38 protein-coding genes, 1 tRNA gene, 1 other RNA gene and 1 pseudogene (1 of these 41 only partly in view) are annotated in these 40,731 nt (G+C 37.8%); 26 read left to right on the top strand and 15 right to left on the bottom strand.

Going from position 1 to position 40,731, the window contains the following annotated elements; translation table 11 throughout:
• The coding region (locus MWJ95_RS17655) for a hypothetical protein (protein WP_249106857.1) at positions 1-220 on the top strand (220 nt) is incomplete at its 5' end.
• Positions 221-436: 216 nt separating this feature from the next.
• Here the strand turns inward: MWJ95_RS17655 and clpP are convergent.
• Positions 437-1,027, bottom strand: a complete 591-nt coding sequence (gene clpP / locus MWJ95_RS17650; protein ID WP_249074956.1) for an ATP-dependent Clp endopeptidase proteolytic subunit ClpP — start codon at positions 1,025-1,027, stop codon at positions 437-439.
• Between the two features lie 487 nt (positions 1,028-1,514).
• Here clpP and MWJ95_RS17645 point away from each other — a divergent pair.
• Positions 1,515-1,589 (top strand) — tRNA-Arg (locus tag MWJ95_RS17645).
• 344 nt (positions 1,590-1,933) lie between these two features.
• On the opposite strand, the gene MWJ95_RS17640 is transcribed toward MWJ95_RS17645, so the two are convergent.
• The gene (locus tag MWJ95_RS17640; protein ID WP_249074957.1) at positions 1,934-2,548 is read right to left on the bottom strand and encodes a spore coat protein; all 615 of its coding nucleotides are present in this window, start codon (positions 2,546-2,548) and stop codon (positions 1,934-1,936) included.
• A gap of 160 nt (positions 2,549-2,708) precedes the next feature.
• Here MWJ95_RS17640 and MWJ95_RS17635 point away from each other — a divergent pair, with 160 nt between their 5' ends.
• From MWJ95_RS17635 to MWJ95_RS17625, 3 genes are all read left to right on the top strand, one after another.
• Positions 2,709-3,290, top strand: coding sequence for a LemA family protein (locus MWJ95_RS17635; RefSeq protein WP_249074958.1), 582 nt, complete (start codon positions 2,709-2,711; stop codon positions 3,288-3,290).
• A complete protein-coding gene (locus tag MWJ95_RS17630) occupies positions 3,290-4,063 on the top strand; it encodes a TPM domain-containing protein (protein WP_249106856.1) in 774 nt (257 codons plus the stop codon). Before MWJ95_RS17635 ends, MWJ95_RS17630 begins: the two co-directional genes overlap by 1 nt.
• A 198-nt stretch (positions 4,064-4,261) precedes the next feature.
• On the top strand, positions 4,262-6,538 hold the full coding sequence (locus MWJ95_RS17625) for a S9 family peptidase (RefSeq protein WP_249106855.1): 2,277 nt from the start codon (positions 4,262-4,264) through the stop codon (positions 6,536-6,538).
• Between the two features lie 82 nt (positions 6,539-6,620).
• Here the strand turns inward: MWJ95_RS17625 and MWJ95_RS17620 are convergent, their stop codons facing one another.
• Entirely contained in the window at positions 6,621-7,997 is a 1,377-nt protein-coding gene (locus tag MWJ95_RS17620) for an aminotransferase-like domain-containing protein (RefSeq protein ID WP_249106854.1), read from the bottom strand.
• Between the two features lie 125 nt (positions 7,998-8,122).
• Between MWJ95_RS17620 and MWJ95_RS17615 the strand changes: the two genes are divergently transcribed.
• The 3 genes from MWJ95_RS17615 to MWJ95_RS24540 all read left to right on the top strand — a co-directional run bounded on the left by MWJ95_RS17615 (position 8,123) and on the right by MWJ95_RS24540 (position 9,724).
• On the top strand, positions 8,123-9,040 hold the full coding sequence (locus MWJ95_RS17615; RefSeq protein ID WP_481817359.1) for a DMT family transporter: 918 nt from the start codon (positions 8,123-8,125) through the stop codon (positions 9,038-9,040).
• A gap of 51 nt (positions 9,041-9,091) precedes the next feature.
• On the top strand, positions 9,092-9,328 hold the full coding sequence (locus tag MWJ95_RS17610; RefSeq protein ID WP_249074963.1) for a glutaredoxin family protein: 237 nt from the start codon (positions 9,092-9,094) through the stop codon (positions 9,326-9,328).
• 273 nt (positions 9,329-9,601) lie between these two features.
• Positions 9,602-9,724, top strand: coding sequence for a hypothetical protein (locus MWJ95_RS24540; RefSeq protein WP_283164733.1), 123 nt, complete (start codon positions 9,602-9,604; stop codon positions 9,722-9,724).
• A gap of 71 nt (positions 9,725-9,795) precedes the next feature.
• On the opposite strand, the gene MWJ95_RS17605 is transcribed toward MWJ95_RS24540, so the two are convergent.
• Both MWJ95_RS17605 and MWJ95_RS17600 read right to left on the bottom strand, forming a co-directional pair.
• Positions 9,796-10,089 carry a hypothetical protein gene (locus MWJ95_RS17605; protein WP_249106852.1) on the bottom strand — a complete coding sequence of 98 codons (294 nt, stop codon included), beginning with the start codon at positions 10,087-10,089 and terminating at the stop codon, positions 9,796-9,798.
• A gap of 202 nt (positions 10,090-10,291) precedes the next feature.
• Positions 10,292-10,498 carry a transcription initiation factor TFIIIB gene (locus MWJ95_RS17600; RefSeq protein WP_249106851.1) on the bottom strand — a complete coding sequence of 69 codons (207 nt, stop codon included), beginning with the start codon at positions 10,496-10,498 and terminating at the stop codon, positions 10,292-10,294.
• A 298-nt stretch (positions 10,499-10,796) separates the two neighbouring features.
• On the opposite strand from MWJ95_RS17600, the gene MWJ95_RS17595 reads away from it, so the two are divergent.
• The 6 genes from MWJ95_RS17595 (at position 10,797) to eno (ending at position 18,192) form a co-directional block, all read left to right on the top strand.
• Positions 10,797-11,828, top strand: a complete 1,032-nt coding sequence (locus MWJ95_RS17595) for a sugar-binding transcriptional regulator (RefSeq protein ID WP_249106850.1) — start codon at positions 10,797-10,799, stop codon at positions 11,826-11,828.
• A gap of 126 nt (positions 11,829-11,954) precedes the next feature.
• Entirely contained in the window at positions 11,955-12,971 is a 1,017-nt protein-coding gene (gap, locus tag MWJ95_RS17590; protein WP_249106849.1) for a type I glyceraldehyde-3-phosphate dehydrogenase, read from the top strand.
• 407 nt (positions 12,972-13,378) lie between these two features.
• Positions 13,379-14,563 carry a phosphoglycerate kinase gene (locus MWJ95_RS17585; protein WP_249074969.1) on the top strand — a complete coding sequence of 395 codons (1,185 nt, stop codon included), beginning with the start codon at positions 13,379-13,381 and terminating at the stop codon, positions 14,561-14,563.
• A 38-nt stretch (positions 14,564-14,601) separates the two neighbouring features.
• Positions 14,602-15,363, top strand: coding sequence for a triose-phosphate isomerase (gene tpiA, locus MWJ95_RS17580; RefSeq protein ID WP_249074970.1), 762 nt, complete (start codon positions 14,602-14,604; stop codon positions 15,361-15,363).
• The gene (gpmI, locus tag MWJ95_RS17575) at positions 15,356-16,897 is read left to right on the top strand and encodes a 2,3-bisphosphoglycerate-independent phosphoglycerate mutase (protein ID WP_249074971.1); all 1,542 of its coding nucleotides are present in this window, start codon (positions 15,356-15,358) and stop codon (positions 16,895-16,897) included. Before tpiA ends, gpmI begins: the two co-directional genes overlap by 8 nt.
• Positions 16,898-16,899: 2 nt before the next feature.
• A complete protein-coding gene (gene eno / locus MWJ95_RS17570) occupies positions 16,900-18,192 on the top strand; it encodes a phosphopyruvate hydratase (protein WP_249074972.1) in 1,293 nt (430 codons plus the stop codon).
• A gap of 324 nt (positions 18,193-18,516) precedes the next feature.
• On the opposite strand, the gene MWJ95_RS17565 is transcribed toward eno, so the two are convergent.
• The 8 genes from MWJ95_RS17565 to MWJ95_RS17530 all read right to left on the bottom strand — a co-directional run bounded on the left by MWJ95_RS17565 (position 18,517) and on the right by MWJ95_RS17530 (position 27,482).
• Positions 18,517-19,131: a hypothetical protein gene (locus MWJ95_RS17565; RefSeq protein WP_249074973.1), complete on the bottom strand. Its 615-nt coding sequence runs from the start codon at positions 19,129-19,131 to the stop codon at positions 18,517-18,519.
• 320 nt (positions 19,132-19,451) lie between these two features.
• Positions 19,452-20,627 (bottom strand): D-alanyl-lipoteichoic acid biosynthesis protein DltD, encoded by a 1,176-nt coding sequence (gene dltD, locus MWJ95_RS17560; RefSeq protein ID WP_249106848.1) that lies wholly within the window; start codon positions 20,625-20,627, stop codon positions 19,452-19,454.
• On the bottom strand, positions 20,624-20,857 hold the full coding sequence (gene dltC, locus MWJ95_RS17555; protein WP_249074975.1) for a D-alanine--poly(phosphoribitol) ligase subunit 2: 234 nt from the start codon (positions 20,855-20,857) through the stop codon (positions 20,624-20,626). The genes dltD and dltC overlap by 4 nt, the downstream gene beginning before the upstream one ends.
• 62 nt (positions 20,858-20,919) lie before the next feature.
• Positions 20,920-22,083 (bottom strand): D-alanyl-lipoteichoic acid biosynthesis protein DltB, encoded by a 1,164-nt coding sequence (gene dltB / locus MWJ95_RS17550; protein ID WP_249106847.1) that lies wholly within the window; start codon positions 22,081-22,083, stop codon positions 20,920-20,922.
• A complete protein-coding gene (dltA, locus tag MWJ95_RS17545) occupies positions 22,080-23,552 on the bottom strand; it encodes a D-alanine--poly(phosphoribitol) ligase subunit DltA (protein WP_249106846.1) in 1,473 nt (490 codons plus the stop codon). The genes dltB and dltA overlap by 4 nt, the downstream gene beginning before the upstream one ends.
• An 18-nt stretch (positions 23,553-23,570) precedes the next feature.
• Positions 23,571-23,708: a teichoic acid D-Ala incorporation-associated protein DltX gene (locus MWJ95_RS17540; RefSeq protein ID WP_049669007.1), complete on the bottom strand. Its 138-nt coding sequence runs from the start codon at positions 23,706-23,708 to the stop codon at positions 23,571-23,573.
• Positions 23,709-24,380: 672 nt separating this feature from the next.
• Positions 24,381-26,021, bottom strand: coding sequence for an alkaline phosphatase (locus tag MWJ95_RS17535; RefSeq protein WP_249106845.1), 1,641 nt, complete (start codon positions 26,019-26,021; stop codon positions 24,381-24,383).
• A gap of 216 nt (positions 26,022-26,237) precedes the next feature.
• Positions 26,238-27,482 carry a transglutaminase domain-containing protein gene (locus MWJ95_RS17530; RefSeq protein WP_249106844.1) on the bottom strand — a complete coding sequence of 415 codons (1,245 nt, stop codon included), beginning with the start codon at positions 27,480-27,482 and terminating at the stop codon, positions 26,238-26,240.
• Between the two features lie 248 nt (positions 27,483-27,730).
• Between MWJ95_RS17530 and secG the strand changes: the two genes are divergently transcribed.
• From secG to ssrA, 5 genes are all read left to right on the top strand, one after another.
• Complete coding sequence (secG, locus tag MWJ95_RS17525; protein ID WP_249074980.1) at positions 27,731-27,958, top strand: preprotein translocase subunit SecG; 228 nt, start codon at positions 27,731-27,733, stop codon at positions 27,956-27,958.
• 1,095 nt (positions 27,959-29,053) lie between these two features.
• The gene (locus MWJ95_RS17520) at positions 29,054-29,800 is read left to right on the top strand and encodes an alpha/beta hydrolase (RefSeq protein ID WP_249106843.1); all 747 of its coding nucleotides are present in this window, start codon (positions 29,054-29,056) and stop codon (positions 29,798-29,800) included.
• Between the two features lie 37 nt (positions 29,801-29,837).
• Positions 29,838-32,324, top strand: coding sequence for a ribonuclease R (gene rnr, locus MWJ95_RS17515; protein ID WP_249106842.1), 2,487 nt, complete (start codon positions 29,838-29,840; stop codon positions 32,322-32,324).
• A gap of 104 nt (positions 32,325-32,428) precedes the next feature.
• Positions 32,429-32,893 carry an SsrA-binding protein SmpB gene (smpB, locus tag MWJ95_RS17510; RefSeq protein WP_249074983.1) on the top strand — a complete coding sequence of 155 codons (465 nt, stop codon included), beginning with the start codon at positions 32,429-32,431 and terminating at the stop codon, positions 32,891-32,893.
• 570 nt (positions 32,894-33,463) lie between these two features.
• Positions 33,464-33,819: a transfer-messenger RNA gene (ssrA, locus tag MWJ95_RS17505) on the top strand.
• A 132-nt stretch (positions 33,820-33,951) separates the two neighbouring features.
• Here the strand turns inward: ssrA and MWJ95_RS17500 are convergent.
• Positions 33,952-35,088: a site-specific integrase gene (locus MWJ95_RS17500; protein ID WP_249106841.1), complete on the bottom strand. Its 1,137-nt coding sequence runs from the start codon at positions 35,086-35,088 to the stop codon at positions 33,952-33,954.
• A 244-nt stretch (positions 35,089-35,332) separates the two neighbouring features.
• Between MWJ95_RS17500 and MWJ95_RS17495 the strand changes: the two genes are divergently transcribed.
• The gene (locus tag MWJ95_RS17495; RefSeq protein WP_249106840.1) at positions 35,333-35,695 is read left to right on the top strand and encodes a cyclic-phosphate processing receiver domain-containing protein; all 363 of its coding nucleotides are present in this window, start codon (positions 35,333-35,335) and stop codon (positions 35,693-35,695) included.
• Positions 35,696-35,816: 121 nt separating this feature from the next.
• Here MWJ95_RS17495 and MWJ95_RS17490 read toward each other — a convergent pair whose 3' ends face one another.
• Positions 35,817-36,257: an ASCH domain-containing protein gene (locus MWJ95_RS17490; protein WP_249106839.1), complete on the bottom strand. Its 441-nt coding sequence runs from the start codon at positions 36,255-36,257 to the stop codon at positions 35,817-35,819.
• Positions 36,258-36,784: 527 nt separating this feature from the next.
• Between MWJ95_RS17490 and MWJ95_RS24535 the strand changes: the two genes are divergently transcribed.
• The 6 genes and pseudogenes from MWJ95_RS24535 to MWJ95_RS17470 form a co-directional block, all read left to right on the top strand.
• The gene (locus tag MWJ95_RS24535; RefSeq protein WP_283175773.1) at positions 36,785-36,907 is read left to right on the top strand and encodes a hypothetical protein; all 123 of its coding nucleotides are present in this window, start codon (positions 36,785-36,787) and stop codon (positions 36,905-36,907) included.
• Between the two features lie 543 nt (positions 36,908-37,450).
• Positions 37,451-37,792 (top strand): hypothetical protein, encoded by a 342-nt coding sequence (locus MWJ95_RS17485; RefSeq protein ID WP_249106838.1) that lies wholly within the window; start codon positions 37,451-37,453, stop codon positions 37,790-37,792.
• Between the two features lie 273 nt (positions 37,793-38,065).
• Positions 38,066-38,290: a hypothetical protein gene (locus tag MWJ95_RS17480; protein WP_036221088.1), complete on the top strand. Its 225-nt coding sequence runs from the start codon at positions 38,066-38,068 to the stop codon at positions 38,288-38,290.
• 791 nt (positions 38,291-39,081) lie between these two features.
• Positions 39,082-39,393 (top strand): annotated as a pseudogene (locus tag MWJ95_RS17475) (recombinase family protein); the annotation flags it as partial.
• Positions 39,367-39,597, top strand: coding sequence for a helix-turn-helix domain-containing protein (locus MWJ95_RS24645; protein ID WP_481817360.1), 231 nt, complete (start codon positions 39,367-39,369; stop codon positions 39,595-39,597). The pseudogene MWJ95_RS17475 and the gene MWJ95_RS24645, both read left to right, overlap by 27 nt.
• A gap of 398 nt (positions 39,598-39,995) precedes the next feature.
• On the top strand, positions 39,996-40,731 hold the beginning of the coding sequence (locus MWJ95_RS17470) for a P-loop NTPase fold protein (protein WP_249106837.1). 1,538 nt of this gene lie beyond the right edge of the window; the window shows 736 of its 2,274 coding nt (coding positions 1-736); it begins with the start codon at positions 39,996-39,998; the stop codon falls past the right edge of the window.

Below are 40,731 nucleotides of genomic sequence, written 5' to 3'. Positions count from 1 at the left end.
TCAGATGTGTATAAGAGACAGGTCGTGGATAGAAGGCCAAAGTCGTGGACAAAAGCCAAAGTCGTGGATAGAAGAGCTAAAGTCGTGGATAGAAAAGCCAGAGTGGTGGATAAAAGCCAAAGTCGTGGATAGCAAAGCCAGAATCGTGGATAGAAGAGCCAAAGCGACGGAAGAAAGAGGCAGAACGACGGAAAGAAAAGCTGGAACGACGGAAAGATAAGACCGCGACGGAAAGAAGAGCCGAAGCGACGGAAAGAGAAGCCAGAACGACGGAAAAAAGAGCCGGAACGACGGAAAGATAAGGCCGCGACGGAAGGAAGAGCCGAAGCGACGGAAAGAGAAGCCAGAACGACGAAAAGAAGAGTCAAAGCGACGGAACATCAAGGCGAACATAAAAAGACATCCCAGAATTAAATCTGGGATGCCTTTGATAGTTTTATTTGCGGTCGTTGCGATCCATAATTTGGTCGATTAGGCCATATTCTTTTGCGCGCTCAGCAGTCATGAAGTTATCGCGGTCTGTATCTCTTGCAATGACTTCAAGTGGTTGACCAGTGCGTTCTGATAAAATACCGTTTAATTTTTCACGTAAGAATAAAATACGTTTAGCAGCGATTTCGATTTCAGTTGCCTGACCTTGTGCACCGCCAAGAGGTTGATGGATCATTACTTCAGCATTCGGTAGTGCGAAACGTTTACCAGGTTCACCAGCTGCAAGTAAGAAAGCCCCCATAGATGCTGCCATACCGATACAAATTGTTTGCACCTGTGGCTTGATCAGTTGCATTGTGTCGTAAATTGCCATACCGGCAGTGATTGATCCACCTGGTGAGTTAATGTAAAGAAAGATATCTTTATCTGGATCTTCTGCTTGTAGGAATAGAAGTTGCGCAACGATTGAGTTAGCAACGTTGTCGTCAATTGCACTTCCTAATAGGATAATACGGTCTTTTAGTAGTCGTGAATAGATGTCATATGCACGTTCACCACGACTTGTTTGTTCAATAACTGTAGGAATTAAATTCATGTTAAATCCTCCTTATAAAACTAAATTCGAATACTATTGCTGAAAACTTCCTTTGTATTTCAGCTGTATCCTTATCATACACATTATAGTCAGGGAAGGTCAAATATTAACCCTGTTAAAGTGAAATAAATTAAATCAATTTCACCTGGCGTAATTGTTGTTGGCGCTTCGCTTTCACGCAGAAACCATTTGGAGCAGATACAACAAACAGTGTGTCCGTATTTGAACTGGGCCAACACAATTAAATGCGTGACATTCGCCGGGAGAGTATCTTTATTTAGCAGGTATTTTGACACGTACTGAGTGAAAATAAAAAAAGTTAAAAGGTTTTGCATTCTATAGTTGAATTATATGCCATACGTTTGTATAATTGATAAGGTCATAAGTTAAAGTACAGTACACTATTTTGCAGGTATGCTTCAAATGAGGGTTATCTACATCATGCTTTTCGTAAAGCCTAGGGTGAGTACTTTTTTTTTGTTTAATTGCCCTCGTGGTGTAATGGATAACACGTAAGATTCCGGTTCTTGCACTGGGGGTTCGATTCCCTCCGAGGGCGCCATTTTACTGATTTATTATTTACTTTTATAACTCAATTCTCCTAATAAGTAGTTTAGCAGCCTGCTTAGTGGAGAAGTGAGAAGGGAAAATAATGGAATCTTGTCTAGTAGGCATTATTCCCGTATTTGTTCCTTTCAAACCTTCAAAAAAGCAACAACTCCAAATTATTTTTTAGTGAACATACCGAACGTGAAGACTAGTTATACTAGTCGGAAAAAAGAATCCTATCTGAGGGGATTCTTTTTTTTGTTTGTTTACTAAATATGTAGCGGCTTGCCGCCCTGTAGTTAAAATAAGAGCAGTCCCATATGTGATGACGATCACACAGGGACTGCTCTTGTTTTATTAATGAAGGGGATTTGTTGTAGTGCCGTATGCATTAAGCATAGTGTGCATATCCTGTTGAGAAAACTGAGGTACTTGATAGTAGCCATGCATATTTTGGTAAATAGATAATTCGTATGCCATTTCAATGCAGTTGGGAATACTATCTGCAACAACACGTCGAACGACAGGGTTGGTAGTTTCTGTTGCAGCAGCAGTCATACATTTCGCTGCCCCTTTTTGAGCACCTAATAGGAAGCCAGAAATTGCTTCGTCGTTAAGCTCATTTGCATTTTGCATTGGCTTTTTAGGCTGACCAGGATTCATTCCATATTTGAAATCATTCCCTGTCTCCATTTGATAGCGACCTGTAGGAACAGATGGATCATGTCCTGTGTTGAATGATTCCACAATAGTGTTATACATACCTAAAGTGAAATTATATTGGCTATCCAAAATGCTTAGTAACTCAGGATCCTTAACATGTGGACGTAAAAAAATGGATTGATTCATACCAGCAATGATTTCGCCGATTACTTCATGCATGTCCATGAGCTCATGTCCACCATGATTTAGGCTTTGTTGTTGGTTGAATGATGTTTGGTTTGATGATTCATTTTGAAACGATTGTGTCAAAAAAAGCGCCTCCTAAATATCATAGTTTGTTTTACAGTATTAAGTATGGCTACTTAGATAAATTTCATACGGTATTAATGCATTTGCATATATGTAGTATAGAGATGTTTTTTTCCTACACATTAGTAGTAAGAAAAAAGAAAGCGAAGGAGGTTTAGAATTGAAAAAAATTTTTGGACCTATAGGAATGATCGTTATTATTTTAGTTGTATTAGCCTTACTATTTATTCCAAAATACAATAGCCTTGTGACTGCTGAGGAAAGTGTTGATTCGAAATGGGCTCAGGTTGAAAATCAGCTACAGCGACGCTATGATTTGATTCCGAACTTAGTAGAATCTGTAAAAGGATATGCTAACCATGAGAAAGATGTGATCGCTAGCATTACAGAAGCACGTGCACAAATGGGAAGTGCACATAGTCCAAAGGAACAGGCTGTTGCCAATGATGCATTGAACGGTGCACTTAGTCGATTGCTAGTAGTCGTAGAAAACTATCCAAATTTAAAGGCAGATGCAAATTTCCGTCAATTAATGGATGAATTAGCTGGGACAGAAAATCGCTTAGCGGTTGCTCGAGAAGACTACAACAATGAAGTGCAGGCTTTTAATAAAACGGTCAAACGTTTCCCGGGTAATTTAATTGCAGGGATGTTTGGTTTTGAACAGAAAGAATACTTTAAAGCAGCTGCGGGTACTGAAAAGGCACCTTCTATAGATTTTAGTAGTTCAGGTAAACAATAATGAAAAGCTTTTTTATTCAGCTCATGATTGTGAGTATCATGTTTATTTTATCGATAAGAATGGCAGAAGCCGCAATGCCGTCACCAATGCAAAATACGTATATTCATGATTTTGCTAATGTTTTATCTTCATCCATGAAGGAAGAACTCAATCATTATTCAGAGCAGCTAGATAAAGGTACAGGTGCTGAAATAATGGTCGTCACCGTAGATACTATTAACGGAGAAGAACCAAAAATGTATGCAACTAAAATGATTCGTTCTTGGGGCATTGGTGATGCCAAAAAAAATAATGGCGTGTTATTATTAGCAACGTTTGGGCAGGGAGAAGGTAATAATGATGTGGTCATTGCTGTAGGTCAAGGTCTTGAGGGTGCATTACCTGATGGTAAGTTAGGGCGCATTTTAGATGCAGCGTTTTATCCGAATGCAAGTGCCGGAGACATTGATAAGGCATTTAAAGCTACGTACACTGAAGTATTTCAAACTGTCGCCGAGGAATACAATTGGGATGGAGAAATGCCTGAGAATACAGCTGACAAAGAGGAAATGCCAACGTGGATGATTATTTTAATCGCTATTATAGTACTTATTGTTTATACATTTATTTCTAATGGTAGAGGAGGCGGGCCTCGTTCTGGAAGACGTGGTGGACGTGGCGGTTTTCCAGGTGGCTTTCCAGGTGGTTTCGGAGGTGGCAGCTCTGGTGGCAGCGGCTTTGGAGGATTCGGAGGCGGCTCATCTGCTGGTGGAGGAGCAAGTCGGAAATTTTAACTTTTTTCCGAATCCAAATGCAATTATTCTGAGGGGATAGACTATATTTAAAAAAGTGAACTCACTGCAGTTCACTTTTTATTGGTTAAAGGTAATTGCATTAATTTTTACAAATATTTGACAATTTGGGTAAAATTGCTATAATTTAAATTGTATCGACAAACGATATAACATGTACTGATATAAGGAGGGATCATTTTGAAAAAAAGGTTTTTATCAGCATCATTAGCGGTTATTTTAACGTCATCTGCTGTCATTCCTGTATCTTTGCAGGAAGTGCGCGCTGCTAATGAAACTAGCAGTCAAGTAAAAGTAAAAGAGGAACGTCTATCTGCTAAGGAGTTTCTAGATTTAACTGTAACAGCTCTAACATTCCAACATGGATCAGAGACAATGCGTCAGCAAATCATTGATCAATGGGTAAAAGGCGAAGAATTAAAAGATTTCAGTGTGAATATTAAACGTGATGAAGCGGCACGTATTTTAGTAAGAGCTTTAAATAAAGAGGAAAAAGAAGCAACACTTGCTGAGTATCAAGAAAAAGCAAATAAGATAGGTTTATTTAACGGTCTCTCGAATAGTGAAACGATTACTAAACAAGATGCTGTCAAAATTTTAAACAATGCTAAAAATGTAAAAAATAGTGTTAGCAATAATGAAGGCGTAAAAGAAATTTCGGTAGAAGATTTCATGAAAAATCCAGGAAACGCCGGCTATCATCTTTCACCAGACGGAAATTACATTACTTATAAATCTGCATGGGAAAATCGTTCAAATGTGTTCGTAAAGAAAATGAATGATGATAGTGAGCCAGTACGTGTATCTAGTTCAATGGATCGCGATATTGGGGGATCCTTCTGGAAAGATGATAATTTACTATATGTAAAGGATAAAGGTGGCGATGAAAACTTCCACATTTATTCAACAACATTTAATGGTAATGAGGAGAAGGATTTAACGCCATATCCGAATGTAACAGTTGAGTTATTAAGTGATTTACAGGGCGTTAAAGACGAAATCCTTATTACGATGAATAAAGAAGATGCAAAAGTCTTTGATGTGTACAAGCTTAATGTGAAGACTGGAGTCACTACACATGTTGCGAAAAACCCAGGTAATATTTCAAGTTGGTTAGCAGATCATGATGGAAATGTACGTATGGCAGTAACTTCAGATGGTGTAGAAGGAACTATCCTTTACCGTGATTCAGAGAAAGATGAATTCAAGCCATTTATTGAAATGAAAGCAGGAGATGAAGTAATGCCACTTGCTTTCTCTAAAGACAATAAACATATTTTCGCAACTTCTAATAAAGGAAGAGATAAAGTAGAAGTAGTTAAATATGATTTAGAAGGTAAAGAAGAAGTAATTATGTCCAACTCAGAAGTGGATGTAGCGGGTGTATTATATAGTTCTGAGAAAGATAAAGTATTGTACGGTGGATATGTAACAGATAAGATACATTATCAATTCTTTGACGAGGATTTTGAAAAACTATTCCGTAAAATTCAAAGCAAATTAGGTGTTCCTGAAAGTGATTTAGGTATTAATGATTACAACAAAGAAATGACAAAATTCATTGTTAACGTTTCTAGTGACACTGTTTACGGAAAATATTATTACTACGATTCAACAACAGACGAATTAAAAGAATTGGCAACATTAAGCCCTTGGTTAAAACAAGATGAGCTTGCAGAAATGCATCCAATTTCATATAAAAGTCGAGACGGCCTAACAATTAACGGTTATTTAACTTTACCGAAAAATAAAGAGGCTAAAAATCTGCCACTTATCGTCAATCCACACGGTGGACCATGGGCACGTGATATGTGGGGCTTTAATCCTGAGGTGCAATTACTAGCAAATCGTGGTTATGCAGTACTACAAATGAATTTCCGTTCGTCAGCTGGATATGGTAAAGAATTCCTGGAAGCTGGTAATAAGCAATGGGGTCTAAAAATTCAAGATGATATTACAGATGGTGTACAATGGGCGATCGATCAAGGTATTGCAGATCCTAAACGTATCGGAATTTATGGTGCATCTTTTGGAGGTTATGCAACATTAGCAGGTATCACTTATACACCAGATCTATATGCAGCAGCAGTTGATTATGTAGGTGTATCGAATATCTTTACACTATTAAATACAATTCCTCCATATTGGGAAACAATGCGTGAAATGCTTTATGAGCGTGTTGGGCATCCAGAAAAAGATAAGGAGCTATTAACAGCAGCTTCACCTGTCTTCCATGTGGATAAAATTAAAACACCGCTATTTGTAGCTCAAGGTGCAAATGATCCACGTGTAAATAAGGCTGAGTCCGATCAAATCGTTGAAGCATTACGTGCTAGAGGCGTTGATGTGGAATACATGCTGAAAGATAATGAAGGTCATGGTTTCCATAATGAAGAAAACCGTATCGAATTCTACACTGCAATGCTAAAATTCTTAGATAGCCATCTGAAAAAATAATATAAAGAGGACTGTGCATAATTTCTTGCACAGTCTTTTCTAGTTGAAGACTCTAAATTGTTCTTATTTGGATGGAGAACCGTTATAAGAATTGAAAAGTATTTCGAGATATATCATTTTTTTTATTGTCAATTAATGTGATACAACGGGCTAGCTTTTCTACGCCAGCATTAATTTGACGCTCATCCACTTGAGAAATACTTAATCGAATCAGATTTTCCTTTTTATATTCTGGTAGGAACATTCTAGCTGCATCATCCACAAGGACATTTTGCTCTTGTAACAAATTGACAATCTGCTTTGCAGTCACTTTTTCGGGCAGGGAGATAGTAAGATAAAATCCTGAAGAAGGTTTCGTATATTGCGTGTTATTTGGTAGCAATAACTTACAAGCTTCCTGTAGATGTTGCATTTTTCTATAATATAGCTCTTTTATTTTCTTAATATGGCTATTAAACATTCCGTTTTTTAAATAAATTTCTAATGCTCCTTGTGAAAGAACCGAACTATTAAAATCGGCAGTAAATTTATAACGTAAAAAGTTGTTACTCATAATTTTTGGAAGTACTAAAAACGCAACTCTTAAACCAGGTAGAAAAACTTTAGAAAAACTTTTAATATAAATAACTCTGCCAGAAGGATTGTACGCGAATAATGGATCAGATTTAGTATTTGGATCCAAATCACCTAAAAAGTCATCCTCAACTATATAGACATCGTATTTTTCCGCTAATTCAACAATTCTTTTTTTCTCTTTATTCGTATAGCTATGTCCAAGTGGATTATGAAACCTAGGAACAATATAGAAGAACTTGATATCGTTATTGCGAAATATATATTCTAGACGATCGAAATCAATTCCATCCATAGATAAATCAATCCCGAACGTAGTCACTTTCTGTAAATTGGCAGATTCTATAAAGCCAAAATAAGTAGGCTGTTCAATTAAAATATTGTTTTTCCCATTCGGAAATGGCATAGAAACTAATAAATTAAGAGCCTGCTGAGAGCCAGACACAATAAATAATCTTTCGGGTTCAGTGAATACCTGTAAGCTTTGCAAATACTTCACCAATTGAAGTCGTAGAGAGGATAGTCCTTGTTGATCGGTGTAAGTAAATAATTCTTCTTTATAAGTATCAATGGCCTGATTAATACAGTGCTGAAAATCAATGTAGGGCATGATGTCTTTATCAGGACCAGCAGACAAAAAGTCAATAATATCATTTTTACTGTCTGGATTTTGAAATTCATTGACAACATAATAACCGCTTTTGGGCACAGAAAAAATGAAGTGCTCTTTTTCTAGCTCCTCATACGCTTTAACAACTGTGTTTTTACTACAGGAGAATTTTTCTGAAAGTTGTCGTACTGAAGGAAGCTTACTACCTGCTATAAGTAATCCCTGTGCTAGTTGATCTTTAATTTCATCAATAACCTCATTATATTTTGTATACAATACAAAGCCTCCCTTATTCTGTACCAGGACAGATGGCGAAATATTCCGTTTATTTTTACGGTAGTTCCTCTTAATATTCATTATACCAGCACAAATGGTACAGATTTGTAAAAAAATATAAGGGGATGGTCATAGTGCAGGACAATAAGAAGGAAAAAATGGGGTTATTATTAGGCTTAGTGGGCGTTATCTGTTTCAGCTTAACATTACCTGCAACCAGTGTAGCAGTAGAATATTTTGGGACTACAATTGTTGGCTTAGGAAGAGCGGTAGTAGCATCAATTTTAGTTACTATCGTATTGATTGTGAAAAAAGAAAAACTACCCACTGCTCGTCAATTCAAGAGCTTAATTATTGTCTCTTTAGGCGCAGTTTTAGGATTCCCCTTACTTACCTCTTGGGCTATGACAAGTTTGCCAGTTTCTCATGGAGCTGTAGAATTAGCCCTTTTACCTTTAGCTACGGCGGGGTTTGCCATGATAAGGGGAGGCGAAATTCCGTCCATTAAATTTTGGATATCAAGTATAGTTGGCGCATTGGCAGTAATGGTTTACGCTACTTATCTTGGACTGGGCCAGTTACATGTTGCAGATTTAGCCTTATTGGCAGCAGTCATAATACTCGGACTTAGTTATGCTGAAGGTGGGGTACTAGCACGAGAAGTAGGAAGCTGGCAAGTAATCGCGTGGGCAATCATAGTAGCTACTCCTTTTCTTATTATTCCAGTGCTATTAAACGTATCAGCTGAAATGTTGCATGCTCCTTTAAAAGCTTGGATTAGCTTCTTGTATCTTGCTATTGTTAGTCAATTTTTAGCATATGTAGCCTGGTATGGTGGAATGGCTATGGGAGGCATTTCAAAAGTAAGTCAAATTCAATATTTACAGCCATTTTTAATGATTATTTTTGCAGCTTTATTTCTTAATGAATCCATTACATTATTTACTATTGTTGTAGCCATCGTTGTTGTCGTGTCAGTATTCATTGGCAAGAACACCACTGTTATTAAAAAAGATTCAGAATCAATGAAACAAAGGGAGTAATTACGGTATTTTGATTTTCGTTTTATAATGCTCTTATGGGAGGTGCTTTAATTGAAGGTTACATTTTTTAGTCGGGCTAATTGTGGATTGTGTGTAGAGGGATTACATACATTAAAGCTTGTACAGGAAGATATAGATTTCGATATTGAAATTATTGATATTGAAGAAGATGAAAGCATACATGAAAAGTATATGTTAATGATTCCGGTAGTAGAGAAGGATGGGCAAGTGATACAATATGGCAATTTAGATTACGCAACACTTGTGGAGCATTTGTCTAACGAATAACAAAGGAATCTGCTAAATGTACATACCAGAGGCTTTTAATGAGATGTTACTTTTACTCGAATTTTCAGCAGTAATAACCACAATTCACAAATTGTTCAATGAAAGCGTTTAGAATTTGAACAGTTTGTGAAGACCTTCACATTTGGCTTTATTTTTAAAAAAATAGGAGTAGAATAAGAATCAGTAAGAGGTTGTTATAAAACAGATGATCAAAAGTATCACATTTTTAGTGGTTGTTATATTACAAAAGCGAATTTGAAGGGAGATTTTACAATGTGGGTTATTACAGTATTTGAGAAAAAGGACGTTCGTATTTTTGAATACACAAATAAAAATGAAGCAACAAAAGCTTTATGCAGATTTAAGAAAAACGCAATTTTATCTTACACAAAATAAGCTAATAAAAAACCCGTAACCATGACATTTTGGTTACGGGTTTTTTATGCTAGATAACACACGATATTTAATTAATCAGACTCAGCACCAAAGCGAGGGGATGATTTCCGTTCCGGCTGGGCGCTTTGTAGCTGACGCCTTGCTTTCGCTACAGATAAAACATTGCCGCTGACGCTTCGCTTTCGCGCAGATAAAACATTTGTTGCTGTCGCTTCGCTTTCGCACAGATAAAACATTTGTAGCTGCCGCTTTGCTTTCGCTACAGAAAACATTTGCCGCTGCCGCTTCGCTTTCGCGCAGAGCAGAGCTTCCTGGGGGCGTTCGATGAGCCGCTTCACTCGCGTTCCTCTATTGCTGATCCCCAAGGAGTCGCCCAGCCTCCACTCCAATCATCCAATCAATTCTTTTTGCAATTGTCTTTCTGTTAAAAAGCTCATTTAACTTTAGATATCCACAATTAGGCCATTATGCTTAAAATAGAGAGTCCTTTATGTATCTACTTACAACGCTAATTCCGGGACATTTAAATAGCGAAGCTTTCCATTTAATTTAAATTACAATAGTTCCTCAAAAAAGTGTACCTTTAAATTTCTCCGGTTTTTTTACATAGCTCTCGATTATAAATCCGCATTCTGTGCAAATAATATATTCAACAGTTGAACCGATACTCATCTTATTTTCTGGGTACATAACCGCATATCCATTATGCTTACCTTTTCCTAACTCAGTCCCACCACATTTTGGACATTCTGTTGCTTTCGTAGAATTCTTCAATTAGAAACCCTCCCCTATATATGTAAGCCAATTTTTCTGATATATCCTATTATCTATTATTACGAATGAGTTGTAAAATGGTTCCATTTTATTAAACCTTTTCATAATTGTAAAATGAAGAGTTTTTTATTACTAAATGGTTATATTATTTTTTAAACGGTTTTATTGTAAATTAAACAAGTTTTTTGTCACTTTACATTATTTATAAAGAGTATTATAATGAAATCGTAAGTGGGACATATTTTTATGCAGTGGGACAAAATATAACCCACTGATATTGAAAAGGGAGTAGATTAATATGTTATCTGTACCTGAGGCACAGCAAAGGCTACTTCCAGAAATGTATCCGCTGCTACAATCGAGATATCGTATATTGCAAACAGTTCAGCTTATGCAGCCAATTGGGCGTCGAACACTTGCAGATTCACTTAAAATGACCGAGCGAGAAATTCGAAAAGAAACGGATATTTTACGTGAGCAAGGGTTATTAGATTCTCAAAAGTCGGGTATGGTATGTACAGACGATGGTGAAGTAGTTATCGAAAAGCTTCGAACAATTGTCTATGAATGGTCTGGTCTTAAACAACTGGCTAAATTATTGGAAAACCATTTCGGCTTACAGCATGTAATTGTTGTACCAGGTGATTACAATGAAGACGATACGATATTAACATTGCTTGGAAAAGAGGCAGCACAACAATTTATGTCAACAAGCTTTGATGGTCAAATAGTAGCTGTTACTGGTGGCAAGTCGGTTGCATCGCTTGCGCAATTTTTACATCCCATTGATGCACATAACATCACATTTGTTGCTGCTCGCGGAGGTATTGGACATGAAATGCAAATGCAAGCCAATACACTTGTCTCAGCATTTGCTATGCAAATGGATGCACAGTATCGCACATTGTTTTTACCGGAGCATTTAAGTGAGCAGGCCTATCGAGCAATGTTAACAGAGCCAATGGTAACCGAAATGATGAATTATTATGATCATGCAGATTGTGTGATTCATGGTATCGGCTCTGCAGAAGAAATGGCTATTCGTCGTAATTCATCACCGGAGGATTTACGAATACTCGAAGAAAAGGGTGCAGTTAGTGAAGCATTTGGCTATTATTTCAATGCAGAAGGTGAAATTGTACACCGAATTCGAACAATCGGTATTCAGTTTGAGCAAATTCAAAGAAGTAAGCAATTAATTGCAGTTGCTGCTGGTAAACAAAAAGTGAAGGCAATGCTATCGTACTTTAAGGTAGCGCCAAAGCAAACGATTTTTATAACGGATGAGGTAGCCGCGAAAGCTATCGCCGAAGGTATACCTTCGTTATAAATTACGATGTAACTCAATTTTTCAGTGAGTTCTACAACACTCTCTGAATGAGAATAAAGCCAATTGTGGATATTATAAATGTCCGAGGCAAAATTAATTATTTCAACAATATTGGAGGAATTGACAATGGCATTAAAATTAGCGATTAATGGATTTGGACGTATTGGACGATTAGTATTTCGTGAAGCGATGAAGCACGATGAATTCGAAGTGGTTGCAGTAAATGACCTAACAGATGCAGGTCAGCTTGCACACTTATTAACTTATGATTCAGTACACGGTATCTACGATGCTGATGTTTATGCAGACGGTGATTCTTTCGTAGTAAATGGAAAAAAAATTAAAGTGTATGCCGAAAAAGATCCGGCTAATTTACCTTGGGGTGAGCTAGGGGTTGATGTAGTACTTGAATGTACAGGTAGATTCCGCTCGATGGAAGAAGTAGGAAAACATATTCAAGCGGGTGCTAAAAAAGCGATTCTTTCGGCTCCTGCGAAGGGCGAAATGCCAACGTTTGTAATGGGCGTGAACCATGAGGATTACAACCCTGAAACAGATGATGTTATTTCAAACGCTTCTTGTACAACGAACTGCCTAGCACCTGTTGCTAAAATACTTGATGAAAAATTTGGTATTGAACGCGGTATGATGACAACAATTCACTCCTATACAAACGATCAACGTATCCTTGACTTCCCGCACTCTGATCCACGTCGCGCACGTGCTGGTGCAGTGTCAATGATTCCAACAACAACAGGAGCAGCAGTAGCAGTTTCAAAAGTATTGCCTCAATTAAAAGGTAAATTAGATGGCTTCTCGATGCGTGTGCCAACACCAAACGTTTCATGTGTGGACTTAGTAGTGGAGCTAAAATCAGAAGTTACAAAAGACACTATTAATGCTGCATTAAAAGAAGCTTCAGAAAACGAGCTTAAAGGTATTTTAGGATACAACGAACTACCATTAGTTTCAATTGACTACAATGGTAATCATAACTCTTCAACTGTAGATGGTCTTTCTACAATGGTATTAGAAAATAGTATGGTAAAGGTTCTAGCATGGTATGATAACGAAATTGGTTACTCTACTCGTTTAATGGACTTAGCTTTATATATCGCAGAAAAAGGATTAAACAATAAATAAGTGTCATAATTCGATAACTCAAGTAAAAAGTGTGACATAATACTGCTTTTTACGCATAAAAAGTATAGCCTTTATAATGTCTAAAAGATATAATATACAAGGGTAATGGGAGTAAGGGAAATTTACCCTTACTCCTTTTTTATACAAAAAATATAAGATGAGCGTGTGCTGAATATTCGGAATAGGCACTATCCTCTGACTGGTTATGTAATTGCAAGACATAGAACGTGACTTTTGCTACTATAAAAGCAAGTAAAAGGATACTTCACCATAGTGTGGGTTGATAAAGGCTTGTTAAACGAAATGGACCAAAGTTTTTTATCTCATACAGTTTAGTGAATGATGGGAGGAGCCAAGATGGGTGAATCCAGGAAATTCACGACTACAACTTTGAAGGGGGTTTCTTCATGTTAAATAAGAAGACGATGAAAGATATTGATGTAAAAGGTAAGCGCGTATTTGTACGTGTCGATTTTAATGTACCAATGGCAGATGGCGCGATTACTGACGAAACACGTATTCGAGCAGCAATTCCTACAATTGAATATTTAGTGGAACAAGGTGCCAAAGTAATTTTAGCCTCTCACTTAGGACGTCCAAAAGGTGAAGTAAACGAGGATATGCGCCTAACTGCAGTAGGTGTACGTTTAGCTGAATTAATGGGTAAACCTGTTACGAAATTAAATGAATCGATTGGTCAAGAGGTAGAAGAAGCGGTTGCCAACATGCAAAATGGTGACATGATTCTACTTGAAAATGTACGCTTCCACGCTGGTGAAGAGAAAAATGATCCTACTTTAGCGGCGCAATTTGCAAAATTAGCGGACGTTTATGTCAATGATGCATTCGGTGCAGCTCACCGCGCACACGCGTCAACTGAAGGAATTGCCAAGCATGTACCAGCAGTATCTGGTTTCCTTATGCAAAAGGAATTAGATGTGCTAGGTAAAGCTTTATCAAAGCCGGAGCATCCATTTACAGCTATTATCGGTGGTGCCAAAGTTAAAGATAAAATCGGTGTCATTGAAAGCTTATTAGAAAAAGTGGATCACTTAATTATCGGTGGCGGTTTATCATTTACATTCATTAAAGCGCAGGGCTATGATATCGGTAAATCTTTATTAGAGGAAGATAAAATCGATTTAGCAAAATCCTTCATTGAAAAAGCAAAGGCAAAAGGCGTGCAATTACATATGCCAATCGATGCAGTTGTCGCAAACGAATTTTCAAAGGATGCAGAAACACAAATTGTAGATGTAGACGCTATTCCAGCGGACTGGATGGGCTTAGATATTGGTCCAAAAACAGCTGCTAACTATGCAGAGGTTATTAAAGATTCTAAATTAATCATTTGGAATGGACCAATGGGTGTCTTTGAAATGGATAAATTCGCGAATGGTACAAAAACTGTAGCAGAGGCTATGGCAACTACAACTGGTTATACAGTGATCGGCGGCGGGGATTCTGCAGCAGCAGTAGAAAAATTTGAAGTTGCCGATAAAATGGACCATATTTCTACAGGTGGCGGTGCATCACTTGAATTAATGGAAGGGAAAGAGCTTCCTGGGATTGTGGCATTAAACGATAAATAAAACATTAACGTGGAATAAAAACATAGGAGGCAAGAACGATGCGTAAACCAATTATTGCAGGTAACTGGAAAATGTATAAAACATTTGAAGAGGCTATCCAGTTTGTTGATGCGGTACAGGACAAACTTCCTTCAAATGATAAAGTAGACGCTGTTGTTTGTGCACCAGCACTTTACCTACCTACGCTTGTGCAAGTTGCAAGTGAATCTGAGCTAGCAATTGGTGCACAAACGATGCATTATGAAAACGAAGGTGCATTCACTGGAGAAATTAGTCCAGCTCAACTTGCAAGTGTGGAAGTAGACTATGTTATTTTAGGGCACTCTGAACGACGTGAATATTATAACGAAACAGATGAAGCCATCAATAAAAAGGTTGCTGCAGCACTTGCGCATAATATCGTACCGATTATTTGCTGTGGCGAAACGCTTGAGGAACGCGAAGCCGGGACTACTGAGCAGAAGGTTGCTCATCAAATTACAGCAGCACTTGCTGGATTTGGAGCACAAGAAGTGGAGCATATGGTGATTGCTTATGAACCTATTTGGGCAATCGGTACAGGTAAAACTGCTACAGCAGAAGATGCTAACCAAGTATGCGGTGCAATTCGTGCAGTAGTGAAGGAATTATATAATGCTGAAACGGCCAATGCTGTACGTATTCAATACGGCGGTAGCGTAAAACCTGAGAACATTCAGGAATTATTAGCAAAAGAGCATATCGATGGTGCTTTAGTCGGTGGAGCAAGTTTACAACCAGAATCATATTTAAAATTATTGGAGGCGGCAGCAAATGCCTAAAAAGCCAGTAGCATTAATTATTCTAGATGGCTTTGCATTTCGCGACGAAACTTTCGGAAATGCAGTAGCCCAAGCAAACAAACCCAATTTCGATCGTTATTGGAATAAGTTCCCGCATTCCACTTTAACGGCAGCCGGTGAAGCGGTAGGGTTACCTGAAGGTCAAATGGGGAACTCTGAAGTTGGACACTTAAATATTGGTGCTGGACGAATTGTGTATCAAAGCTTAACACGCTTAAACAAATCTATTCGTGAAGGAGATTTCTTTACGAATAAAGCATTTTTGGATGCAATTGCACATGTTAAAGCTCATAATTCTAAGCTTCATATCATGGGTTTACTTTCAGATGGTGGCGTACATAGCCATTATGAGCATATGTTTGCGCTATTAAAGCTTGCAAAACAACAAGGCTTAGACAAAGTCTTTGTACATGGTTTTTTAGATGGTCGTGATGTTGGACCGACAACAGCTCTAGACTATATCGAAGAAACTGAAAAACAAATGAAGGACATTGGCGTAGGTCAATTCGCTTCCATCCACGGTCGTTATTATGCAATGGATCGTGATAAACGTTGGGATCGCGTAGCCCTTACTTACAATGTACTAGTAGATGGTGCTGGCCAAACAGCTGATAGTGCAGCAAGTGGTGTAGCTGAATCATATGAGCGTGATGTAACAGATGAGTTTGTGATTCCATTTAGCGTTCAAGAGCACGGAGAAGCAGTGGCAACAATTGATGATAATGACGCTGTTATTTTCTTCAACTTCCGTCCTGACCGTGCAATTCAACTATCTAAAGTGTTTACTAATAGTGAATTTGATGGTTTCGAATTATCAGCTAAGCATCCTAAGAATTTAAAATTCGTGTCATTCACTCATTACAGTGATGAAGTAAATGCTCAAGTTGCGTACGCAAATGACAACTTGAAAAATACGATTGGTGAAGTGTTAGCTTCTAATGGCAAAACACAGCTACGTATTGCAGAAACAGAAAAGTATCCGCACGTTACATTCTTTATGAGTGGTGGTCGTGAGGAGAAATTTGAAGGGGAAGAGCGTATTTTAATTGCCTCTCCAAAGGTTGCAACATACGATTTAAAACCTGAAATGAGTGCTTATGAAGTTACAGAAGCATTGCTAGCAGAGATTGCGGCCGATAAATTTGATGGCATTATTCTTAATTTCGCGAACCCTGATATGGTTGGGCATAGCGGAATGTTAGAGCCAACAATCAAGGCCATTGAAGCAGTCGATGAATGTCTTGGAAAAGTAGTAGATGCACTCCTTGCAAAAGGAGGCGCAGCTATTATTACAGCTGACCATGGTAACTCTGATGAAGTACTTACTTTAAAAGGGGATCCAATGACAGCTCATACAACAAATCCTGTTCCAGTCATTGTGACAAAACCAAATTTAATGTTAAGAAATGGTGGCATTTTAGCCGATTTGGCGCCAACCATGTTAGAATTATTAGAGGTGTCACAACCTTCTGAAATGACAGGTCAATCATTAATTGAAAAAGAGGAGAATTAATTATGCCATTTATTACACAAATCTATGCGCGCGAAGTTTTAGACTCACGTGGGAATCCAACAGTAGAAGTTGAAGTATTTACAGAATCAGGCGCTTTTGGACGTTCAATCGTACCATCAGGTGCATCTACAGGTGAATATGAGGCGGTAGAATTACGCGACGGTGACAAATCTCGTTACCTAGGCAAAGGTGTATTAAAAGCAGTTGAAAATGTAAACACAATTATTGCTCAAGAGCTAGAAGGTAACTACTCAGTTCTTGATCAAGTAGTCATCGACAAAGCTTTAATCGAGCTAGATGGCACAGAAAACAAAGGTAAACTAGGTGCTAATGCTATTTTAGGTGTATCAATGGCAGTTGCACATGCTGCGGCAGATTACTTAGATGTACCTCTTTATCAATATCTTGGTGGATTTAACTCAAAACAACTACCAGTACCAATGATGAACATCATTAATGGTGGCGCTCACGCTGACAACAACGTAGACATTCAAGAATTCATGGTAATGCCTGTAGGCGCAGAATCATTCCGTCATGCATTACGTATGGGTGCTGAAATCTTCCACAGCTTAAAAGCAGTACTGAAAGCGAAAGGCTATAATACAGCTGTAGGTGACGAAGGTGGTTTCGCACCAAATCTTGGTTCAAACGAAGAAGCCATTACTGTAATTTTAGAAGCAATCGAAAAAGCTGGCTATAAACCAGGTGAAGAAGTGAAACTTGCAATGGACGTTGCTTCATCTGAATTATTCAATAAAGAAGATGGCAAATATCACTTAGATGGTGAAGGCGTAGTCAAAACTTCTGAAGAAATGGTTGAATGGTACGAAGAGCTAACAAACAAATACCCAATCATCTCAATTGAAGATGGCTTAGACGAAAACGACTGGGCTGGACACAAATTATTAACAGATCGCATCGGCGCTCGCGTACAACTAGTAGGTGACGATCTATTCGTAACAAACACGCAAAAATTAGCTGCTGGTATTGAGCAAGGTGTTGGTAATGCAATCCTTATCAAAGTAAACCAAATCGGTACGTTAACAGAAACATTTGAAGCGATCGAAATGGCAAAACGCGCTGGTTACACAGCAGTGATCTCACACCGTTCTGGTGAATCTGAAGATGCAACAATTGCTGATATCGCAGTTGCGACAAACGCTGGACAAATTAAAACAGGCGCTCCGTCACGTACAGACCGCGTAGCGAAATACAACCAACTTCTTCGCATCGAAGATCAACTTGGTTCAACAGCTGAGTACCTTGGTTTAAAATCATTCTATAACTTAAAATAAGCTATTACTTAGTAGCTTTTCTAGTGTCGTCTCAAAGGTATTTATATACTTTTGAGGCGATTTTTTTGTTGTTTGGGCGGGCTATTGAGGAGGTGGTCTTTGGCAAAGTGATCAGGTGATTTGGAAAACTGCTCAGGTAGAAGTATAAAGTGATCGGGTCCCCGCGAGAATTGATCAGGTAGGATGCAGAGGTGCTCGGTTCCCCGCGGGAATTGATTAGGTAGAAGTAAAAAGTGATCGGGTAATCCGGGAAACCTCAGGTTGGAAAGAAAAGTGAGCAAGGCCCCGAGTGAACTGCTCAGTCGAGGCCCTAGAAATTAGTTTTTAATTAGATTCATTATGAATTTTTAATTTCAATAAATATACAAGATGGTCATCTTGTATCATTTTTTTTACTTCATTTTCGTCCTGCAAGTCGTATGTTCGTATAGAGTTTCCTTTTGATTCTCTGTATACACCTAGTAAATAAGTTTCGTTCAATTTTAATTTTACTGTTTCATCTCCAATTGCATAATCCCATACACTAATACTAGCGTCAGACGGAATTTTGTCAATTTTTATCGGGTTTGCTCTCATACTTGGTCCATAAAGAAAAGCAAACGATTCATCATCAGTATTGATTATCCCGAACCCTATATTGCCTTCCTCTACTTTGTTTGGACTTTGCCCATATGATAATGCCGTTAATGAATTAGACTCTAATTGCCCATCTTTATAACTTTCAACCCAAAGATCCACCCAACGTTTATCGGCTTGATTTAATTTGAAATGAAAATCTAATACTGTACCTAAATTTAAATCCTTGAAAGTACTCACATATTTAGAATCGGTGTTAATTGAAATAGTCGCTAATTCTGAATCTTTTTGACTAGTGCAACCAGAAAGCAATAATAAAAATAATGTTGATAGGATACTAAAAATAACATACTTATTTCTCAATAAACCAAACCTACCTTTCAATAATTTACTGACTTTACCAAAAAAGGCAACCTGCTATATAAATTATTATTCGACAAATCTTGTAAAAAGACCTTTTAATTGGATTAAAAACGGTAGAGGAGGCATCAGAATAGATAGAAAATGGACCAACTCGCATGTATGAACATGAAACGCCAACGCCCCAGTCGGAACGGAAATCACCCCTCGTTTTACAGTAGTGACATATTTTTAAACATCGCATTTGCCCTCAAAGATAATCCACAAAAAAAGAGACAGCCTTTAGTGATTAACACTTTAGACTGTCTCTATTGGAAAACGATTTATTTCTGTGCCCAGTATTTGTCTAGCTCTTGATCTAGATAAACCCAGCCCTTCCATGCGATATGAATCGTATCCATTATGAAGTAAGGATCATAGTCATGGCCTGAGAAATCAACAAATGGAACACCATTATCAGTTAAGATCTGATCCATTTTTTCGTAATATTTTTCACGACGATCTGCAGGATATTCAGTGTAGTCATACCAATGACCATTTACTGGAATCGTAACAAATAGTGGCTTTGCACCAGCATCCTTTAGAACATCAATGACTAGCTGTAAATCCTCATATTCAGGTGAAGTCGTATAGTCTTCGTTTTTTCGCATACCTTTAAACTTCTTAATATTAGCATTTACAAGTCGTTTATAAAATTTATTTTCAATCATTAAATCATTGGATACACGTTTTTCGCCATAATTCTCGGCATTTTGCAATTGTTGCTCAAATGTTTGGTCGGTAACTAGTTTGTCATTGCTTTTTAAGTTACTACCTTCTCGAGGGAAGAGCGAGTAATATAAATCTTTTTTCTCTAAAAAGGCCTTTTGGACATGGCCAGCAATCATGGCAAGTCGTCCAATGATTGGTTTTTCCTTACCGCCAGATAATTTATATTCATAAATTATTTTCAGCAGATCATCGCGATTCACCGTATCGAATTCAAGAAGGCGTTTCATGCCTCGATTTCGAAGATCCTCGTCAATGTCCTTATTGTATGCTAAATCATAAGCATGCAACATCGAATAGTTAGGAGAAAAATGTAATTCATTCATTCCCTTTTTCGTAAACCATTGCGGTGAAATGATGAAGACAATTTTCTTATCTTTTAAATTCTTTTCCTGTGCAGCAAAATTTAAAAAGTGTGTTATAGACTGCATACCACCACGCCCGACCATAAATGTCGTATAGGGAGCATTTGTAGCTCGAGTATAGTTATAAGGGTGGAAAGGATCAAAACGATTTAATTCTGAGGAGCCATATAAAGGCATCGTATTAGGCTCCTGCAACATTCGCTCCTGGAAGTACATCCCTTGGAACACTAACGGAGACATACTAGTCTTTGCCTGCTCTACATCTTCATCTGAAATCCAAGCTTTTATCCAGGAATTAGGGAAGAATAAAAGGGCAGCAAAAAGAACGAATGCAATTAGTAATGATAGAAAGCCTTTCTTTATCATTGTCTTTCAGCTAATTCCGCTGCAATACGATTTGGCGTGTTCCATTCCTCACGGTTAAAATCAGTAATTGGCACTGAGATATTAAAACGATTTTCAATTTCCACTAATAAATTAATTGTACCGAATGAATCAAGAAGCCCTTCTTCAAATAAATCGATATCTGGATTTTCTACAATGATATCGTCCTCACATAATTCTACTAGCATTTCTAAAACTTGTTGTTTATCCATATTATAAATCTCCTTTAGTGTTTAGGCTTCGTTATTCATAAAAATATGAACAGAGCCATTAATTAAAATAATGTTCCTGAAAAAATATAGAAACCAAAGCAAATGGCATTAAACGTAATAAATACGCCGATTGCATGAGTCCATTTATTTTTTGGCCAAATCTTACGCTTCTTATTCCAGCGTTCAAATTTATCGAAGCAGATTATTAACATGGCATGGTACAGACCGTAGACAACAAAGTGCAATTCTAATCCGTGCCAAATACCCATTAAAAAGAACAGTAAAAAGAAGCCAAGATAAGAAACTGTATATTTGTTTTTAATCCATTTTTTCTTCGTCATCCAAAGCACGAAGCGCATATAAACATAATCCCTGAACCAGAAGGAAAGACTCATATGCCAACGGTTCCAGAAGTCTTTAATATTGCGACTCGAGAATGGACGGTTAAAGTTAACTGGCGTTTGAATACCCATAATGCGACTGACACCAACAGCAAAAGCACTATAGCCCGCAAAATCGAAAAATAAATAAAAACTATACATATACATATACGCTATTTGCCCTTGAAAAGGTGTCAAATAATTGTACGTTTGATTTGGTAAATAAATAAGCGTGTAATTGTAGATTAAATAAGCCAAAATAAATTTATATAAAAAGCCTACAAATATACAATTGATTCCACTTAACAGTAGTTTTTGATAGTCTTGACTAGACGGCACTGTGTGCAAGTCTTTATCAAAGCGTCTCCAACGATCAATAGGTCCCGAAGATACTGTTGGGAAGAACAGTAAGAAATAAGCAAGCTCAACTGGTGAAATTTTATTTTTAATTAAGCCATCTCGTGTTTCTAAAATCATTTGTACCGCTTTAAAGGTAATGTAGGATACCCCTAAGAACCCGAATAAATTTTTAAGGCCGAGTATTGGCAGAACCTTCACAAGCACAAGTGGCAAAATAGACAATAGTACAGCAATGACAAATACAGAGGTGCTATTCTTCTGTGAGCGATATTTTTGGTAAACGATAATTAATAATAACTGAAATACTGTAAACAGTATAAGAGAAACGGAACCATTAAGGGAGTTACCAAAAATAAGAGCTAAAATGACAATCGAAATAAAGATATTATAGCCTTTAGCTGATTTCCCGCGTAGTCCTAAAATAATTGTTGGCATTAACAGAATACCAATGATGATGAAAAAAATTATATTTCCGTAAGGCGTCATACTGTTTCCATAACCGCCAATCCTTTACGATCAACTTTACCGTTTGTATTTAAAGGTAAAGTGTCAATGTATTTGAATGTTTTCGGAATCATATAAGATGGTAAATACTCCGATAACAATGCTTTAAGCTGCTTCGTCATTTTGAAAGCAGAGTCCGTCAATGGCTCTCGAAGAACAACATATGCACTTAGTGAAACAATCTCATCATCTTTTGAAACAGGTATAACTACACAGCTAGAAACAGCTGGAAGATTGCCGATTTGTTTTTCGATTTCCTCGATTTCTAAACGATAACCGTGCAGTTTCACCTGGAAATCTTTTCGTCCTGAGAAGAACAGATAGCCATCTTTTTCATAACCAACGTCCCCAGTTTTATAAATACGTTGATCTCCTATTGTAGGAAACGCTTTAAGTGTTAAATCAGGCGCACCAAGATAGCCCGCACTTACAGTTGGCCCAGAAATAATAATCTCGCCATCTTCTTGCAAGGATAGATTAGGTTCAGATAGAGGGGCGATTGGTAATTGGTCAAATTGAGCTAAAAGCTCTTTTGTTACTTCTACATAAGAGACGGCAACGGTTGTTTCTGTAGGACCGTATAAGTTGAAAATAGATGCTTGTGGGAAGCGTTGCATTAATTCTTTAGAGACGGATACTGGTAAAACTTCTCCGCAGAATAAAAACGTATTTAACGAAGGCATTAACGCCTGATTCCATTCTTTGTTCATTAAACAGATCTTCGCAAAGGAAGGTGTAGAAGTCCAAACGCGAATATCAGATGAAGCTAATGATTCAAATAACGCTTTTGGATTAGCAATTTGTTCTTGCTTAATGGCGTAAAGTGTTTGCCCACCTACAAGTGCAGGGTATAAATCCATCACAGATAAGTCAAAGGAATAAGGCGCTTGATTTAGAAATACACCAGATTCCTGTAAAGGGAAATGATCATGCATCCAAGCAACAAAATGGGCTAAATTATCGGCTGTAATTTGGACACCTTTTGGCTTACCAGTAGAACCAGATGTGTAAATAATGTAATGAATTTCTTGGTCCTTCACCCATGTTGAAGGCTCTGTCGAAATGCTAGTAGTTTGTGCTACTAGATCACTTACTTCTACTACAGGGACTGCTTGAGCCGAGCTCAATGATTCCGTTTTTAGTAGCAAACAAGCCTGAGAAGCTTCTATTATAATTTGTAGTCTTTCGGACGGTGTAGAAGAGTCAACCGGTACATAAGGATGACCTGCCTTTACAGCACCTAAGAAGGCAACGATTTGTAAAGGTGACATATGCCCGTAGACGACGATAGGTTGTTGTCTTTTTAAATCAAGAGCCATTAAATATTGTGCTACACAGTCAGACAAATGCCAAAGCTCACCATAAGTTAAGGAATCACTGTTGGTTTGATAGGCCGTTTGATTTGGCTGCTGTTGTGCCACTTTTTGAATAGCCTCTAAAATACTTAACATAGTTTATATCTCCTTTTCTTAAAATTCAGTATATATAAATGGTCCTGCATTCATATCATGGAAGCCATGGATTAGAAACAAGAGCACTAAAATGATGAAGTAAAATAACGTAAAGCCTATAAAACGTAAAACCTCATTATTTTTAATGGATTGCATATGTCCACCCCCAAAAAAGCTTATAACTTTGTAAATATACTAAATAAATTGATATTTTTTCAAGTTATTTCTAAATTATTTTTACATTAATTAAATTTTTATTACTTTTGTGACGGATTGAAGATAAAAATGTTGCACATTTTCTTGTTTATTCATAAAATCATAAGATTATTTTAAGGTAAATTTAAGGTTTAGGAATAATGACTAAAATGAAAGTAAGAAAATGATTTTTTTTAACGCTTTGGTCCACTTCAACTTGAATTTTTACTAACCCGCAACAATTTCTATTATCGCTGTTTTTCCGCTTCATTTGTACTTAAAAAATCCTTAAATTTATCTTAAGGACGTTCGTTATATTAAGCATACTAGATGGAAGTAAAATCAAAGTAAACAGTATGGAAAATAGCGGTATAAAATATGTAAGGATTAGAGGGATCACCAAAATGGAACCTGCCCAAAAAATAAACAGGTGATGAAATCGGTAATCTGAATCTACTGCAAGGCTTTCAACTTATGATAGCATCCTAATTTTTATCCCCTTATAACGGATGGTAATGTATATGTAAATGTCAGGATCAAGACTACGCAAAAGCTTTGATGAAGACTAAAAATCAGTGGTGGAGAAGAGTCCACCGCTGATTAAGTTTCACCTTACCCCGCTGTAACGGGCTCTTATTTAAGCATATTTAACACTTTTTTAGAAACGTAAAAATCAGTACCGTTGTAGACATTGATCGTATCAAACGTATGCGTTTTTACTGTCTTGTCTTGTTCGTTGATGACAATGTTCTTATTTACTGGGATTGTGACGGTTACATCATTTTTTTGTGCAATAAATTTAGGATTTTCTTTATTTGTGAGGTCAATTTTAGTGGTATACCCTTTTTCCGTAAATGCTTTTGTTGCTGGTATATATAAATCATCTGTCAGCTTCTTTAAATCGAAGCCCATAAACTTTGCCATCGCATAGGCTATGTCTGTGTTTTCTACAAGACCTGTAATTTTGGATGGTCCGAATGAGTATAAGAATACATCATCGCCGGTATGCCCACCGGTCGTAAAGCCAAGATTAGCACGGTTGGCAAGCATTTTCACCATTTCTTCTTCTGTATCTGTAGCTAATTGTAATGTTGCAAACTCGTCCGCAGACAGATTATCTAAACCATAAAGTGCGGCGACTTCAACAATATTTGACTTGTCTTCTTTTAATTGGCTCAGTGCACCTTCAATGGTCATTTTTGCTTTCTTTAGAGGATCGATATAGGCAAATACAGGTGTGCTGGGATAAGTACCTGTCGTGTTGGCATTCCCCATAGAAATACCACTATTGCCATGGTCTGTAACAACAATGACCATTGTATGACCATCTTCTTTTGCAAAATCAACAGCTTTCTTGACTGCCGCATCAAACGATAAGATATCGCTAATCATGCCAATTGGGTCATTGGCATGCGCTGCCCAGTCTACTTTACTTCCTTCTACAAATAGGAAGAAGCCGTTATCATTTTTCTTAAGGGTCTCAATAGCTTTACTTGTCATTTCAGCAAGAGTTGGCTCGGATGCTCTTGTTTGAGCACGATCTAAATCATAGGCAAGGGCACCTGGAGCAAAGCTACCCCAAATTTTTGACGCTTTACTTTGAAAGAGCTCATCACGCGTTTTAACGATATCATAGTTTTCTTTCTTCAGGACATCCACTAAATTCTCGCCATCTTTACGAGCATTTTTCGTTGTGCCTGGTGTAAGAGATTCTAAGCCGCCACCTAATACGACATCAATGTTTTGATAAACTTGCTGCTCAGCGATGTCATCATATTGGCTTCTATGTCTCACATGTGCAGAAAAACCAGCAGGTGTAGCATGCTGAATTTCCGAAGTAGCAATCAATCCAGTGGCCTTGCCTTGCTGTTTAGCCCCTTCTAAAACATTGGCTATAGGTCTATAAGCATCCTTTTTGGCAATTTGCTCGACCCCTGGTGAATTAATAACGGAAGGTAGCACACCCACAAATTTATTATTTGATTTATGACCAGTTGCTAATGCAGTAGCGGCTGGTGCTGAGTCAGTAATGGCTGAATCGGCAGAGTAGGTACGCACTGCCCCTGATAAAATTTCATCCATCGCTAAGCTTTGTCCTTTGTACCAACGGGAGAGTGTCACGGCGTTATTACTACTACCATCCATCACGAGCATAATCACATTGGTTGGCTTCTTTACTTGGGCTGCTTGTACTTGCGGCTGGGCGAAACTAATCGACGATAAAGCAATAGCACTTGCTAACAACAAGGATCTCCATTTTTTTGAGTATTTCATGATTTTCCTCCTCAGGGTCAATTCATGTAAAGAAAAGGTTGTAAGTAAGGATGGATTACAGGGGATGTTGTGAAGGATAAGTCCTATCACCCCTGAGCGAGGACTTGATGTTCTTCTTTGTGCCCGCTCCAGGTACGATGATCTCAAAGGTGAAGGGGAAAATAGAATCTGCTTACTTTCCATGGATTGATGGAAGCTTGCAGATTCTTGAATTGGCTATAAATTTTGTGAATGTGTTTTACCATCATTCGTTTCGTATAATAATGCCCCTTTATCATCAATGAACAAGTTTAGAACCTCTTCCTCTACTAACACTTCTTCTGAGCCATCGTTTATAACTATCTTTGTTAAAAAGCCTCCATTATCATAATCACTGCAATAAATCGCATCGTCAATAGCTGCCAAGTAATAGCAGGCTGTTTCAGTCACTTGTCTATTTTGTTTTGTTGCCAAGTCATAGGCATAGACCATGTTATCGGTCATGCTATTATAATAAACAACATCGCCAACAGTATCTGCATACCACATATCATGCATAAAATCGTACGCATTGCTTGTCGCAGCAAAGTAGTTTTCATTTGCCCAAATATGATCTTCACTTAGTTTCTCGTCATTCACTAAAAAATATTCGTAGGAAATAGCATAAGGCTCAATAGGATTAATATCATTCCAAGTCGTGTCAATATGATACCAATCACCATTAACATTCACTAAATTCCACGCATGAAGCTGATTATCGCTATAGCCATATACATATTTAGCATCGAGATCAGCCGCCAAAAATAAACGATAGGCTAACAGCGCATAAGCTTGACAAACACCTGTTTCTTTAGTGATTAACGCATAAACCGATTGTCCCTCTGATGCATCCTCATCCGAATAAGTGGCTAGTTGTACGACAAAATCATTAACGGCTTTCGCACGATGAAAATCATCCATATCTTTTGTAATAAACTTATTAGCAAATTCCTGAACATAAGTATCAATCTTCTTTTCTTTCTTGGCATCTGTTAAATATGTAAAATCAAAATCTACCTCGTAACCATTATCTACTTCCCAAGCTTCCCAGTTATAATTTTCGATATATCCCGCAGTATAAGGATTAACGAAACTAAGTATGTTATAAAGATCATTAAGTTGTTCTTCAAAAGTATCCCAATCTAACTTACCTCTATACATGACTGTAAAGTTCGGGTCAAATTTTGTTATCTGCTTTTCAACCTTTTTCGAAAATTGTAGTAAAGCAGGGTCTTCTTTGAAAAGAGTCGTTGAAAAAAGATCTTCCGCAGAAAACTCACCTGATTGAGCTTTACTAGTAGGCTCCTTAAGGTCTATAGAAGTTTCTTCTTCATATTCAGGTTCCTCTGGTACTAAAGCTTCGACGGCCTTGATAGCAGCTGAGCAAGCGCTAAGCATGCTTAAAATAATAAGTGAAAAAATCAGTAATATACTTTTTTTCATAATTCCTCCTATACGATTACATTTTGCATCATCTCTAAAAACGTATTCCAAGGAGTCGTCAAGATTTATTTAGTGATGATACTTTTAATAATTATAGGATAACGTGGTATTAATGTGGAACAAGCTTTTTAGAAAAACGAACCGATAGAGGGGGAAAAAGGGTATTTATGAATCTCAGTTTGTCAAGAGAACCTTTTTTTGTTATAATGTGATATGTTGTGATGTTCAAAGTTCGGGAGGTGCAGTGAATGCATACAGTATTATTAGTTTCATTAGTTATCGTATCCATAGCGTTAATCGTTGTAGTATTACTTCAATCTAGTAAAAGTGCAGGCTTGTCAGGTGCCATCTCGGGTGGAGCTGAACAACTATTTGGAAAGCAAAAAGCACGTGGTATGGATTTAATCCTTCACCGTGCAACAATTGTGTTAGCAATAGTATTCTTTATTTTAGCACTCGCTATTACAAAAATCTAATAGTTGAAGATATATCGCCTAACCTTTACTGGTTGGGCGTTTTCTTTTATGGTTACATCGTTGGTTCAGCAAAATTAATCGCGCGCGGAATAGGGAAATACCCGCGGAAGCAAGGCGAATACCCGCGGAGGCAAAGCGAATACCCGCGGAGGCAAAGCGAATACCCGCGGAGGCAAAGCGAATACCTGAGCGGAGCAAAGCGAATACCCGAGCGGAGCAAAGCGAATACCCGCGGAAGCAAAGCGAATACCCGCGGAAGCAGAGCGAATACCCGCGGAAGCAGAGCGAATACCCGCGGAAGGAAAGCGAATACCCGCGGAAGTAAGGCGAATACCCGCGGAAGCAAGGTGAATACCCGCGGAAGCAGAGCGAATACCCGCGGAAGCAAGGTGAATACCCGCGGAAGCAAGGCGAATACCCGCGGAGCAGAGCGAATACCCGAGCGGAGCAGAGCGAATACCCGAGCGGAGCAAAGCGAATACCCGCGGAAGGAAGGCGAATACCCGCGGAAGCAGAGCGAATACCCGCGGAAGTAAGGCGAATACCCGCGGAAGCAAGGCGAATACCCGCGCGGAGCAAAGCGAATACCCGAGCGGAGCAAGGTGAATACCCGCGGAAGCAAGGCGAAACATACGCGCGTGGAGCAAAGCGAATACCCGCGCGGAGCAAGGCGAATACCCGCGGAAGCAAGGCGAATACCCGCGGAAGTAAGGCGAATACCCGCGGAAGCAAGGCGAATACCCGCGAGGCAAGGTGAATACCCGCGGAAGGAAGGCGAATACCCGCGGAGGCAGAGCGAATACCCGCGGAAGCAGAGCGAATACCCGCGGAAGTAGAGAGAATACCCGCGGAAGCAAAGCGAATACCCGCGGAAGCAAAGCGAATACCCGCGAATCGTAAAATCGCGGATGGAAAAGATAAAGTTGTGGATAGAATCCTCGAAATCGTGGATAGAAGAGCAAAAATCATGGATAGGATCCTCAAAATGCAGGAAAGAGCCATTAAAACCTCATAAAACAAGCGCCAAAACTTTTGAGGAAGCTTTGGTATGGCTATAATAGTTATAGTACATATTTGGAAGAAGGAGAGCTCGCAATGAAGAAATCGTTATCACAGCCTTTTTTCTTTCAAGCAGGACCTAGAGCTGTTTTGTTATTGCATGGGTTTACGGGAAGCTCGGCGGATGTGCGAATGCTTGGGAGATTTTTAGAGAAAAAAGGGTATACTACATTAGCACCTCATTATAAAGGTCACGGTGTGGAACCGGAGGAACTTATTACAACAGGTCCTGCTGATTGGTGGCAGGATGTCGTAGCCGCGTACAAAGAGTTGCAGGATGCCGGCTATGAGGAGATTGCTGTGGCTGGCTTGTCTTTGGGTGGTGTGATGGCTTTAAATATTGCGCTGAATAACCCGGTGAAAGGTATTGTGACAATGTGTGCACCAATGACGATGCGTACAACAGATGTTATGTTTCAAGGTGTACTGAAATATGCGAGGGATTATAAAAAGTTCTTAGGTAAAGATCCGGAGCAAATCGAGGCTGAGGTTGCGGTAATTGCTGAAAAGGGCATGCCATCTCTACAAGAGTTACGAGAATTTATTGCGCGGACACGACAAGAAATTGACATGATTTATGCACCCATTTTTGTCGTACAAGCGACAAATGATGAGGTAATTGAGACAGAATCTGCCAACATTATATATAATCAAACTGAGTCACTTGAAAAACAGATCAAGTGGTATGAAAACTCAAAACATGTTATTACATTAGATCAAGAAAAAGATCAGTTACATGAAGATATTTATCGCTTTTTAGAAAGCCTAAATTGGGCACAATAAAATTATAAGTAGGATTTTCTCATGAAGGAGGGAAATTATGAAAGAACAAAATAATTCACTACAAAGTCGTTTACTCGATTTTTTCGGTGAAGAAGAATATAAACCATTAACGGTTGGCGAAATCGAGGATGTATTTGGTTTTGAGGATGCTGACGAATTTAAAGAGTTAGTGAAAACATTAGTACGTATGGAGGGCCAGGGCTTAGTTGTGCGTTCTCGCTCTAATCGCTATGGTCTACCAGAGCGCATGAATTTACTGCGAGGTAAATTTATCGGGCATGCAAAAGGCTTTGGCTTTGTGACGCCTGATATTGAGGGAATGGATGATGTTTTCATTCCACCGCATGAAATAAATGGTGCGATTAACGGCGATATCGTTTTGATCCGTGTGTTAAAGGAATCATTCGGCGATCGCCGTGAAGGAACTGTGACAAAGGTAGTAGAACGTGGACAAACGAGCTTTGTTGGGACGTTCCAAGCAAATCGAGGCTTTGGTTTTGTTGTCTTAGATGATAAAAAACTACCGATGGACATTTTCATTGCTAAGGGAGATACGTTAGGGGCAGTTGATGGACACAAGGTTGTCGTTGAGGTTGCTACTTGGCCAGAGGATTTAAAATCAGCAACGGGCTATATCACGAAAATTTTAGGGCACAAAAATGACCCAGGTGTAGACATTCTCTCTATTTTATATAAGCATGACATTCCACCTGAATTCCCGGAAGAAGTGGTTGCGGCTGCGCAACGAGTGCCAGATGAAATTACCGAGGCAGATTTAGAGGGTCGTCGTGATTTACGCCACGAAACGATTGTGACAATCGATGGAGCAGATGCGAAGGACTTGGATGATGCTGTAACCGTAACGAAAAACGTAGACGGTACTTATAAACTTGGCGTACATATTGCAGATGTTAGTTATTATGTAACACAGGGCTCTGTAATAGATGTTGAAGCTTATGATCGTGCGACAAGTGTATATTTAACAGACCGCGTTATTCCAATGATTCCACATCGATTATCGAATGGTATCTGTTCATTAAATCCACAGGTTGACCGTCTAGTACTATCCTGTGAAATGATTATTGATGCGAATGGTAATGTGGTTTCACATGAAATTTTCCAAAGTGTCATTAAAACAACTGAGCGTATGACATATAGAGATGTTTACAAAATTTTAGAGGAGCAAGACGCAGAGCTAATGGCCCGCTATGAGCCTCTAGTACCAATGTTTAAACATATGGCTGAGCTGTCTAACATTTTACGTACAAAACGTGAAATGCGTGGTGCGATTGACTTTGACTTTAAAGAATCTAAAGTGATCGTAGACGAAGATGGTTGGCCAATCGATATTGAATTACGTGAACGTACAGTCGCTGAAAAATTAATTGAAGATTTCATGCTAGCTGCCAATGAAACAGTCGCAGAGCATTTCCATTGGATGAATGTACCGTTCCTTTACCGTATTCACGAGGATCCAAAGCCAGAAAAGCTGCAACGCTTCTTTGAATTTGTCACGAACTTCGGTATTTTAATCAAAGGAACAGGAAACACAGTGCATCCGAAAGCACTACAGGATGTATTAAAGGCCATTGAAGGCATGCCAGAGGAGCCAGTTATTTCAACGATGCTTCTACGCTCAATGCAACAGGCAAAATATTATCCTGAAAGCTTAGGACACTTTGGTCTATCAACGGATTTCTATACACACTTTACATCACCGATTCGACGTTATCCGGACTTAATCGTCCATCGTTTAATTCGTACGTATTTAATTAATAAAGATACATCAAAAGAAACAATTGCACAGTGGAGTATGGCGATGGATGAAATTGCTGATCATACTTCAGAACGTGAACGCCGTGCTGTCGATGCAGAGCGCGATACAGATGCGCTGAAAAAAGCACAATATATGTCCGATAAAATTGGTGAAGAATTTGAAGGGATCGTCTCATCCATTACAAACTTCGGTATTTTCGTGGAGCTACCAAACACGATTGAAGGACTTGTCCATATTAGCAATATGACAGATGACTACTATCGTTTTGACGACCGTCAAATGATTATGATTGGTGAACGTACAAATCGTCAATTCCGTATTGGTGATGAGGTTACAGTCCGAGTAGCAAATGTTATTATTGAGGAGTCATCCGTTGACTTTGAAATCGTCGGAATGGTAACGTCTTATGGACGAACACGAAAAGCAGCACCTACAGTCATTCACGCACGTAAAAATTATAGCGACAACAAAGGTGGTCGTAATGGCCGCAGAGGTGGCCGCAATGAAGAGGAAAGAGGCGGGCGCGGTGGCCGCAACGAAGAAGAACGAGGCGGACGTGGCGGTCGAAATGGTCGCAATGAAGAAGGCCGTGGCGGACAAGGAGAGCGACGTGAAAACGACCGTGATCCACGAGGACGCCGCAAGGATGGCTCAAGCCCAGGCCCTAAAAAAGGCGTGAAGCAAAAGCAAAAGTTCTACGAGGGCATCGCTAAAAAAGGCAAAAAGAAAAAATCAAAACGTAAATAAGTAAAAGTATAGGTGAAGGCACCATTAGAAAACAGGTGCTTTCACTTTATCAATAAGAGCAGGTTGATTGACCTTGCTCTACCTTTAAGTAGAGGTGAATTTATATGGCAAAAGGTACTGGGAAAGTATTAGCACAAAACAAAAAAGCCGGGCACGACTACTTCATTGAAGACACAATCGAAGCGGGCATGGTGCTCACAGGCACAGAAATTAAATCCATCCGTGCAGGAAGGGTCCAACTAAAAGAATCCTATGTACAAATCCGCAACGGTGAAGCATGGATCAACAATATGCATGTCAGCTCATTCGAACAAGGCAACCGCTTTAACCACGATCCACTGCGCGCCCGTAAATTACTGCTTCATAAAAAGCAAATCGGCGAGCTAGTCGGTGCCGTAAAACGTGACGGCTACACAATTGTCCCGTTAAAAATGTACATTAAAGACGGCTATGCCAAACTATTAATCGGCGTCGGCAAAGGTAAAAAAGATTACGACAAACGTAACGACATGCGCAAAAAAGAAGCGAAACGCGATATGGAACGCGCCTTCAAATCTAAAAATCAATAGTACTAGATTGTTAGAAAGCTCACTATATTTAGATGGTGAGCTTTTTGCTATTTGGCAGGGCTTGGGACGGAGAAGGATAGGAAGGAAGAACCGGCGGATAGAATTTGCAAAGTGACGGAAAGTAAGGCGTAATCGACGGATTGAGTTTGCAAAGTGACGGAAAGTAAGGCGCAATCGACGGATAGAATTTGCAAAGTGACGGAAAGAAAGGCAGAACCGACGGAAAGAACGGCGGCAACGACGGAAAGAACATGCAGAGTGACGGAAAGAAAGGCGGCAACGACGGAAAGAACATGCAAAGTGATGGAAAGAAAGGCAGAATTGACGGATTGAACACTGCATCCGAGGATTTTGCGCATAAGAGATTTTAAGATAGAAGATGATGAAATAAGGAGAGCTAGCTCAATTTTTTCTACTATGCCAGGACACTTGAACTATAGCTAGATTTGTTTTATAATAAGTATTACTGAATGCCAGATTACATGGAAGCGTACTTTTAGCTCCCACCGTACTAGAAGAAATTCTAGCTCCTTTACTTGAACGAGGCGACATACTTCGATTCATATTCAAGGGGACGTTACGGATTCGACAGGGATGGTTCAAGCTTTGGTCGCGCGTCGGAGGTCTCGGCTCCGTCATCAACGGAAGTTATATAATAACTGGCAAACAACAAAACTTAGCTTTCGCAGCGTAAGCTCGTAAGCGCTCTGCCTCTCTATCGCCCATGTAGAGAACGTGGGGCCCAACTTTAGTGGGATACGGTCGATGGTGCCACCTGAGTCACCGACAAGAGATTTCCAGGTTAGCGTACAGGACGCCTGTTTGTCGGCATAATGTTACGTGAATTGTAAATAGGCAAACTACACGCGTAGAAGCTGAAGTATTGGAGTTTCTGGACGCGGGTTCGACTCCCGCCGTCTCCATAATTGAATTTTCTAGAGTTGTCTAGAGTGATCAAAACCCTTGTATATCAAGGGTTTTTTCTATTTTTGTTGTACTGAGTTTTCTAGGCTTTTCAGCGGAAACTGGCTAAAAAACTGGTCACTTTTGGGTCAAGTTTATGAGTTTAAGTACGTCACAAACTTATTAATTGTATCGTTTTTTGCACGCTTTGATAGGTGCGTATAAATGTTGAGCGTTGTTTGCACATCTGTGTGACCTAATCGTTCTTGTACTTCTTTGACACTTGCACCTGCTTCGAAAAGTAAAGAGCAATGCACATGACGAAATGAGTGAACATGTGTATAGGGCAAGCCGTAAGTATCGATGATTTTCATGAGCCATTTTCTGGGAACCGTTTGTTGCAATAAGCCGTTTTGTTCGTTTGTAAACATTAATTGGCTTTTGTCATTCGTTTTTGGAAATTTAACTTGCTGAATCTTTTTCCATTCAGATAAGATGCTGCATGTTTCATCATCGATTAAAAGCTGACGTATCGTATCGGTTTTCGTTGATTTGATATAAAGCTTGTTATTTTTACCTCTTGAAAGAGCTTTTGTAATGAGCAGTTCCTTTGTAGCGAAATTTAAATCCGCCCAGGTTAATGCAAGTGCCTCACCTTTACGGATACCTGAAAAAGCAAGCAGGTAGAAAAATGCGGTTATTTGAGCGTTACCATATTGCTTTAAGCATTGAAGAAAGTTAATTAGCTGCTCTTTTGAATAGTATTTGACCTCGGTATCTAATACAGCAGAAGCTTTGATTTTAGGTAGATCCACTAGCTTGAATGGATTTGAACTGATGTACTCACGCTTAATAGCGAAATCAATTACTTTAGAAGCGTAAGTTTTAACCATTCGAAATCTTTTTAGTTTCAAGGAACAGTCATCAACAAAGCCTTGGCAGATTGCTACACTCAATTTCTCAATTCGGTAGTGACCTAATGCAGGTAGAATATGATTCCTGAAAATTCCTAGTGTTTTGACAAAGGTGCTTTCTTCGACAGTTCTTTCATAGTGTTGAATCCAGACATTATATAGATCCTCGTATGTTTCAGTTATAGGCTTCTTATATTCCCCTTTACTAACTTCGACTCTTAATTGAGCTAAAGTGAGACTAGCCTCTTTTTTTGTTAGAAAGCCGCGTCTAGTAACGTGAATTTGTTTGCCTGTTTGGCTATCTATTCCTAAATAAAGTTTAAACATGTAGTAGGTTTTTCCATCTTTTTTTGTATATGATTTAATAGGGTCTTTCATTGAAATGCCTCCTAGAACCATACAGGGAAACTAGGGGTACAGTTAATGCTGAGATTAACTATATTGTAAGTATAGCTTATAAAAAATGGTTTCCCAATAAATAAACTTTCTTTATTTTGGGAGCATTTAATGGAGAAATAATGGTGGTAGCAAAAGGCTATTTGTAATTAGTGGTTGAATGTTTGCAAAATCTTTTATTACACTACACAATTGAAACAAACGATGCATTAAGGATGTGATCATTATGGGTATACGAAAGATAAATCTCTATGTGGATGATTTAAGAGATTGTCCGAGTGGTTTTATCGTGGCAAGAACGTTTCAAGAAGCAGTTCACTTACTTGAAAATCACGAAGTAGATATACTTTCTCTTGACCATGATTTAGGAGAAGATCTACAAGGCAATCTATTGCCAACGGGTTATGACTTAGTAAAATATATTTGTGAAAAAGGTTTACGGGCAAATAAAATATATCTTCATACGGATAACCCTGTTGGTAGAGAGAATATGTATCACACACTACGTGGAGCGAAACGGAGAGGTTTCATTGATTCAGATATTGAAATTTACCATTATCCGATTACTAAAAATAAGTATTCTGGTTAGTTAGTTGTAAAATTTTTGCTACACATTCGTTTGGAATTATTGAGTGCTTTATAGTATTTAAATAACGTTCCCAGATACTTTTGGAACGGGATTGGACTGGATTAGGTGGTGCATGTTTTAATTATTTTGGATAAACCTTCTCAAACCGAGTACAAACTGTCAGCATATCTTCCGTAAACTCCAAGTTATACTGAGGCAAAATGCGGCTAAAGAATGCCACATGTACTTCTTTCCATTCCTCATATGTACCTTCGCCTTCCGCTAGTGCAAAGTCTAATGGTACCTCGTTAAACGGATAAATATCGATGGCATAGGATTTTAAAATTGCAACTGGCTCATTGTGATTGTTCAATGCAATTTGATAATCGCCCATTTTAGGTAGTGGATTCCCCTCAATTTCATATAATGGATAGCTTAAGCATGTTGCTATTTTTATTTCATTCATTACTAAACTTGTAAGCAAATTTGCTTTCTCTCCAAATTGTAGTGTTTCCGTATAACGAATGTTTTCCAAACCTTCTATTTCACAATAATTTTGCCAAAAATCTTCGATTTTGTTCATTGTAATAACTCCTTTTATTAAAATTTTACCCATTGTTGGGACATTAGTATTGTAGAATCGTGAGGTGTATTGTTGTTGGTAAGGGCGAAGCAATGATGATAGCTATACGATTTTCAACACTTATCGTATCTGTAATTGCATTGTCATTTGCTTTTACAAAAAAATAAACCGCCCTCGCCCCCAAAGTTGAGTAGTGGTTTATTTTTTACTTTTTATTCGCGAATCGCCTTTGGATCGATTCTGCTTATTGCTAAGATTGTTTGGTGTACCACCACTAAACAGTCTTATTTATAATCTCTTCACACCGAAATATAGCGTGATTTTTGAATTTACTCAATATACTTTGAATTGATTTATTAATTATGTTGCTCTCAATAATGTATGATTTAGCCCTAGTAAAATGTGTTATTACATGATTCTTTAAAATGATTTTTCGGAGCATCTCAGAGCGTTATTTAATGTTAAAATTGAACCAACCTTGTCTTAAAGGAGAATTTTAATGAAAAAGCTATACAGGAGGGTCAAACATGGGCTTGAAACGTACTATAAAGAGAAAATCTACACAGCCTCACACCAAAGTAACTAATTTTGGATTTGATAACACGATTAAGAAAATTGATAAGGTGATTGCTCTGCTTGAACGAAAATAGCTCATTTAGTAAGCTTAAAAATTAGAAATTACTTAAAAAGTTCTTTGTGTGTATTTAAATTAATTCAAAGCGACATTTGAGGACATTTTGCAATTAATCCATTCAAAAAATAAACACAGAAAAACCGCAGCACTCATGACTTCGATTTAAAATAAGCAAAAAAACTACAGATGATAGAACATCCGTAGTCACTTTCACTAAAAAAAGTAAACCGCCCTCGCACCCAAAGCTGAATAATGATTTACTTTCCTCGCTAATCGCCTATAAAGCACTTTTAATATATCAAAAAAAGAACGTTTGTTCCAATGGATTTTCTGTATTTTATTTTTTCTAATGTCGGTCGGTAGTAAATATATGTACAATTTTCTCGTTTTTTGTCTGTACCCCAGGTAAAATAAAAAGATTAAAAAACCTCTTTTCGTATTTGTCCTGTGGAGAACGTTTAATTTATTCGACAATCTAGTTTATTTACCTACCAATTGAATATCGCGATTCAAAGCATGTAGATTGACGATACGAACACACTATGAAAGGAGCGATTCTTTGCAAGCACAGCAAATTAAGCACGATTTAGCAGTAGCATTACAAGACGATTTCAATACACATAACCTGTACAAGCATGTAGCTCAGACGATTCGAACGCTACTTGACGCTCAGCTAGATGAAAAACAATACGTAAAATGCCATTTTAATGACTACATGGTGAAGGCTGGGGTAATAGAGCGTTCCGAAAATAAAGAACTCTCTATTATTGTTCTTGTATTTCGAGAAAATATTAACGGTGAAATATTGATTCAACTAAATATTACTGGCAATTGGTTAATCTTGTACAATCAGTTTTCAAATGCAACGATTGAGATCATTGATTGGCGAAAAATAGAGTAGATGCATATTTTGCATCTCTTTTTTTTGCACAAAATGGGTATGGGGGATTTAATACATGAATAAATACGAAGGGTGTATGCTACTGTTTAAGCTATAGTATAAAGTTACTTTCTAAACAATTAAAAACATGTCTGATGGTGTATTAGAGAATATCGCAGTACACCACTTTTATAATATAATAGAGGAAACATTAGATATTATGGAGGTGATTGTATTATAAAAGAAGAAACAAGAGACATATTATTATATATTGCATCAGGTTTTTATTCGAGTATGCAACAAACCGCTAGATGCTTAGCCTACTTTTTTATCGTTTTCTATGTTCCATATGTGCTCGCTCATTGGGTGATGGTAACATATGCACAGGTTGATCCGCTACAATTCATACATGTATATGCGTATACAGTGACGCTGGCATTCCCATTAATGATGATCGTATCGCATTACATTCCAATGGAGCTAAATTTTGAAACGATGCAATTTGAGGTCGTTGACTAAATGGCTCTCAGTTGAATCGGGAATTAACTTTAAAAACAAACTTATCCATCTGAATTCATCTCATGCTTATTGGTCATATAAGATTGGTAAGCTTTTTTTATGATTACATAATGGCTATCTCTTTCCCTCTTCATTTTACATGTGTATAAATCGTTCGGACATTAGTATTGTAGAATCGCGAGGTGTAAGCTGTTGGTAAGGGCGAAGCAATGATGATGGCTATACGCTTTTCAACACTTATCGTATCTGTAATTGCATTGTCATTTGCTATTACTAAAAAAAATAAACCGCCCTCGCCCCCAAAGCTGAGTAGTGGTTTATTTTTTTACTTTTTACTCGCTAATCGCCTTTGAATCGATTCTGCTTATTGCTAAGATTGCTTGGTGTACCACCACTAAACAGTCTTATTTATAATCAATTCACACCAAATTATAGCATGATTTTTGAATTTTCTCTATACGGTTTAATTTGAATTATTAATTTTGTTTGATTTATCTCTAGTAAAATGTATGTTAAGTAACATTTTTACTATGCCTTTTAAACGTGAATTATGCCCGCAAAGAATCCGTGTAAAGCCTACCAGTAAACATGCTGTCTCGATGATCTTATCTACCAGAATAATCTAGTATTTCGGTTGCGATATGGCTCACATATCAATTACGAAATAAACGTCTATAAACACGTCTATAATTAAAAGTATATATAACATATAAGTTTATAGAAAAGAGGGTTTAGTGTTGAGTAGAATTATTGGTTATTGTCGTGTAAGTACTGAAGAACAGAATTTAGATATGCAGGAACGAGCAATTCAAAATTATGCAGACCAAAAAGGATTAGATCTTGTTTTATATGTAGAGAAAGTGTCGAGTCGTAAGAATGAGTGAACGGAATTAATCAATGCAATGAAAGCAGCTACAAAAGGTGACTTGTTCGTTGTATATAAACTGGACCGTTTAGCACGAAGTACAAAAGAATTGTATGAGCTAACAGACCAATTAAAAGAAAAGGCAGTAGATTTCGTATCGGTCCATGATTCATTTGATACTTCAACACCTACTGGAAAAGCTATGTTTGGAATGTTAGCTGTATTTGCAGAGTTTGAGCGTGATATTATCCAACAAAGAACAAAAGCGGGCTTGGAAGCTGCAAGAAAACGAGGCAGAATTGGTGGAAGACCAGCGATTGATGAAAAAACAAAAAAGCATGTACGAGCATTATTTGATGCGGAAGAAAGTGCTACTAATATTGCAAAGGAGTATGGGATTGGTAGGGCTACTGTTTATAAAATAATAAATGAACAAAAATAAAGGATTGAATTAGAGTTTCTATAGATAATAAAAAAATTCTTACAAGTGATTCTGTGTTTTTTGTAATTAAATAATTCGGTCAAGTTTTTTAATTCGAGTAAAGTATAGAAATACTTGAATGTGCGGTTAACGTTAGTAAAAATAAATGATTTAGCGAGGCTGTAAGACAGAAAGGCTAGTGTTAGTAAGGCTTTTTGATTCATGTTAAAGGAGCAGCTATATATTTTATATGGAGAAAGGTGGGGTAGTATTTCCACATTTTTATAGGGGGAGATAGTGTGAAATGGGTAGGGGGATATTTATTCACACAGTAGAAATAAAATATCGATTCGAAACGAATTATATGGTTCTATATAAAATAAATGTTTATAATTGTAAAAAGGTTGAGGTGAAAATACATGAAAGTATATATTGATATAAAGAAAATTTCTGATGCTCCGATAGACAATGCAGATATATTCGAAATACCTAAATTTAAAAGACTAAGAAGTGAAATTTTGCTTGGAAACCCAACTACTTATCTCGTATCAGGATATAGAGGTGTAGGAAAAACTTCATTTATGAAGACTTTGGTAAATAAAGTGAATTTAGAGTTAGATAAAATTAATATTAATGAAAAAAGTAAAAAAGGTCGCTTCTTTTGTGGTTTTTTGCATGAAAAGTCTAATCAATTTGTGGTAAATGGCACTAACAATTATAAAGTTTTTATACATATAAATGTAGGGAAATATAGTTCTTATTCTAATGTGGTAAGAAGTTTGCTAAGAGAAATATACTGGAAGGTCACTGAGAATGAAAAAACATTCAAAATCTTAAAGAGTAATCCTACATTATTATCTGAATTAAAGTTAACATATCAAAGGACATTTGAAGATGTTGAAATTAAAGAAAGTGATATAGAAACTATAGAATCTATTAAATCATTTTTATTTAGTGCAACCTTTCAGAGATTATTAATTAGGATTTCTACTCTATTGATAGGTAGTACAGCTCTAATTAAATATATAAAAGAAGGGAGTGTAGGTTTAAAAATCTTAATTCCTTTATTAATTCTAGTATTTTTCTTATTTTCTTTCGAATATAGAAAAAATAAATTAAATGCCAATACTAAAGAAATGAATAGAAAAACATTCT

The sequence above is a fragment of the Lysinibacillus sp. Bpr_S20 genome (genome assembly GCF_023337835.1).
GTDB lineage: Bacteria > Bacillota > Bacilli > Bacillales_A > Planococcaceae > Lysinibacillus.
The sequence above is the reverse complement of the archived record's forward strand: the minus strand, read 5'-3'. Positions and strand labels throughout refer to the sequence as shown.

What these genes read in the sequence shown, in the direction of transcription:
- clpP (WP_249074956.1), bottom strand. Translation starts at nt 1,027, where the DNA reads ATGAATTTAATTCCTACAGTTATTGAACAAACAAGTCGTGGTGAACGT.
- MWJ95_RS17585 (WP_249074969.1), top strand. Translation starts at nt 13,379, where the DNA reads ATGTTAAATAAGAAGACGATGAAAGATATTGATGTAAAAGGTAAGCGC.
- eno (WP_249074972.1), top strand. Translation starts at nt 16,900, where the DNA reads ATGCCATTTATTACACAAATCTATGCGCGCGAAGTTTTAGACTCACGT.
- MWJ95_RS24645 (WP_481817360.1), top strand. Translation starts at nt 39,367, where the DNA reads ATGTTAGCTGTATTTGCAGAGTTTGAGCGTGATATTATCCAACAAAGA.
- gpmI (WP_249074971.1), top strand. Translation starts at nt 15,356, where the DNA reads ATGCCTAAAAAGCCAGTAGCATTAATTATTCTAGATGGCTTTGCATTT.
- dltA (WP_249106846.1), bottom strand. Translation starts at nt 23,552, where the DNA reads ATGTTAAGTATTTTAGAGGCTATTCAAAAAGTGGCACAACAGCAGCCA.
- MWJ95_RS17615 (WP_481817359.1), top strand. Translation starts at nt 8,123, where the DNA reads ATGGTCATAGTGCAGGACAATAAGAAGGAAAAAATGGGGTTATTATTA.
- MWJ95_RS17530 (WP_249106844.1), bottom strand. Translation starts at nt 27,482, where the DNA reads ATGAAAAAAAGTATATTACTGATTTTTTCACTTATTATTTTAAGCATG.
- tpiA (WP_249074970.1), top strand. Translation starts at nt 14,602, where the DNA reads ATGCGTAAACCAATTATTGCAGGTAACTGGAAAATGTATAAAACATTT.
- dltB (WP_249106847.1), bottom strand. Translation starts at nt 22,083, where the DNA reads ATGACGCCTTACGGAAATATAATTTTTTTCATCATCATTGGTATTCTG.
- MWJ95_RS24535 (WP_283175773.1), top strand. Translation starts at nt 36,785, where the DNA reads ATGGGCTTGAAACGTACTATAAAGAGAAAATCTACACAGCCTCACACC.
- MWJ95_RS17540 (WP_049669007.1), bottom strand. Translation starts at nt 23,708, where the DNA reads ATGCAATCCATTAAAAATAATGAGGTTTTACGTTTTATAGGCTTTACG.
- dltD (WP_249106848.1), bottom strand. Translation starts at nt 20,627, where the DNA reads ATGATAAAGAAAGGCTTTCTATCATTACTAATTGCATTCGTTCTTTTT.
- MWJ95_RS24540 (WP_283164733.1), top strand. Translation starts at nt 9,602, where the DNA reads ATGTGGGTTATTACAGTATTTGAGAAAAAGGACGTTCGTATTTTTGAA.
- MWJ95_RS17535 (WP_249106845.1), bottom strand. Translation starts at nt 26,021, where the DNA reads ATGAAATACTCAAAAAAATGGAGATCCTTGTTGTTAGCAAGTGCTATT.
- MWJ95_RS17500 (WP_249106841.1), bottom strand. Translation starts at nt 35,088, where the DNA reads ATGAAAGACCCTATTAAATCATATACAAAAAAAGATGGAAAAACCTAC.
- MWJ95_RS17595 (WP_249106850.1), top strand. Translation starts at nt 10,797, where the DNA reads ATGTTATCTGTACCTGAGGCACAGCAAAGGCTACTTCCAGAAATGTAT.
- MWJ95_RS17495 (WP_249106840.1), top strand. Translation starts at nt 35,333, where the DNA reads ATGGGTATACGAAAGATAAATCTCTATGTGGATGATTTAAGAGATTGT.
- rnr (WP_249106842.1), top strand. Translation starts at nt 29,838, where the DNA reads ATGAAAGAACAAAATAATTCACTACAAAGTCGTTTACTCGATTTTTTC.
- MWJ95_RS17490 (WP_249106839.1), bottom strand. Translation starts at nt 36,257, where the DNA reads ATGAACAAAATCGAAGATTTTTGGCAAAATTATTGTGAAATAGAAGGT.
- dltC (WP_249074975.1), bottom strand. Translation starts at nt 20,857, where the DNA reads ATGGATAAACAACAAGTTTTAGAAATGCTAGTAGAATTATGTGAGGAC.
- MWJ95_RS17520 (WP_249106843.1), top strand. Translation starts at nt 29,054, where the DNA reads ATGAAGAAATCGTTATCACAGCCTTTTTTCTTTCAAGCAGGACCTAGA.
- MWJ95_RS17480 (WP_036221088.1), top strand. Translation starts at nt 38,066, where the DNA reads ATGCAACAAACCGCTAGATGCTTAGCCTACTTTTTTATCGTTTTCTAT.
- smpB (WP_249074983.1), top strand. Translation starts at nt 32,429, where the DNA reads ATGGCAAAAGGTACTGGGAAAGTATTAGCACAAAACAAAAAAGCCGGG.
- gap (WP_249106849.1), top strand. Translation starts at nt 11,955, where the DNA reads ATGGCATTAAAATTAGCGATTAATGGATTTGGACGTATTGGACGATTA.
- secG (WP_249074980.1), top strand. Translation starts at nt 27,731, where the DNA reads ATGCATACAGTATTATTAGTTTCATTAGTTATCGTATCCATAGCGTTA.
- MWJ95_RS17630 (WP_249106856.1), top strand. Translation starts at nt 3,290, where the DNA reads ATGAAAAGCTTTTTTATTCAGCTCATGATTGTGAGTATCATGTTTATT.